Genomic DNA, 57,671 nt, shown 5'->3' with positions numbered 1-57,671 from the left:
AGAAAATGACTATTTACGATTTACTAGCAATCACAGTAACAGGAGCAGTTGGCTTCGTGCTGGGAGTAGTAACCACGATTAAAGTCGATGATACGCATGAAAGGATTAAGCGCAAGTGAAGTTAGTGTTTGAAATTGAACCGGTTGAACAAGCACGACCACGTGCAACTAAGATGGGCCGAGGAATTAGACTTTATGACCCTAAGAAGGTATCAGTATACAAAAAGCAGTTAGCAATGATGTGCCAACTGCAGTATAAAAAAGAGCCAATAACCGGGCCGTTGAAAGTTGAATTAAGATTCTTCCGTCATGTACAGTCGAGCATTTCAAAAAAAGAACGTAAATTACGTCTCTCTGGTAGCCACAGACCCGTTGTAAAACCTGACACGGATAATTACATTAAATCAACTTTGGATGGCTTAAATGGGCTTCTGTGGGAAGACGATAATCAGATAGTCGATCTAGTAGCACACAAGTATTATTCAGATAAGCCACGAGTAGAAATTGAGGTGACAAAGCTGGATGAAAATTAGCAAAACGATGGCTAACTTGGAGGACAAGGTCAGCATAGCAGGTGGGCCAGGAGATAAGTTGTTTCTAGGCGGTCATACAGAAAAGCTGATTAGACAATACATCCCCGATTACGAGAATGATCCAGACTATCAGGCACTAATTGCAATGCGTGGTGGCCACCAGAAGAAGACGATGGAAATTGAAGAAAAGGCCGAACGGCTACGCAAGTTACTCAAACAGGTACCAAATCAGAATGAAGCTTCACAAGGAATAGCACTAAGAGAAATGGGCTTCAAAATTGAGTTTATTTGCGACTTGTTCCATCACGGCACCGCCTGGTTTTACAATCACGTTAAGCCGTACGTCGATCCACATATCAACCAAGGCTATGACCTCGACGGAGCAATTTATGAAATTGAATCACGATTAAAGATTGGGGAGGTGTAATCATGTTGTACTCACAAGCAGTTAAAGCACTTAAGGAACAAACACCTGTTTACTGCATGGGTCGAAAATATCGGATTAAAGATAATCAAATCAGGAGTCACTATCACGTCTTTGTGATTGAACCGATTGGTCCACGTGCTGAGCAATATGAAACGGTAAAGGTTAGTGCAGACTCATTAGAATTCAGTCCGGAATAAAAAAAAGACGCCCCTAATAGGAACGCCCGGTTTGGTATAAAAATAAAAGCAAATCAATTATACCATAAGGGAGAGTGCTAATGGTGGCGTTGTTCGATGAGTTAGACGTAGATGAGACCTATCATGCTGTAAGATGGTTCTTCTATGAACGGTTACCAGAAATTAAGCGAAAAGCTGGAGCATGGGGAGATTATAGTTCGCCATCTATTGACGGTATGCCTAAAGCACCCTCTGCTGGTAATGGTTCTGAGAGAAGAATGATTAATCATTCCCGTTATGCTAGCGCCTTGTATGCTGTGCGTTATGCAATAAAAGGGTGTAGCCTAACTAGTCAAAAGATAATTCAACTTAAATACATTGACGAGTTGCCTAACTGGAAAATCAAAAATCAAATTGGCTATAAAGGCAATGGTACCTATAACAAATTAGTTAAGCAGGCAGCCTTAGAATTTGCGGATTGTATTGAACCGGCTTGTGACTATTATTCTGTTGAAGAAAAGATAATTCCAGACCTCCATGCTAAATTTGGGACAAAAATGGGCCAAAACGGGGCAAAAGAGGGGTCAAATTGGGGTCATCACGAGGCTACTTTATAAGCCATAATGGTATTGTCGAAAGAATTAGATGTGACCTGAGCACGAATGACTTCAGCATTCACGTCCTTAAACTGCTTAGATAGACGTATGTTACTTATGTTTATCTCAGAATCTCTCTGTAAAGCGTAGGTGTGTGGAACGGTAGCCAAGCCGGAGATGGATGCAAGCTCCATCATCCACGTTGAGACTAGCTTCCAATTAATCCAATTTTTACATGTAATGTACGGTTATTCATAAATTCTCCATAAGATTTATATTATGTCGTCTCTGCTAGTCTCACGGCAGCCGTGCTGTTATCAGCAAAAGAGTACTGCAATTCAACTCAACGGCTAAAAGATTGCAATTGTTCAGAACACTAACATCTGTTACAGGAGTAGGCGGAAAACTACGACCGGGTGCGGTAGTTAATTAGTTCTGATTATGTGAATACGTGAAAGTAGACACCAAGCGACAACGCTTGTGGGGGCAGTTCCCAGTGTTTACTTTGGAAGGCAATATATATCTGGAGGTGAAACTAGCACCTCACTTGTCTTATGCCTTCCATATTGAAGCACAATCAATTAAAGGAGATGTTAAGCCTCCTCTTTTGATATTAACAGTGCTTCAGCTATGGTCCTCGGTAGGGCATGAATAGGGCAGTTGGACCTCAGCTGCACGCTAGACTATTCACGCACAGCAGCGGTTCGACTCCGCTCTCTAGCTTTGTGAGCAATCATCAAAAATATCTACTGTATTTTTAGACACGTCAACTCGATTGCTTACATGCTTCAGCAAGCACCCAACAAAAATATATTAAAAATCTATATATTGTTTGTTAATAGCAACACCGCTTGTTGAAGTCGTACTCAGCGTGGAAAACTGGGTACACATTTTATTTTCACCTTAGCCTAGTCAGTTTGACTGGGCTTTTGTAATATATGTATGAGGTGAAAATGAAATGAAAGAAATGCTTTGGGAAGGTCTTAAAGCTTTTGGACCTGCTTTTATAGCATGGGGATTGGCTGTGCTGACAGCCAAGAAAAATGCTAACAGCGAACGAGAAAAAATTTTAGAACAACTTGAGAAAACAAAGGAAAATAACATAGAAGCTCAAAATAAATCGTATAAATTGCAATTCTGTTTATCTGAGTTAGAGAAAAAAGATAGATTATATGAAGAACTAATAAGTGACATTAACATTGTTATAGAAAGCGTTTATAGATTCAGAACTCCTTCATTAAATGAAGAAAATATTATGGTTATTACTTCTGCTAACAGTGCACTTGAACAGCTGCACACTGTTATGTTTAATGCTGGCACATTAATGTCTTTAGTAAAAGCTACTAAAAGCGATTTGAAAGAATATCAATCAATAATGAATTCTCTTCAAGAAAATGGAACAGAAGTTGAAAGAACTCTGCACTTTTTAATAACAGGAATAAATCAACCTATCTCCTCTGAAAAATTTGATGCTAATTACAATCAACAAGTATTGATTCAATTTGAGAAAGATTTAATAGGAATACAGCAATTTATAATGAAGATTATCATGAACCTTTTTCGGGAGATGGATTAATCATGCCAAGTTTTAGAGAAACTGTTATTGTTGCGATAATTATTTTTAGCGTATGTCTTTTATTATCATTTATTGATACATACATAATTAATTAAAGTCAGCTTAAGGCTGGCTTTTTTATTTGGAGGAATACATATGAAACTTACTGAAGTGAAAGATATGGTAAGAAATATTAATGACTGCAAAGGTGATTTTGAAATGGCTCACGAGATGGAGGATGACCTTTACAAGGATATACTTAAAGAAGTGGTTGCTGGCAATCCAGAAGCACAATTAATGGCACGAGAAGCCTTGAAAACAAAACAGATTGATTTTGCGAGGTACTGTGCTTAATGTATCAGACTAAACGATTCGGCTTGGTAGCATCTAAACAAGAATATATGATGCTGTGCCGAGCCGATAGACATATGAAGCAAAAGAAAAAGCTGACAGGTAAACGCTTGCCAGCTTTTAAAGTACATAAAAATATTAAACACTAAGTTTTTCTTTTAGTGCAGTTGTCATTACTTCACTAAAGTTAATACCATTTTCTTTACCTAATTCATTTAAGTAATTAGGGATGGTAATGGTCTTCTTAATTACTTTGTTATCATGCTTGCGCTTGTATTCTGAAACATTAACGGTAACGAGAGTAACAGTTGCACCATCTTTAGCTTGAGGCAATTTGGTGTTTGATTCAGGTAACTTATCTTCAAGGGAATAAGTACCGATGTAATCTTTTGCCATTTCCATTGCATCTGCAATTGACTTTCCTTCAGTCATTCCATCGATATCTGGAATTTCGACAAAGTAAGGGTAATCGTTATTATCTTCGTCTTTAGTAATGATGATTGGAAATACTTTAATGTCGTCCATAGTGAGCCTCCTTAATTTTGGTACACAAAAGCTCGGCTCAATTAAGAGCCTTGCTTTGCTACTTTAGGTTGAACTTTCTTATCAAAGCATTGTATAGCTTGTCACTAAACTTTGGATGACGTGGCAGTTGAGTTTTAATTTTACCGTTTGACCAAATATCATGGTTACCGCCATGTCTTACGAAGTACCAGCCATTATCTTTGAATTTCTTTTCAACCTTGCGACGTTGTACCAAAAGTTTCACTTCCCTTCAACACTTATTATAATACACGTATTTAATACGTGTGTCAATAGAATTATACATATTTAGCACGTATTTTTAAAAAGGTGGTGTGGTGATATGCCATGAAATTAACAGCAAAACAACGACTATTTGCGGATGAATATATTAAGAGTGGCAACGCCACACAGTCTGCGATTAAAGCCGGATATTCACCTAAAACAGTTCGTTCAATTGGTCAAGAGAACCTGACAAAACCTGACATTAAATCCTATATTGACGCTAAAATGGCTGAGATCGAGTCACATAAGATTGCAGACGCTAAAGAAGTGCTTCAATTTTATACTCGAGTGTTACGTGAGGAAGAGACAGAAGAAGTTGCCTTACCAACAGGCGATAATGTAGTCACCGTTGAGAAGAAACCGAGCTTTAAAGACCGACTAACGGCTGCTAAAGAACTGATGAAGCGTTATCCACTTAGTGACCCAGTGGTACAAGCTCAGCTTAAAAAGATTACGGCTGATGCTAGAGTAGCTGAAGCTCGTGCTAAGGCGCTTGAAGATAACGGTCAAGATATGGAATTGTTGCTTGATAAGATGTTAGACACCATTACAAAGGAGGATAAGAGCAATGAGCCTAGGTGATTACTTAGCACCAAAACAACTAGAAGTGCTTCATTCTTATCTGAATGATGATTTTGGGATGATGATTCTAACTGGTGCTGTTCGTTCAGGTAAGACTTTTATTGATAATCTGCTGTTTATCTATGAGTTAAGGAGGACAGCTAGACTTGCCAAAGAACATGGCGATAAACACCCTCAGTATATTCTTGCTGGTGCTAGTTCAGACAGTATTAACAAGAACGTGATTATCTCGTGCATGAACCAGTTTGGTGTTGAGTTTAAGCTTGACCGACATGGGCACTACCATCTGTTTGGTGTTGACATAACGCCTGTTTCGACTGCTACGATGGCGGGATTGAAAGGCGCTCGTGGTTTTACTGCGTATGGAGGCTATGTTAACGAAGCGACGCTTGGTGTAGAACCTGTATTTCAAGAAATACTTCAGCGTTGTTCTATGCCAGGATCACATATCATTGTGGATACCAACCCAGATAACCCGCAACACTGGTTGAAAGTGGATTATATCGACAAGGAAGACAAGAAGATGAAGAAACTTGTCTATCACTTTACGATTGACGACAACACCCACTTGGCGCCAGATTATGTTGAACGGATTAAAGCTTCAACTCCATCAGGGATGTACTATGATCGAGCAATTAAAGGTCTATGGGTCACTGGTGAAGGTGCTGTCTACAAGGATTTTGATGAACGTACTATGACCATTGAACGTGAAGATTTACCAGACAATCTAACCTATACGGCAGGTGTTGACTGGGGATTTGACCACCCAACAGCGATTGAAGTTATTGGTCATGATGATAAGGGCAACTATTACCTTGTTGATGAAGCTTATGGTCAGTTTGAACAAGTTGATCCACACTGGATTAGAGTTGCTCAGCAATTCAAAAAGAAGTACGGCATGGGTCTAATATTCTTTGCTGATACAGCCAGAACAGAACACATTAACAACTTCAGGCAGCACCACATTAAAACCGAGTATGGCTATAAGAATGTGCTTGATGGTATTGAGCGAGTAGCCAGTATTATTAAGCAACACAAGTTCTATGTGGTTAAGGATGCAGCACCTAACTTTATTAACGAGATTTACCAATACATCTGGGATGAAAAAACAGGTGCGCCGGTTAAAGAGAATGACCACGCTCAAGATGCGGTTCGGTACTGTATCGCTACTCCACTCTGGAAAGAGGAACAAGCACAGAAACAAAACAAGAACCGTCAACGTTCTACTGGCTACTTGAACGATTTAGGGCTGGTTTAGAAAGGAGGATAAAATGGCGATTAACACAAGTGATGATTCACAAGCTTACTATGCTAGTGTACCGTTTGGATTACAAAAGGATTCAATTCGTATGCTGAAAGGTGGGACGAGATTCGACCGTGAATCAAACAAGGTTTACCGGATTCCCACCTCACAATATAACGAAGACAACATTAGCGATTATGTTCATATGTTTCTTGAACATCATTACAATCATCAGTTAACGAGAATTGCCACGCTTCAACGCTATTACGAGGGCGACAGTGATATTCACTACTGGAAGAGTGACAAGAGCAAGAATCGAGCTGACAATCGGATTGCAAGTGGTCATCCCCACTACATTACAACAATGCGGGTTGGTTATTCGTTAGGTAAAGGTATTCAGTACCAGTACAACTCACCGACAGATAAGCCAGGTGTTGATAACGCTGAAGCTGATAACCTTATGCAACGGATTGATGAATTCAATAAAGCTATTGATGAGGATTACATTGAGAAGACTATTAAAAAGAGCCTGTCTGTTACCGGACGGGCTTTTGAACTGCTATACACAACGGTATCGCCCGCTGGAAATGGTGACAAAAAAGTTAACGTTGAACTAACGGTACTTGACCCAGCTAACGCCTTTGTGGTTTACGATACAAATATTCATCAGAGTTCGCTCTTTGGCGTCTACTACTATATGGTCAACTACAACGACAAGCCACGGTTTTACGTGACTGCTTACACTGCTAACAAGGTCTATCACTATGAACCAATTAACAGCGTCGGGGATGATTTAGTCCTTGCAGGCGAACCAGAGGAACATTTCTTCGGGCGAGTGCCAATTACCGAGTATGCTAACAATGATGAACGACTTGGAGATTGGGAGCCTGATTTAGATTTAATCGACAGCTACGACAAGGCGATTAGTGAAATGGCTAATAGTGAAGAAGACTTTAGTAACGCTACGCTGGTGGTTAATGGCGATATTGATGTACCTCAGACAATGAAGAAGATTGTTAAGGGCAAGGACGGCAACCCAGTATATGACGACAATGGCGACTTGGTTTGGGAGATTGACCCTAACAGCCCATACCTGAACACTCTTAGTAAAGTCATGTACTTAAAGCCATCAATTATTAACAATGCTAATGGTGGAGTAACAGTTGTTCCTTCTAGTGCTGAATATTTGACTAAGGAGCTACCAATTGACAACTGGAAGAGCCACCTTGATGAGATTATTCGTGATATCTATACGGACACTAACACACCGAATGTTAGTGACGAGAACTTCGGTGGTAACAGTTCAGGCGTTGCGATGGCTTATAAGCTGTTCGGCAGTGACCAGATTCGAGAAACACAAAACGACCTGTTCAGTCGTGGGGTTAAGCGTCGTCTGCGTTTAGTCGCTCACTTCTGGGGAATTAAGAATGTCATTCCTGATGAAACACTCGTTAACAACGTTACTCTTAACTTCCCACCTAACTTACCTAAGAACGATACCGAAACGATTACCAATGCGATGAACTTACTTAAAGCTGGTGCGTCACAAGAAACTGTGTTCGGTTATTTAACCGCTGCTACTGGCGTTAAGCAAGAGGAAGAGATGCAACGGAAGAAAGAACAAGCCGAGAACGACCCTGACCGCTTAGACGCTAACATGTTCAATCAACAAAACCAGAACCAAGATGAACAGGATTCTGGCAAGGAAGATGATGAGTAATGAGCCAAAAAGAACTCACTGAATTAGCCCAGCAGATTTATGGCAAGTCAGACGAGCGGGTCAAAGAGCTTCAATCAATGTATCATGCCACTCAAATTCAAATAGAGGGCATAATTACGCAGTTTGTCTCCGATGATGATAATTGGAACCTGCCAGCACCAAAGTGGCTAAAAGAGCAGTTATTAAGTGAATTAATGACTATGTATCGTGAGGCTGATTCTGGTGATCAAGCGTTGATTGCTGTTTCGATGGCTGGACGTTCAATAGCTACGATTAACGAATCCGTAAAGGTAAGCGCTAGTATTGCATTGTTGTCCCTTGCACATCAAAGACGGGTACAGCTTGCTGATACATTGCAAGAAATACCGCAAAAAGTTAGGTCGGTTGGCTATCATAAGACTACAAAGAAGATTAATCGTTACTTCAATCGCCTTAATGGCCGACCGCCGACTACTGCTGAACATGAATATGAACTAGCTCGAAGAATACCAGGCAAGTATCACAGAGTGCTTGCTCAAAAGTCTGTATCGAAGATGGTTCAGAAGTTTGGCTCTGGTATTGATACTGATGAAACGATTAATCGTAATACTGTGGCAATGATGAATAAGGTTAATGATTTAGTTGATAATATTAACGTTAATCACATCAAACCACAGGAATATAGCCGAGAACTTGCTGATATGTTCACTGGCAATAATTCAACAAGTAGAGGTGCTGTTTACAATGCTGAGAGACTGCTGAGAACTGAATCAGCGTATACGTTTGCTAATGCATTGAAGGATGATTTTAAGCGTCGCAAAGTTAAGTATTTTACCAACGTTTCGGTGCTGGGTAGTCATACATGCAAGTTCTGCGAACGAATGGACGGTAAGACGTTTAAGGTTAGCGATATGCAGCCGGGTGTTAACTGTGCACCGTTCCATCCTAACTGCCAATGCGATATTGTCGAATCAACCAAAGAAGATATTGAATCAATAAGTTTATAGCAATCATTCAAATTAGAATGGTTGCTTTTTTAATGCCCTCAAACGTGCAGGCAGGAGGTTAAGCCGGACGGTGAACCCGACGGGGGTTAAACGGAATAAGCCGACGGGCGTAAAACGGGAGGATTTTCAAATGTCAGAAGAAGTAAAAAAGAATGTTGTCAATACTGAACCGGAACCAAAGGACAAGGAAAAAACAAACGAATCTAAGCCGGAATTTACAGATGAACAACAAGCTTATATCGATCGAATCGTTAGTGGAATCAAGAACGAGAATAAGCAAAAGATGGCTGATTATGAGCAAAAAATGGGCCAAGCCGTTGAAGATAAGGTTAACGAACAGTTAGCTGAACGAGAACGGCGGGCCAAGATGAGTGCTGAAGAAAAAGCGGCCGATGATATTAAGAAGCTCAAAGCAAAGAACGCTCAACTTAGCGCTCAAATTGAGCAACGCGACCGAGTTTCTTTCGGACACTCAATTGCTGATAAGTACAACGTGCCATCTAGCATGGTTGGGCGTTTAATTGGTAAGACTAACGAAGAGACTGAAAATAATATGAAGTCATTCGCTGATGAATACAATAAGGCGGTTCAAGCTGGGGTTGATAGTCGATTAGCTGGTACCAAGCAACCACAGATTGGCTCGCAAGCCAACATTGATAGCACCAAAAAACTATTGGATCTTTCATTGGACGAACAGACGAAACTCTACAAAGAAAATCCAGCTCTCTATAACCAGTTAGCAAGTCGCTAGTTCGTTTTTATTTTTGTCAAAATTAGAAAGGAAGAATATTAAATGACGGATACACGCTTTCATTTGGCGGACGCAATCATTCCTGAAGTGTTCGCTAACTACGTACTAAATCAATCAATGAAGACTAACCGCTTGGTTAAGTCTGGAATTTTAACCAATGACCCATCACTTGGCAGTCAATTACTAGCACCCGGCGACTTTATCCACATGCCATACATCAATGACATCATGGAAGGACCAGACGCTCAAACTTGGACTGATACCCAAGACATCGCTGTTAACGGTCTTACTACCGGTGAACAACGGGCTTTCAAGTTCCGTCAAGCTCAAGCATTTGGCTACACCGATATTTCACAACAAGTATCAGGTGCACCCGCACAATCAACCATTTCAAATCGGTTTAGTGCTTACTGGAACAACCAAGACCAAAAGTTGTTGTTCGCTACATTAAAGGGTGTCTTCGCTAACTCTGATATTGCTACTGCTAAGAAGTATGAAGATTCTGGAGTATTTAGCGCTCGTGGTTTCCTTGCTACTATTGCTAAGCTCGGTGACCTTCAAGACAACACCTTCAACAAGATTGTTGTTCACTCTTCAACTTACGCTGAAATGAAGGCTCAACAATTGATTGAAACAGTGCAACCTGCTAACGCTGTAACTCCAATTTCTGTTTACAACGGAATGCAAATTGTACAAGACGATGACCCTAACCTGATTAACGATGATGGTTCTGTAACTTCATACGTCTTTGCTAACGGTGCTGTTGGCTACTCAGTTGCTAACCCACAAAACGCTGTTGAAATCGAACGTGAAGCACGTAAAGAAGGTGGACGGACTAACGTTATCAACCGTCGGGTAGTTACTACTCACGTACTTGGTACTTCTGTATCTAAGACCTTCGCGCCTGCTGGTCAAACCGTTACTATGGCTGAACTTGCCAAGGGCGACACTTGGGCTTCAATCGTTGACCCACGTCACATTCAAGTTGTGGCTTACAAGGCTAAGTTAGATAAGGAATTCGCCCCAGTTGTTCCTACTGTCAAGCCAGCTACACCTCAAGTGGGACAAGGCGATAAGGGAAAATAACACCGCTCGACAATAGCGGAGCGGGCGTTACGTCTGATAATACAGTAGCCGAGATTAAACAACATCTTGATAACCAAGGAATTGACTATACTTCTACTATGAAGAAAGCCGACCTGCTCAACCTAGCAAATGGTGGTGATACCAATGGCAACGCTTAGTATTCAATCAGAAATCTTAGGTGACGTTACAACAGCGCTAGGGATTGATGATCAAGACCATCTACCAATGATTGAGTTATATATTAAGTTGGCTTGTAAGTCGGTTGCTCTTTATACCGGTGAAGATTACAACAACCTGCCAGATGCACTTACCGGAATTATTACCGAGATGGCACTCGCTAAGTTTGCCAAGCGTGGTAATGAAGGTAAAACCCAAGCGGGTGAAGAAGGACTAACTGACCAGTGGAGTGAGGACGACTTAGCACCTTACATTAGCCAGCTGAACGCCTATCGTGATAACAAGGCACAGTCTGGTCGTAAAGGCTGGGTGATGAGTCTTGACTAGAGTTAGAGATGTTTACTTATTGAAAAAATCAGCTACTCCTGGTAGTGGTGGGAACCCGTTCGATAAGCACTCGCATTATGTTGTCTTGGAGAAAGCTCTCTTTTGTCGAGTAAATGACTTGGGTTTACAAAAACAGACGTTACTGTTTGGCGGTGATAGCTTATATCAAGACGCCAAAACTGTGATTGTTAATGGTAGTCCACCGCTACCAGATAAGATTGCATTCGTTGATGAATATGATCCTAAAACTGAAAAGGGTATTCTTTATGATGTGAGAATGCCACGAAGTCATACCAACAGTGTGGCTTTTTTTATTTTCAACACTAAATCAAAGGTGGGGTGATTAGATGTCGATGAAAGATATCGTTGGTAAATTGATCGACATGAACAATGCTGGCAGTTTAACCGATGACAACATCAGGCCGGTAGTTGAATATCGTGTAACAGATAATTACTCTAAGCCAATGACACAGGTAGCTTCTGAATTAAAGTCCCTAGGGATGAATGAAGAAGCTGAACGGATTATTCGTCAGATTGGATTGATTAACTCTGGTTCGGAATCAATGCTTACTGAACTCGGTCGTCAAAACGTAAGAAAAGCCCAAATAATTGAACGAGGAATGGTAGGGCATGGACGAAGCGGTTATGTTCCTACTGGTAATTTAATGCGGTCAATTAAGGCTCACAAGCTTACTGACGGTCGTATGCAAGTATATCCGGAAGCAACAACTAAGAAAGGTACTGAGTATGGTGGGTTCGTTGAATATGGAACGCGAAAGCACCCAACACCTGAGCCATTTATGTATCAATCTAATAAGGAAATGCAATCAGTTATTAGCAAAGAAGTAGCAGAACTAATGAAAGGAGCTGGCTTCTAATCGACAATCTACTATTACCACGTACGGACATGTTGCAGAGTGTCATTAAGCTAGTAAGTCCTTATGCGACAACTGTTTTAACTGGGGATGAAGCTAATAATCCGAATACTTTTCAGCTAGAGTATCCACAGATTATTGTGCAGATTCCTTGGCGAGTTGAACAATCTCGCTACAAGTTAGTGACTACTGGTGTCTATACCCAACAAATTGATCTTTATTGGAATGCTGATGAGGTGGGTTCGCTAATGGATACGCTAGACAAGCTAGAAATCCTGTTACCTCATCTCAAATTAACTCAATATCCGTGTGAATATCAGACAGACAGTTTGATATCACCGCAACCACAAGTCGACACGACAACTTCAACGAAGTTAATTCACGGAGTTGTTCGAGCCGACTTTTTTATTACTGAAAATTAGGAGGAATAAATAATGACAGTTAAAAATAAGACTGTAAAAATGGATGCTGCTAATAAGTACATCTATTTCATGAAGCTAGATGATGAACCAAAGGCAAACAAGGCTCGCATGATTGGATTACAAGGTCAAACCTCTGGTACTAACACCCGTCAACTTCAAACACTCCAAACTAAGATGTTCGATGTTAAGATGGCGGGTTCTGCTAACCAACAACGGACTGTGTTGGCTTACTTCCAAACAGGTGACGGCTTATGGGATGCCTTAAAGCACGCTTGGAAGGACCAAATCACAATTCACTTGTACCGGGTTGACTTCAACCAAGTAAGTGGTACTAAGCCAAGCCGTCAAGCACCTGTTGAATATGCACAATGCATTATCTCAACCTTGCCAAACACTGAAACTCTTAACTCTGTATTCCAATCTTCTGTTGTTTTTGAAGTGCAAGGAATCGCCCAAGATGGCGTGATTACTGAAGACCAACTTGAAGATGATGCCTTTGATCTTGGTAATGCATTGTACGGAATGCTTAATCCTACTGAAGTTGGTGATGGTACTGCTACTCAAGTTCCAGGAAGCGTTTCAACAGGTAAAGACAAGTAGTTTTAACTAGGAGGTAAGACTAATGGAATTAAAATTTGGCGATAAGGAATTACAGGTAAAGTTCAACTTTGCAAGTCTCTCTCTTTGGGAAGAAAAGATCGTTGATAGCGACGGTAAGAAGCAAGAAGATAGTGAGATTTTTGATGTTTTATTTACCGGATTGGTTCAAAAGAACCCACGTACCTTGGTGAATATTTTGAACGGTGGACTGGCTTATTTAGGCAAGGACAAGCCCATGTATTCTGAAGTGTTCGATGCTGTCTCCGACCTCATGGGTAGCGAAGGCATTGACAAGCTGGCTCAAGATTTGATGGCCGAATTAACCGCTAACGGTTTTTTCAAGGGTTCGATGAAGCAGTGGATCAACTCCATCGAGCATCAAATCAAAGGCTACGACAAGTTCTTCAAGGAACTCAAGAAACCAGCGAAGAACGCTCCAAAGGAAGAAAAGGAGCGTTACGACAATCTGGTCCAACGGTACAACTTACTCAAAGACCAATCCAAGCCGTTGCTCGACGAATTCGACAAAATGCTAAAGGATACCGGGAATACCTTGTAATTGCCCGGCAACAAGCAGGAATCACTTCAATTAGTGATTTTGAACAGCTAAATCCTTACCTCCTTGACGCAATGATAGAAGGCTATGAGCGTCAGCAACTAAATCAGCGAGTGAAACTAGCTAATATGCTTCAGCAAACCCCGCTAATGGCTCAATGGGTAACCCTTGACCAAAACGGTATTTCTCAAATCAGCTCTGCCATTCAGGAATCAATTGAACAGGAATTATCCCGTATTGATAAAGAACATAAGAACGAGTTAGATGCTAATGATGAGGAAGTTAAGCAAGCTGACATCATGGCTAAGATTCTTAAAATGAGGAAATCAAAGCAGAAAGGAGGTAAATAATGGCCGTATACGGAAACAACATTGATATTAACGTCATTGGTAACGCGATTACTCAGCTTCAGGCAATTCAAAACGAATATATGAAGCTGAAGCATGATCAAGGCAAGGATATTCATGTTGGTGTTCAAGACCAAGCGTCTAATAAACTCAATGAGATTGATGAAAAAACAAAGAGAATCCCAACTCGTCACGAAACACGAATGAGTGTTAGTGGTACAGGTGGGATTCTTAATTCTTTTAATCAGCTTCGAGAGCGTGCTTCAACTACTTTTAACTCAATCCAAGCTGATATGCGTAAAACGGGAGAGAGTGCTCACCGTTTACGTGATATTATTGCCGGAACTGCTATCGGGCAAGGCGTATTCAACGGTATTAGCACAGCACTAGGAACGATGAAGACCGGAATTCTGGGTGCTGTTAAGGCTGGGTTTGAATATAATGCTGAGCTTGATAAGATGAACGCTACTTGGACGACTTTAACCGGTTCTGCCGGTAAAGCCGACAAGATGACTAAGTCAATCATCAATCTTTCTAATACTTTAGGCCAGTCAGTCGATGTTACTGATGAATTAGCCCAACAGTTCTACCACGTTTTTGATAATCAACCAGAAACAGAAAAGCTAACTAAGTCATTCCTGACGATGGGTGACGCTATTGGCTTGTCTGGTGACCGTCTAACCCAAGTGGGGATGGACTTTACCCACATGCTGTCAGCTTCAACGCTACACTTGGGTGAATTGAACCAAATTACCGATGCTTTCCCAATGTTTGGTGAAGCTTTGCTTAAATACGAGCAAAAGGTTCAGCATAGTTCATCATTAACGATGAACGAACTGCGAAAGCAAATTTCGGCTGGTAAAATTTCAGCTAAAGATGCCGAAGCGGTTATGAATGAACTTGGCGACAGATACAAAAAAGCTTCCGACAACTTAATGGGTACCTTACCCGGCATGCTTCGACAAATTAAAGCCGAGGGTAAAGGACTTCTTGGTGCAATGGTTGACCCACTCAACAAGGCAATCAACCCAATTATGAAACAAGTATCAGAATGGGTTGCTGATGACCGTACTAAGAAAGAATTTAGCAAGCTTGGTAATGCAGCTAACGTAGGTGTTGCTGCTATTATGAAATCTTTCGCTGACGCTTTCGGTGGTGGTTCGATCAGTAAGGCACTCGACAACATGGTCAACGGTCTTACTAATGCTGTAACCCAGTTCTCAGAGTGGTTAGCTCGTAACGGCGCAAGTATCATTAAGATATTTGCTTCAATAGGCAGTATTGCCAAGAGTGTTGGTACCGGATTCATCTATGCGCTGTCTGATTTCTTGCATCTAATTCCGGGCGTTCACAGCTCAGGGATGAAAGGAATTGCTGACGCTTTCGCTGAGATTGCTAAGCACCAAACCGCTTTACAGATTATCGGTCGTGTATGGGCTACCTACTTTGTGACAACTAAAATTATGGGTGCTGCGAAGGCAATGAATGAGCTTTACAAAAATATGCTGGCAATTGCTACATTAAGTAAAGTTCAATCTCCTACCGGTGGCTTATTTGGTGATTTAATGCACCTTGCCAATGGTCGAGAAGCAAAAGTAGTCGATGCAGCTGCTACTACTCGATTAGCTCGTTATGGCAACATTGAAAAGCAAGGTGTACAAATAGCTCCTTATCTTGATGAACGAGGTTTTAAGGCTTCATGGGGTCGCTTTGTTAGAACGTTACCAATCATTGGTGGTAGAGCCGGTCAGCAAACAGGTGAAGCCGTAAGCAAGGGATTGCTTGCACGCTTTGCCGGAGGTATTACCGGCTTACAATCGCTAGGTAAAGGAATTGCTGGGAAACTAGGAGCCGGTATAACTATTGGATTAAGTGCTATTGATTTAGCACGTGGACTAACGCCTTCATTCAAGGGAGATCGTCTTAAAGAGATAGGCCGAGGCGCTGGTGGATTAATTGGCGCTGGTATTGGTGGTTATCTTGGTGGACCCGCTGGTGCAGCAGTTGGTTCAATGGCAGGTCAGGTTTTTGGTGGATATCTATTAAAGGGTATCGCTGGAATTTTGAAAGGCGCTTATAAACTTGGCTACACACTTGGAGAATTAATCCAAGGGAAGATCAGTTTTTCAACTCTTGTTGGCAAATTCCAAAAAGCATGGTCTGGAATGATTAGCTGGGCTGGTAAAGAATGGGATAAGTTCAAGAATTGGTGGAACGGTGAATCTACTCCATCGAGTAAACACTCTTCTAGCAGTTCAAAGCAACCATCTCAACAAGTTGTCGAGTCTTTAGGTGGTAATCACTACTCAAAGACTGATATTGCCAACGTTAAAGCAATGAACAAAGCAATCACTGATTACATTGGTTCATTGAAGAAACTAAAAGCAGCTATCAAAGAGAATGACCCGACTAAACAGCTTAACGGCATGAATAGTCGACTCAATAAGTCGATTAAGGCATGGGATAAGTTAGCAACTCCAATTAAGAAGATTGGTGCGGCATTCAAATCACTCAATTCCTTTAACAAGGAAATGGGAAAGAACGATGCATTCGCTAAGCTCAACAAAGATTTACCTAAGCTTGAGAAAAATCTAAAAAATAATAAGATTGCTCAATATATTAAGAAGCTATCTAGCGAACTCAAGAAAGCAAATCTTACCAAAACTCTTGATAAGATGAACACTTCCGTCAATCGGAGTGCAAAATACTGGAAAGAGTTAGCTAAACCAGTCAAAACATCTGCCGATTCATTCAAGACAATGGATAAGGCGCTCAAGGACTTCAAGGGTAAGAATAACCCGCTTGACCGCTTAGATAATAGTGTTGTTAGCCTATACAAGACAGTTAAAAAGTATCAGTTTGGTAAAGAACTGGCTCAGCAAATGACTGTTGCTGATAAGTCGATGAGTGGTAAGCATAGTTTCGTTGGTAAGTTCTCATCAATGACAAAGACGATCGAAAAAGAACTGCGCTCTTTCGGTCGTCTTTTTGATCGGGATTGGAAGAATGCTTGGGAACATATTGATACCTACCCATCTCGGGGGTTATCTAAGGTTAATAGCACTGTTTCAAGTCGATTATCCTCAATTGAAAGTCGAGAATCTAGTTTTACTAGTAAGTTCTTAAGCGGTTGGCGAAGCTGGGTAAGCGATGTTGTTAGCTCAATGCGGAGTGGTTTTGAGAAACTCCCTGGGATTGCTCAAAGGGCAATGTCAGGAATTGTTAGCCGGTTGAACAGTGGTATTTCAGCTATCAATAACGTTATTGGTGACTTTGGCGGTGATAAGAAGCTAAGTTCAATTCACTATGCACGAGGGACATCAATGAGTGGTTACTCGGGTCACCCAGGTGGCTTGGCAATGGTCAATGATGGACTTGGTCCGCATAAGCAAGAACTTGTCTGGCAACCATCAAGTGGCTGGCAAGTATTTGCTGGGTTAAATCGTCTAGTTAATCTAGAACCAGGTTCACAAGTTATTGACGCTGAACATTCTGACCCAATTCTGCGTGCTAATTCAATTCCACATTATGACAGTGGAACACTTTCAGAGGATGAACAGGATAAGATTGCTGAAGCATTTATCAATAACCCGGTAAAGGCTTCACGTGATTTAGTCTTAAAGGTTACTAATTGGAGTTCAAGTACTCCGATTGTGCCAACCTTTGGTAAAGCTACTGCTATCGGTTTCTCTCGGGGGATTGCTAACGTCTTAAAGGACTTGCTAGGAATTATTAAGGAACCAATCAATGGTGACTGGACTCCCGTAATTAAATCTGCTGCTCGCTTGCTTCATTTCCACATCGCCGGTTGGCAAATTTCTAAACTGTTACGGCAGATTCAAACTGAATCAGGTGGTCGTGAAGTAATTACTAACAATTGGGATAGCAACGCTAAGGCAGGGCACCCGTCACAAGGGTTACTGCAATTCATTCTGTCAACGTTTAACACGTGGGCGGTTGGTAAGTACCACGACATTAACAAAGGTTTTGACCAGATTTTAGCTGCTATCAACGCACTTAATCACGGTGGCGAAGGTGGCTGGGGCAATATCGGTAATGGTCATGGCTGGGCTAATGGTGGTCACATCATGCAGGCTCAGTTTGGCTTGGTTGGTGAAGATGGTGATGAATACGTTATCAACCCTAATAAGCCAAACGCCATGAAATTGATTCAAGAAGCAGCTAGGGACGTTATACACCGCAACCCTAATATCCGGTTCACAATGCCGAAAATTGCCACTGCTCAATATCAACCAGCAAATTACCTGGTATCACAGAACAGTGATTCAACTAACCCGCTTGTAGGATTAGTAAAACAGGTAATCGAACGGATTGATGGAATTAACCTACAACCTGTTGCCTTTGTTGATGACGCTGCTAGAGCTACTAATAAGTACAACGCTAAACGAATTGGAATGATGAAGGGAGGAAGATAGATGGTTCAAGTTTTCTCAACTAAAAAGGATGTGCCAAGTATGTATCCTTTCTTGCTTCCTACTGAGAATGGGGTAGGTGCAAGAAAGTATTATTATTACCAACCGATTGAGTATTCAATTTCAGCTGATGGTAAGACTTGGGATAGTTGTTTTGATATTCCGGATCTTGAGGGAGTTTACTGTTATCGTTCTCCTGACGTTCAGCCGGCTGTTCAAACCGACAACCTGAAAAAGGTTGGGCTAATGGACGGACAACGATTACTTTCAAGCTCGTACGATACTCGACAGATTACAATGCAGGTAGTTGCAATGGATAATATTGATGAAAGCGATTCTCTATTAGCTTATGACGCATTACAGAGATTTCTGGTTAGCCGTGAAGCTTACTGGATTTGTTTCTCTCAATGGCCTCAAAGAATGTACTATGTTAAAGCCAAACTATCAGCGCCTACGTTTACCGCTAATAGCTGGTCTGCTACGGTAACCTTTACTGACCTTATTGGATTGAGTCGAAGTGTTACTACATCGGTCAACTATGAAGACTACCTTGGATTTGGTAATAATTTCCCTGATAAGAAACTACATTACACATTCACCAGCAACTATTTTACGGTTTATAACCCATCAAACGTCATGATTGACCCACAACGGCGTGGGCATGAGCTGAAGATAACTCTTGATGGGAGTTCAAGTGGCAATATGAAGATTGTTAACAATACAACTAATACCGAGTTTGGTAGAACTGGAATGGTTACTGATTCAAAAGATGGAAGCAAAACCAAGAAGTCTAATTTTAATGGTAGGTATGTTATCAATGGTGTTAGGCCAACACTAAATGGTAAATCTGATTATCTAAATTGCGATGGCGGCGTTATAGTTCTCGACAAAGGGCCAAATATCATTGAAATCCAGAACTTCTCAGGAAAAGTTTCTTTTGACTTTCCTTTCTGGTGGCTATCATGAAGTTGCTCGAAATTACTAATAATCTGAATAATCAGACTGATACAATGGCCGAACCTTTCGATTGGAATGATTTATTTAATTCATTTCAAGTTAATTTTCAAATTAACTCTGCATATGAAATCTCATTTACTGCAACTTACACCGAGCAGTATAAGTATGCTTTCAACATGCTAAAAATGAAGCGCTATCTGTGGTACAAAGATCAATATTATGTAATTCAACAGTTAGAAGAAGGCCTTGATGATAACGGCTTGCCAACGATGCACGTAACAGCAAATGCTATGTTGATTGACCTAATGAAAAACGTCCGCTTGGATAAAAAGCAGCCTACTGAAGGCAATCCTGATGTAAGCGGAAATGATTCGTCTGATTCTAGTGACGATAAGAGTGATCAGCAACAACCAGCTGAAGTAATTAAGAAAACCGATGAACAGCAAACTTATACACTTCAGAACCGGTTAGATCAATTCTTTAACGGTAACGATCAAGGCATTAAATATGAGTTACATGGTGATTTCCCGCAAGCGGCTGTTGACTGCACGGGATCACTGTATGAGTGGCTAGGGCAAAATTTAGTAACTTTTGGTGCTTACTATATCCCTAACAATTTTGTTCTTGAAATTTACGACTTACCATCTTTGAAACGGCCAACCGATCAAGTCTTTTACTACATGAACAACACAACCAATGTCAACATTCAAATGGATGGTAACGATATGGTTAACGAATGCGATGTTTATGGTGGGAAGATGGAAAAAGACATTAATGGTGGTGCTGGTGGCGGTGGTAACCTTGATAGCGCTGTTGGATTTGCTAAATCGCCGATTAACGCTAGCTTTGGTGTTAATAAGGGCCAAATGTGTCAAGACTTCGCTAACCGTGATGTTCGTGTTCGTGCTTGGGGAGTAGATGTTAATAAGCTATACGATACTGTGAAGAGTGCTGGCGTTAGTCCCGAGTGGTTTTTTGCATATGACTTACAAGAAGGTAATCCGACATCATTTAGTTGGTTAAATCACTTTGGAAACCACTTGTCCGACCCGTATGCCGATGCACAGCGTGTATGCAATTGGATAAAACAATGGGCTTTCAGTGACGGTTTTACACCTGCTTCAGGATATGGAGCGTACGCTAGTCCACAATTAACTGCGCAGTGGAACCAAGAGTTTGGCAAAGGCACTATTGGTAGGCTTTATTTGCAAGGAACCGCAGCAGCTGTTATGGAACTAGCCAACGAAAACATGGGACGATATGGAAAACCATTGCAAGGATGTGTCAACCAAATTAAAGCATGGGGAGGCCATACTGTCTCTTCTGGAGGCGGAGGTGGATGGGGATGGCCTTTCCCTTGTGGTGAAGGCACATTCTCACAAGCCCAAAAGTTCGGCTATGATGGCGGTTATCGTACTAATAGTTTTCACGACGGCCTTGATTTTGGTTCAATTGATCATCCGGGTTCAGAAGTACATGCCATTCACGGCGGTAAGTGTACAATTAGCCGTGCTTGGGGTAGTGGTGGCATTAACTGGTATTGCGTAATCACTGATTCAACTGGATTGAACGTTGAATATCAGGAAGCCTTTGGTTCTGCAAGTGATATCTATGTAAACGTTGGCGACAATGTTCAAACGGGCCAAGTAATTGGTCGTCGGACTACTAATCATTTACATGTTGGTATTACTCGACACAGCTTCCCTGAAGCTTTTCACCATGCTTTTAGTAACGATGGAACGTGGTTAGACCCACAAGCAATGATTAAATCAGGTGGTGCTAATATTCCATCTAACAGTAGTGATAACTCCCAATCTGTATCAGAAACTTATTATGCCCTTTACTTCCACTATCGTGATGAAGATAGCATCAAGAAGTATGGCCTGCATCGGGGCTCACAAATCGTTATGGACTCTATCTATGATATGAATGCATTAAAGAACTATACAGAAAATACTGTCAAGCATGATCCGCCAACAACCTTAAGCAATAACGTTGTTGATGTTGGTAACATGGACATTCATTTAGGCAATACAGGAAGACTTGTCGTCCCAGAGAATAGCATGAACACAGAGGTCACGCTAATGGGGTATCATTTTAACCCGTTCAATCCCAATGCCGATTCTGAACTAACTTGGAACAACAATGGTTTGACTATGAAAGATGCCATTTTTGCTATGTATCAAGACATTAATCAAATTAACAAAAACGTTGATCAACTTGATTATTATGGTGCTATTGGTGGCCGTAATGAAAATCATTTTGACAACTTATTATTCTCTAAAAACCAGGTGGATGATATGGTCAAAATCAGCAGATCGGAGGGTAAAGGCAATGGCGACAAATAATCAACATGAGAATGTACAAAGCCCAGGCGATAACGATAAATATATTCAACCGATCATTGGCAAATTAGGTTGGGATACTGACAATCCTAAACTATATGGCATGGGATACTCACGTGATAACGGTCTAAGCTTTCATGTCTTTGCTTCTTTTGATGGATTCATTTTTGATGGGGCAGACATTGATGCTATATGGGATGCCGGTACTAAGGATAAAGTCAAAAAAGAGGTTGATTCTGCTACTGCTGAAATTCCTAGTGCTGTTTCAAATGCTAGTGAAGCTGTTAAACGAGCGGATTCAGCGGTGGCCAATAGCAAGGTTAACTCCGATGCAATTAAAGCAATGAATAGTGCTATTGCAGCGGCTCAGGACGATGTTAATAGTGCGGCAGCTGCTATCCAGCAAGCAAGGGCCAATGCCTCTAGTGATGCCGCTAATATCAGGTCTGACGTAGCTAAAGTTGAAAGCGAAGTTGCTAGTGCTAAGTCCGCCAATCAAGATAGTGTTAACGCACTTCAAAGTGACATTGATGCTGCTAAAAAAGATTTAGCAGACGCTCACGGTGGGCTACTAAAGGCCCAAGCGGCTGTTGAGCAAAATAAGAAGCTGATAAACGACAGTGTAGCTAAGATTAACAACGACATTGCTCAAAATCGCAAGGGCTTAGCAACCACCAGTGATCAACTAACGAGTGCACAAAAGCTAATTGCAGACAATCGCCAAGCCCTCAATTCAAGCGTTACTGACATTAATAACAAGATTGCACAAGACCGCAAGGATGTGGCGGCGGCCCAACAAGCTAATGCCGATATGGCAAAGAAACTTAATAGCTATACTAATCAGGCAATAGAGCAAGGCAAGACCATTGAGAAACTGCAAACTGACGACAATAGCACGAAACTGACAATTGCCGATATTAAAGGAAACGTCAGTCAAGTACAAGATAGCGTTAATGGTCTAACTGCTAACTTAAAAGATGCTAATAACAATTTGGCAGCGGTTAAGGCGTTAGCTGACTCGTTAAGCGCTACGCTGACTGATCACGGTAAGAATATCGCTAGTTTGCAAGCGACTGCTAAAGAATTGTCATCGACGCTTAGTGATGCTGACGGGCGTCTTAGCAAGGTTGAGCAGACCGCTAAGACACAGTCAACTACGTTAAGTACTGTGCAGGGTAACCTGTCGCAGGTGAAGCAGGAAGCTGATAGCTTAACTGCTAACCTGAAGGATACTCAGGGCAACATTGCCAAAGTCCAGACTACAGCTAAGGGCCTGTCTGAACAGATCACTACCGCCCAGGGTGATATCACAGCACTCCAGACCGATGTCTCTGGTATCAAGGCCACAATTGCTGACCACGATAAAAATATCAACACCCTTCAGGTAACTGCTAAGTCATTGACTGACATCATGGCAGATGCACAGGGTAACATCAGTAAACTTCAGACGACCGCCGCTGGGCTGACTAACAAGTTCACGGATCAAAGCGGACGGCTCAGCAAAGTTGAACAGACCGCCAAAGAGCAATCAACAACGTTGAGCACTGTGCAAGGTAATATATCGCAAGTTAAGCAGACAGCAGATGGCCTAGTGACAACGCTGAAAGATGCTCAAGGTAATATTGACAAGCTTCAGCAGACTGCTAAAGGCACAACAGAACAGATTAGTAGTGTCCAAGGTAATATTACAACCTTGCAAACTGATGTTAATGGTGTTAAGACCACGATTGCTGATCACGAGAAGAATATTCACACTTTACAGGCGGATGCTAAGTCGTTAACCGATAACATGACCGACGCCCAAGGAAATATTAGTAAGCTCCAGAAGACGGCTGACGGTGTGGAAACTTCGCTAGAAGATGCCTCTGGTCGTTTAAGTAAGGTTGAACAGACTGCCAAGAGTCAAACAACGACAATAAGCGGTCTGAAGGATAACTTTACACAAGTAAAGCAAGAGGCCGATAAGCTGACAGATACCTTGAAAGATGCACAAGGCAACATTGCACAGGTTCAAACAACCGCTAAAGGTCTATCAGAGCAGATTGAATCAGCGCAAGGCGATATATCTAATCTGACTAAGACGGCAACTAGCATTCAAGCTTCACTAACTGATCACAGCAAACGAATTGCTACCGTAGAAGCTCGTGCAGATAAGCTTGAGTCTGATATGAAAGATGCTCAAGGTAATATCACTACGGCAATGCAAACAGCTAGTGAAGTAAGTGTTACCGCAAGTGATGCTAAGTCAAATGCAGCAACAGCGGTAGTAACAGCGAACGGTGTTAAAGCAGTAGCACAAGACGCTAATAGCACCGCTACTGAAGCAAAAGTCACGGCTAGCGAAGCTAGTGTTATCGCAAGCAATGCTAAGTCGGACGTACTGACAGCTACTACTACCGCTAGTGATGCAAAATTGCTTGCTACAAATGCCAACTCACAGGCAATGGAAGCAAACGCAACAGCTAACAACGTCTCAATTAATCTTTCAGGGATTGAGAAGACGGCTAACAATGCAGCTAGTCAAGCAAGTGTTGCAACTTCAAAGGCTGACCAAGCTGGTTCAAATGCTAATAAGGCACAGGAAACCGCTAATCAAGCAAATTCTAGTGCTAGTAAGGCACAAGCGACTGCTGATAATAATGCTAAGCAAATTAACAGCGTTGCTAATACGGTTACGACAGTTCAGGCTAGTGTAGAAGCAACTCAAAAAGAGCTATCTGGTAAGGTTGACCAAGCAACAATTGATTCAACTAACAAGAGATTAGAGGATATCAATGCTCAGGTGTCTGTTGTTGCTGGAGAAGTTCGTTCTAAGGCAGAACAGACAACGGTTAACGGGATAGCTACTGATTTAAACGGTATTAAAAATCAAGTTGAGTGGAAAACTGTTAGTGGTCCTTTTGATGCAAATAACTACAAAACTGCGACACGAATTGTTTATCGTGATATGCAAGCAAGGAATACACCGAATGCAGGATGGTTTTACTTCACAGTTGAGGGAACTGGTGACCGGGTTAAACAAACTTTAATGCGAGATAATGCTGTTGATACCTGGGTACGTTATTGGAATGGTTCTTGGTCTGGGTGGACTAAGCAAGCAACCAGCAATGATGTTGCTAACCTACAAGCTCAAGTTGATAAACATAGTACTGAGATTAGTAATAATACAAAAGAGATTCAGCTAAAAGCCGATTCACAGACAGTTAATACGATTAATCAAACGGTGCAACAACAGCAGGCTCAACAGAAAATACTTGCTGACCAGATTTCTTCAAAGGTAAGCTCAGAGGATGTTGAAAAAGCAATCAATAACAGAGACTTTGCTACTAAATCTTTGGTTGAATCCTCGATTACACAAAAAGCTGGAGAAATAAATGAATCAATCACTAGCCTGTCTGGAGATATTCAAAACATCACGGCTTCAATTTCGGGGCTACAATCAACCATCAAAACAAAGGCTGATGAGTCACAAATTACCCAACTAAATAATTTAGTTCAAAGTAAGGTTAATACAAAAGATTATGAAAGCAAGATTAGTCAATTAAGTGACAATATCAATGCTCGAGTAGCTAAAGGTGACCTAATCAGTCAGCTTAATATGGAAGCCGGACAGACCTTGATTCAATCTAAGAAACTTTTCTTAGATGCAGATTCGGTTGTCTTCTCTGGAAAAGCTTTTATTCCTGATGCGGCAATTGCTAACTTGAGCCTGGATAAATTGACAACGGGTCATATTACAATTCCTTTGACTGATAAATTCGGTAACGAGATTGAACTTGGTCGTGAGGGAATCGAAATTTCTTCGTTATATTCGAGTATTGATAGAAAAGAGCCGGACTCATCAGCTAATTCAAATGATTCTTTAGCTAGCTCAAGCCAAACAGATAATAATGCTGTTCAAGCCGCTTCTTTGATGAATTCATTTGCAGCGATTGCTAACCAACCTGATGATAGTGGCGGTTCATCTGGCAATGGGAATATTCCTGATCAACCGGATAATCCCGATCATCCAGACACTTATACAAGATCTGCTAGTTACCGGATGCGACTTACTGCTGATGGATTACGAATGATTCAACGTGTTCATTATAAGAATGACCGTAACGGTAAAGAAAGCGATCGTGATTTTACTGAACTACAAGTATCTCCGGTTAATGCAGTCGGTACCGAAATAACTGATGGAGCGAATGGCTTAGCGTTCTTGACGGGAGTTGATGATAATGACTATACAACGGGCAATCAACCGGCTTCATTTCTTGCCTTGGGAAATGGCAAAAAAGTAAACGAGAAGGGAACAACTTTTCACAATTTAGATGTCATTTATTCGGCAACTTCAAGAAGTGGTTATCCAGCAGGAATGCACGTTAATACGCATTTGCATATCTTACCTCCCGGTGCTGATCACAGCATCCAAGCAGTCTGGGTTAGTTGGTCTAACTGGGATGGTGGTGAAAAGTATCCAGCTCTAGTTCAAGATGGCGCAAACTGGGGAGGAATTTGTTTCCCTAAATCTGGTAGGGTGACGTTATTTGATGCCGATGGTCGTTACTATACTCCAGATAGGAACACAGGAATTGGTGCTTATAACAGTTATGGAGGCTAAAGATGAAGAAGACGGTAGTTTTAACCGATGAAGTTAAAAATGACGACAACCGATTGATTGCTCGGATGCGGGTAGTTCTTAATGGTGATGGTTCAACGCCTAATGTGATGACAATGGGAACAGATAACCCGGTTGGCTATAACGATGATGGCACACCGATTTTTCCAGATGTTGATGATAGCTTGCTCAAGTCAGCTCAACAGCAGATGATGGCTGAAGCAATTAAGGAACAGAAGCAACTCACTAAGGAAAATGGCGGTGACCCATCTAAGGTGAATGTGATTGGTGCTGAGACTGAAACGAAGACAACGCCCACACCGCAACAGACGATTCAAGCTTCGATGATGAAGAGTATCGCTTCATTGCAGATGCAGGTAGCGCAATTAAAGAAGGAGAACAAAGATAATGGAAACTAAGGGTGTATTAACTAAGCTAGCAATTCGCAATGCTAACCTTGAAATTGAAATTGCTACATTACAAGCACAGAACGATGAATTAAAGCAAAAACTAGCTGATTTACAAAACAACAGCAAGAAGAAGTAGGCGATTAACATGAAGATTATTATGTTGGGTGATTCAATCACTCAAGGATGGAATGGCTCTCAAGTTACACCATACACGTTAGCCAACACAATCGAAGCAAAAACCGGCAACACAGTAACAAACGCTGGAATTGGTGGAACTTTGGTCAATTCTGGTAATAATTGTTTTAGTTCTGTAGTCAACAACTATAATTTCAAAGATTATGACATGGTAATCATCATGTATGGGACTAATGATTTTGGGGCTCAAGGCGAATCGTTAAATACTTTAAAAGATGGTTATCAGCAAGGATTGGATAAAATCAAGTCTGATAACCCCAATATTCAAATTCGTTTGGTAACGCCAATTCGTGATTATGCTGTTGGCAGTGGGGACATGACATGGAAGAACGCTGTAGGCGTTAGTCAGAACATGATTAATGATGCAGTAGTTCAGATTGCTCGAAATAACAACGCTGAAGTCTATGACTGGCGAGACAATCCAGTTGTTACTAGCTCTTCACAATTGGCACCGGATAAGATTCATCCAACTGATGTAACATACAAATCTATGGGTGAGGCATTAGCTAGCTGGATTGGCATTAGAAGCCAAGTAGTAAACACTGAGACTGATATTTTGAGCGAGATTGAACAGTACAAGTTCATCTATTTTGGCTTTGATCCAGCTGGAGAAAATAGTTCTAATCTTTGGAAAGCTACACCTGCTTTGTGTGGTTCAAATGATGCAATTGACTGGACGTTAATTGCTGAGTTCCCACAATTAGGCAATTTACGTGATGGTAATATCGCTAAGTACAATGATTACTACTGGATTACGGGGACGACCGGGTTGTACCGCACTAAGGATTTTCAAACGTTTAAGTCGTTTGACGTATCGTTCTTACAGCGTGACGGTTATACAGATATCTGGGCCCCAGAGTTCTTCACTGATTACAGTGATAATTGGCATCTGGTCTGGGGTGCGGTATCCGATTCTCGACACGTTTACGTGGCTGACTTTGACCCCGAAACGGGTGAAGTTACTAATTCGTGGCAGATGGTCAATGAAGATCATGGAATGGACCCGCACATCTGGAAGATGAATGGTAAGTATTACCTGTCAATTGATGCTTACTGGTTGTATGAAGCCGATTCATATATGGGACCGTACACGCTGATTAAGAATAACATCGAACATTCAGATGAGAATGGTAAAACAATCTGGTATGAAGCTGGGGAAACCTTAGTTGATGGTGATACCATCTACTTCTATTGTGATCACATTACTGGTTCAGTTCCCGGTGTTACCGATTCCGGTCAGATGGTTGTACAAACTGCTAATATTCACGACCTCAGTAAGTGGACTGGTCCTCAAAATGTCACCTCAAGTATTAATATGCGACATGGTTCATTCTTAAAAGTCGAATCGGGTTCTGATGCAACGGTCACTAAAGTTAGCTTGACCCACATTGATAAGCCGTTCGACCTGGGCATTAATACCAAGCACAACTATGAACAGTGTCTCTCTGCAATCAACACAATTTATAACCGGTTTGGTAAGTTGCTAGGTGACGATGTAGGTGCTAAACCAGATCATCTACAATTACGAAGTTCTGGATTAGACCGGAACGCATGGCTATATATTGTTCATGTATTCGACCAACTAGAATTAGAAATTAATAAAGCCGTTGGAGTATTTCGCTCTAACGGCTTTGCTAATATTCGGACGAGGCAAGACTTTGATTATATTGAGCTGGTTCGACCATTGAATTTGATGATTGATACCAGCTATCAAACTACTTTGAACAACAACTGGGACCAAGTTCAGACTACTTTAAATGATTTACTGGCGGTTCTCACTAAGTTCCACGCATAGAAAGGAGATAAACAATGGCTTATAAAGATTACTTAGAAGTTGATATTGAAAAGCCAGTCTCGACTTTTGTTGACTTAACTAATTACTTCCAAGCACGAGTTGGTGATGCTAAGGCTTACTGCAAGCTTCATATTAAGTCGGGCAGTAATTCCATTGACATGACTAACAAGAAGATGACCTTTTATGGTAAGGACAGCAATGCCACTCCGTTTGCGGCAGCTGGTGGTTTTGATGATGACCAACCGGGTGATGACCGGCAATTAGGGCTAATTACCTTTTACTTTCCGGATGGGATTTTTCAAAAAGAGGGCAAGTGGCAAGAAGCCTATTTCAAGATTCAAGGCGAAGATGGCTCTGACATCTCAACAGTTAACTTAACCTTAAATGTTCTGCCAAGCCAAGTTGAAATGGGGATCAGCGTCCGGCCATTTATTCCTGAATTGGAAAAGACCCGAACTAAAATCAATCAGGCCTTGCGAGAAATGAACGCTCAACAGTTGTTGAACCAAATTGAATCTATGAAGACCACTGTTGGGGCTTACACCGATTTGATTGAGCAACACGCTGTCCTTAACAAACCAGAAACGGTTGATTTAATTAGCGGAATTGTTAACCCATTCCGTCAACAATTAACTAGTCAGATGAACACATTGAGTTCTAGCATTACTAGTCAAATGAATGCAGTGAAGGCAAATGTCACCGAGCAAATAGAAAAAAACAAAGTTACATACGAATACTTTAATGGAACTATGATCAATGGGTGTACCGGATGGTGTGGCGGTTGCCTGGTTTACATTCAAAACATCGCTATCGGCTTTATCATGGGGTGGACTCATTTCCCTGAAAAGTCATGGAAAAATATTAATTTTGCGACGAATCCGCTGTCGTCAAAGGTGGACTTTGCAAACTTGCCAGCAGGAGCAACCGTTATGCTCATTCCTGCTGGTAGCACTGCCCGTCGAGCTATGAAATGTGCTCCTGATGAAGGTAGTCATTTTCAACAAATTGGATTATGGAACTCAAATAGTGACTACAATTCAGAATCTTACAATGATGCTGCTAATATTACGTATGAGTTTTCGTTTGTTGCAAGTCCTGACCAATTGAAGTAAGGGGGTTAAATCATGAACAACGATACAGTTCAAGCATGGGTATACGATACAACTAATAAAAATAAGTTAGTTGGGGTAATCAACGTTCCTCGTGGCTCTCAATTACTTGTTGGTCAAACTTATATCAAACCTGCCGACGGCCTTTATGGGACTCCACGGTTTGATGAAGAACAACTCCGCTGGTTTGGAATGACCAAGGAAGAGTGGCAAAAGACTGACTATCTTAATGGCGGTAAAGAATCAATTCAACCTAGTCCACAACAGCAAATGATGGCTAGTTTAATGAAAACAAATGCTGATTTGCAAAGACAAGTTAAATTGCAAGCTACAGTTAACGCTACGATGATGAAAAGTATTGCAGAATTAAAATCAGAAACTAAGTAGGAGGTAATCACATGGCTAACGATGTAATGTTTAATGTCTACAAGTCATATTATGAATTAAAATTGTTCACTGCAGATGATATCAAATTGTTTGTAGAAGTTGGTGACTTGTCACAAGAACAAGCTAATCAAATCCTTCAACCGGTAGCGTAAAAATACATAGTCGCCATAGAAAATCACAATACATAAATAAAGCGTACGAAAGCGTTAAAAATTTAACGCAATCGCACGCTTTTTATTATGGGCGGCTTTGAGAAAGGAGAAAAAATGCGAACACTTGTTTTAAATAATGATTGGGGAAATTGGAAGTTCGGTGATACCGATGCGGTGATGACCTTTATACCAAAAACCGACGATAAAACCCCCAGTTATGATGGTAATGTATTGACTTTTAAGATTGCTCAAGCAAACGGTCTAAAAAGTGGTGACTATGTTGCTAGTGCTCCGGGACACGTTGCTACTAATAGTCAAGATGTAGAACTGGATACGTCCGATTTAGCTCAGTTGGAACCAGATACTTATGCAGTTGAGCTCTGGATTACTAACGGGGTAACAAAGAAAACACAAGTTTATCCTTCAGAATCCTACTGCTTCTTTACTATCGACCAAAATACAATGGGTGTAACTGATATCAGTAACATCTCCAACAAGACACTTCAAGCGGTTTATGCCGACTTACTACAAAAGGTTAATGCTTTCAAACAAGGGGCAGCCGGTAAGGATGGGGTAACACCTAAATTAATTGCCGGAAATATTACTAAGTTAGCACCGGACGCCCAGCCGACGTTCTTACTGACACCGTTACCTAATGATCCTAACACTTATCGAATTGACTTAGGACTACCAAGCGGGCCGAAAGGTGATAAGGGAGATAGCGTAAAGGGAGAAAAAGGTGATCCAGGTGAAGACGGGGTTACTCCTCATATTGATAAAGCTACCGGTGATTGGTTCGTGGGCAGCTTAGACACAATGGTAAAAGCTCAAGGACCAGCTGGAGAAGTACCTGATATGAGTCAGTTCGTAAAAGTCGATGCACTTAATCAACAATTAACTACGATTAATACTGCGATTAAGTCACGAGTTACTAGCGATCAGTTGCAAGCTGTTGCAGATGCTAACGCTCAAACATTAAGCAAACTCAACAGCTTAATTGCTAGTCTTTCTAGCGCATCGGATTCAACCCCAACCAGCTCTAGTCAACCAGCTTCTACGAGTGCTTCAACTAGTGCTAGCCAAGCATCTTCTACGAGCGATTCGGCCTCAACTAGTGCTAGCCAAGTTTCCACGAGTGCTTCAACCCCAACCAGTGCTAGTCAACCAGCTTCTGCGAGTGCTTCAACTAGCACCTCACAAGCTAACGGATAGAAGGTGAGGAAATGAATTGGATTACACCACATTCACTTTTTAGCTTGAATTGGGATGAATGGGCATCGATTATCGCTATTTTGACAGCCGTTGTTGTGATTCTTCGTTGGGTAATCAGTAAGGCTGACGTTGAACTCTTTGGGCCAATTCGTAATCAGCTCAAGGAATTCACGGCAAGCATGAAGGAATACAACAAATGGCAAGCTAAGGCTAATGATCGCCTTGAAGATGGCGACAAGAAGTTTATCCATCATGATGAACAATTGCAAGACCACGAACGAAGGATTACCAATCTTGAGGAGGTCAATCGAAATGAACGAAATTATTAATGCAATCCCTGAATATGTAATTACGGCGGTTATTTCAACCGCTATTTTTTATGCCTTCAAATACGGGGAAACCTTTATCCATAACAAGGCGCTCCATGCGAAGACAGCTCAATCACGGGAACTATGGAGTTTTCTCGAACAGGTAGCAATGACAGCTGTTAACTCTCTCGTATCTGCTGATATGACAGGTCAAGACAAGTTCAATAAGGCTGCGGGGCTAGTGCAGACGGCATTAGATAATCAAGGCTTCAAGAACGTTGACGTTAAGGCAATTGATGCGGCAGTACAAGCGGCTTATGAGAAATCCGACCTAACCGATTCAAATGATCCGGTTAAGGAAGCAATTCAAACCGCACCTAACCGTGCCAATGTCATTGACCAATAAGGGGGTTATCAAATGGCTATATATACAGTAGATGTTTACTCGGGAAGCTCTGATAGCATTATCCGTGACTCTCATGCACAAGGGGTTATCGTTAAGGCTACGCAAGGGACGAGCTACGTTAACCCTCGTTGCAATCATCAGTACGAATTAGCTGGTCAACTTGGTAAGCTTCGGGGATTGTACCACTATGCAGGGGGTGGCAACCCCGAAAGTGAAGCACAATACTTCATCAACAACATCAAGAATTATGTTGGTCAAGGAATCCTTATTCTTGACTGGGAATCATACCAAAATTCATCTTGGGGCGATGCTTCATGGTCATTGCGCTTCGTAACTGAAGTACATCGACTTACTGGAGTATGGCCTTTAATTTATGTGCAGGAATCAGCATTGTGGCAGGTTGCCAACTGTGCTCAATACTGCGGTGTCTGGGTAGCTAAATATGCATCAATGACTTGGAATAGTTGGACGCTGCCAAACATGAGCGTCAGCGCTGGTGCTTTTGGTGCCTTGACTGGTTGGCAGTTTACCGGTGGCGACATGGACCGGAGTATCTTCTACCTCACTAAGGAAGCCTGGATGAAAATTGCTAACCCAAGTGGTAACACTAATGGCTGGCAAGGCAGCGGTGATAATTGGCAATATTTTGAAAATGGTTCCGCAGTTAAGAATGACTGGCGCAAGGTTGATAATCGTTGGTATTACCTAGATGAATCTGGGAATACCGTTACTGGTTGGCGACAGATTAACAACCACTGGTATTACTTCGATGTTAACCATGATGGAACGTTTGGCGCTGCTAAGACAGGCTGGAACCAAATCAATAACCGTTGGTACTACATGGACAAAAACAATGCTTGGTGCCTGACAGGCTGGCAAGAAATCGATGGTAAGAAGTACTACTTTGACCCAACTAATGCTTGGATGTTGAGTGGTCGTCAAGAAATTGACGGGAAGTTATATGCACTTGGTGATGATGGGGCATTACAAGCACCAATTGAGAATCAGCCAGACGACTTAAAGTCAAGCAAAGACGAAACTGAAGCTAAGCTGACATTGGCAGACCGCGAAGCAATTGAAAACGACTTGAAACCTTATATTCAAAACACTGTAAAGGATGAAATTTCAAAACTAAAGGAGGGATAGCATGGCAAACTACACAGATGTAGTCAAAGGTAGTACCTTCAAGCATCTTGATACTACTAAACTGATTGCGATTAAATTTGTTGACCAAGACGGAAGCTTTGCTACGCCTAATCCCGACCACAAATGGGTGGCTAAAATTGCTATCCAAAATAATGATAAACCGGGATATATTGGCGACTTTCCTGCCTATCCGGCCGATGATCAGTTAATTGTCCGCAGTAAGGATTTAGTCAAACTTAATCCGGGACAGTATCGTCTAGAAGCGTGGGAAACGTTTACTGACCAAGATAATGAAACGACTATCTGGCCGACACCTCAATCTTCAATTAGCTTTACCGTTGAAGCTAACATTACTGACCAACTTGGTGAGATGGTCAAACAGGTTAACTTCCAAGATGTGGTTGATTCAGCGGTGACAGCAGCAGGTTTAAATGTCACAGTTGGAACAACTACAACCTTGCCTGCTGGTAGCCAAGCACGGGTTGAACAGAAACTGGTTGATAATAAGAATCAGTTCAATTTCTACATTCCGGCTGGTAAGCAAGGCGATAAAGGTAATCCTGGTGATAAAGGAGAAACTGGTAAATCTGCTTATGAAGTTTGGCTAGGCTTAGGCAATCAAGGAACCGAACAAGATTTTGTCCAGGCACTCAAAGGTGATAAGGGTGACCAAGGTAACCCAGGAAAAGATGGTACAGACGGCAAATCGGCTTATCAAGTTTGGTTAGATGCTGGGCACAAAGGAACCCAAGATGACTTCTTTAATTTCCTCAAAGGAGATAAAGGTGATACTGGAGAGACTGGTAAAACTGGAGCTGACGGTAAGAACGGTGTCGATGGTAAATCAGCCTATCAAGTCTGGTTAGGATTAGGCAATAAAGGAACTGAGACTGATTTTATCAATGCTCTTAAAGGAGCTAAGGGTGATACTGGTAATGATGGACCCCGTGGTTTTCAAGGACCAGCCGGAAAGAACTTCCGATTGAAGAAAACCTTCCCATCAATCCAAGCAATGCAAGATAGCAATGGTAAGGACTTTGAAGATGGCGACTTCACGATGATCTCTTCGAGCGTTGGGGATGAGGATAACGCTAAAGTTTATGTTTGGGACGGTACTAAGTTTAATTACGTAGGCGACTTATCCGGTTCGACTGGTATTCAAGGTCCAATTGGCCCCGCGCCAACGATCCACATCGGTCAAGTAACTAAGCTTAGTCCCGATCAAAGTCCTACGTTGACATTAGATGGTAAAGACGGTAACTACACACTGAACGCTGGGCTTCCACAAGGTCAAACTGGTGTAACAGGCCCGATGCCAGTCATTTGCATTGGCAATGTGGCAACCCTTCCGGCTGGTTCACCTCCACAAGCTACAATCAGTAAAACTGATAACGGCTATGCAATTAACCTAGCTTTGCCTTCCGGCTTCAAACCTCAACGAGGAACAGACTATTGGACCGATGATGATAAGAAGAGTATTCAGACCGAAGATCAGCAGTATATTGATTCGAAGGTAACGGATGCTTACGCAAAAGCAAAGAGTGACGTTGAAGATGCGATTCTCAATGGAAAGTGGTGATTAGATGAGTTTAAGTGAAACGATGACTGCTTTAATGGACAAGGCGCGTGAAATAACCGGGCTTACTGAAAAAATCAGTATTGCCCAGTTGACTAGTTTGATGAATCATTTTGATTTACACGTTAATCCTAATTTGCTTGATACCACAACTGCTATTTCTGAAAATGGTAAGAATAGTCAATGGCCAATGTGGATGGCATATACTTTTGATTATGTTTTGAAACCAGGTAAATATACCTTTAGTTGGAGAGCAAAAGCCGATAGCGATACTAATGATGGTACTGTTAGAGTGAGAATTTTTGACGGAAGAAGTAATGTGGTTATTCCTGAACAAAAAATCAATGATGCAGGGAAAGTATTTCCGCTTACTGATGAATTACAAAGCTACACATTTAGCGTTCCTGATGACAACCACACTTATAGGGTTTATGTATACGGTTCGTTATTCCCACATCCTCAACTATGGTCAGTCACTTTCTATGATTGCAAGCTCGAAGTCGGTGACCTGGCAACGCCTCTAAACCAAGTGGGGGGGGTAACTAAAGCCTTCCTATACGCATTAGAACGGCACTTTAGTCCTGTGATTGGAGGTGTCGCTTGATGAGTATTTCAGATGTTTTAACTAAGCACGCTGATGCCTTCAGACAAAAGACAGGAGTAACTAATAAACTCTCTATTTCTGAAATGACTAACCTGATGGATAGTCTGAAATGGGGACAAAGCAATCTGCTCAAAGGAACGAGTGACCAATATAGAGAAGCGAATACTAGCACAACTGATCATGATGACTGGGTTCAAATGACAACATCTAATGGTAATCCATTTCATTATTTTCCTCAGGATATTATGGATAACGCTAAATATTTTACTTATTCTGGTACTGTGGAAAATATGACTAAATACACGGTTATAGCAGAACTAGTTCCTATTGGTAATGATAATCGCCGCATTAATAATGGTGTTCGTTCTGGAAGAATTTATCCTGGACAAAAAGATTATAGCTTCTCTATAACATGTCCAGTTCCAAAAAATTGTCCTGGCTTTCAAGCAGATTGTTATTATTATGGAGTAGGCAATGGTCAGTCATTTAGGATGAAGGAAGAACGCCTCTATGTCGGTACTTTACCCGGTATATGGACACCAAACCCCGCTGATAAAGTGGGGGGTAATGCTGTCTAACATAATAGAATAATCAAAACCCGATCGGATTTCCGGTCGGGCTTTTTTGCGTATCAGTACAAAATCACGCTGAATTGTACCGATAAAAATATGATATACTGAACGTATCCAAATATTCCATTAACCCGGCGCTTCATTTGAGGTGTCGGGTATTTCTTGTAAAGGGGACATAAAAGGGGAATTTTGTTTGATACTCTATGAGTTTAAATGATTATCTAAGAGCGTTAAAAATATTTCTTCCTATTATATGTATTCAACAATGATGATTAGTAATTGTATTTAAACAATTGGAAGACTTCCCGGAGCGGAACAGGATTATCGCCGGATTGGCCGAAACCATCCTGGTTGTTGAAGCAAAAAAACGTAGTGGGAGTCTTATCACGGCCTCGATCGGTTTAGAAGAAAACCGGAACGTTTGTGCTATCCCTGGACGAATCGATGCGCCACTTTCTTTGGGCTGTAATCAGTTAATTGCAGAAGGTGCGAAACCAATTACTGAAGTAAAGGATCTTCTCGAGGAGTTTCTTTTAACTAATTAATCCTTGCAATTTGGCTCCTTTTTAATTAAAATCAACATTCAATTAGGATATAGTTTGACAGATACTATATAAATGCATTAATAATAGTAGTATCGGTAAAGATAATTAAAAGTATAAAAGTAAGGAGCCAATGCAATGGCAACTAGTACTACAAAGAAAAAAACGACGAGTAAACGAAAAACAACCCGTCGCGCAAAGCCAAAAAAGAAATTAGTGATCGTTGAATCACCATCGAAAGCAAAAACAATTGGGAAATTCCTGGGTCGATCTTACAAGGTTGTTGCAAGTTTAGGTCACGTGCGAGATTTGCCAAAGAGTCGAATGGGAGTTGATATTGAAAATGACTATCAACCGGATTATATTTCGATTCGAGGAAAAGGGGATGTAATTAAGGAACTGCGTAAAGATGCTAAAAATGCTAAAGCAGTCTACCTTGCATCTGACCCTGATCGTGAAGGTGAAGCGATTGCCTGGCACGTTTCTAATATTTTAAAATTAGATGATTCTGAAAAAAACCGGGTAACCTTTAACGAAATTACCAAGGATGCGGTTAAAGAGGCTTTTAATGAGCCACGAACCATCAATATGGACTTAGTTGACGCTCAACAAGCACGGCGAGTATTAGATCGGTTAGTAGGGTACTCAATCAGCCCGATCTTATGGAAAAAAGTAAAGAAAGGTTTGAGTGCAGGACGGGTGCAGTCCGTTGCTCTTAACCTTATTATTCAACGAGAAAATGAAATTAAGAATTTCAAGCCTGAAGAATATTGGACAATTGATGCTGAATTTAAGCATAATAAGGACAAATTTAAGGCATCATTCTATGGCGAGAACGGGAAAAAGGTTAGCCTGAAAAACAATGATGATGCTCAACGAGTTTTAGGTAAATTGGATAAGAATAAGGATTTCCAAATTACCAAGGTAACGAAGCGGGAACGGAAACGTCAACCGCAACCACCATTTACAACGTCGACCATGCAACAAGATGCAAACCGTCGCTTGAATTTCCGCACGCGAAAGACAATGATGACTGCTCAAATATTGTATGAAGGAATTGACATTAAACAAGGAGCAGCAGTTGGTTTAATTACCTATATGCGGACTGATTCAACCCGGATTGCCTCTGTTGCTAAGCATGAAGCTTCTAAGTTTATCCATGAAGAGTATGGTGGTGAATATGCTGCCGTAAAACCGATTAAAGGGAAAATGCCAGAAGGGGCTCAGGATGCCCATGAAGCGATTCGGCCAACTTCGGTTTATCGGACACCAGCAAAAATGAAGCCGTACTTAACTAATGACCAATACAAGCTCTATAACTTAATTTGGTCACGGTTTGTTGCCAGTCAGATGACGCCCGAAATTATTGATACGATGAATGTTAACCTTCAACAAAATGACGTCGACTTTCGGGCATCGGGTTCTAAGGTTAAGTTTCTTGGCTTTACAAAGGTTTATAAGCGAGGAAAGGAACAAGATAACTTGCTTCCTGAATTAAATGAGGGTGATAGTGCTCTAATGGTAAGTGATAATCCTGCGCAACACTTTACCCAACCGCCTGCACGGTATACTGAAGCAGCCTTGATTAAGACCCTTGAAGAAAATGGTGTTGGTCGTCCTTCAACCTATGCACCAACACTAGATACTATTCAACGGCGTTATTATGTTCGCTTGGTTTCGCATCATTTTGAACCAACAGAACTTGGTGAGATTGTTAATACTATCATTGAAAAGCAGTTCCCAGATATCGTGAATGCTGAATTTACTGCTGATGTTGAAGGTAAGCTTGATCAAATTGAAGAAGGAAAGCAGAATTGGGTAAGGGTTGTTGATAGTTTCTACCAACCATTCTCAAAGGAAGTTAGCACCGCTGAAAGCAAGGTTGCTAAAATTGAAATGAAAGATGAACTTGCCGGAATAGATTGTGATATTTGTGGGGCCCCAATGGTAATTAAAATGGGACGCTATGGTAAGTTCTATGCTTGCTCCCGTTTCCCAAATTGTCGAAATACCAAGGCAATTGTTAAGGATACTGGGATAACTTGTCCAAAGTGTGGTCAAGGAACTGTTGTTGAACGAAAGTCAAAGAAGAATCGAACCTTCTATGGATGTTCTCGTTATCCAGACTGTGACTTTGTTTCTTGGGATAAGCCAATTGGTCGTAATTGTCCTAAAGATGGTCACTTCTTAGTTGAGAAAAAGATCAAGGGTGGTACCCAAGTTGTATGTCCTAACGGTGATTATGAAGAAGCACCACAGAAATAGTAAAACGGTTTCATTTAATTTTACTAAATTTTACTAGTTTACTAATTTAAAAGAGCTCTCTAATTTGCTATGATGCGGTTAGAGAGCTTTTTACTAAGGAGAAATGGTACTATGATTAAGCTAGAAAACGATAAATTAACTGTTGAGATTGCTGAGTTAGGGGCCCAATTACATAGTATTCGGCGGAATGACAATCAGGTTGAATATCTATGGCAAGGTGACCCTGCTTCATGGAAGCGTCAAGCACCAGTCCTCTTTCCGTTTGTTGGTCGTTTAAAGGATGATCAATACGAATATGCGGGTAAAACATATCATCAGACCCAGCATGGTTTTGCTCGTGATCGTGAATTTAAGGTAATTGATCAAACTAGTTCACGAGTTGTTCTCGAACAAACAGAGGATGAAGAGACATTAAAAGTCTTTCCGTTTGCCTTCCAATTGCGGATAACATATGAATTAGCTGGAGACCAATTAAATGTTTGTTATGCGGTTACTAACCCTGATAGTAAACATTCACTAATTTATGCAATCGGTGCTCACCCCGGTTTTAACATGCCGTTGAGCAACGATGGTACCTTTGAACAGGTCCAATTAAGTGTTTCTCCTGCTGAAGAATATTCGCGAGTCGTGCTAGATGGTCCTTACAATGATTCACAAAACCCAATTATGATTAACATGCAAAAGCCATTAACAATTAACCATGAATTATTTAAGAATGATGCCATAATTTTTGAAACTGGAGGTGCAAAGTTTACTGCTACTTTGACCGATCCAGTTAATCATCATGGGGTTCATGTTCATACCTTAGGAACCCAACATGTTGGAGTATGGTCGCCATATCCTGCTAAAGCTAACCTGGTTTGTGTTGAACCATGGTGGGGGATTGCGGATAATGTTAATGCAGATGGTAAATTACTCTATAAACAGGGGATGCACCGATTGGCACCGCAGGATAATGATACATATAATTTTAGTATCCAACTATTTTAAATCAAAAAGTAATTGGTAATAATTTCTTTGCAGATCTTAAAAGGCTCTAGTATTCGGAAAATCTGAACGCTAGAGCCTTTTTCAAAACCCCTATTTTTGGTGTTTCTTCTTTAAATAATAAACGAGACCAAAACTCACTAATGATTCTTTACCAGTAAGGATTCGCATAATATTACTTTTGTGTCGCCAGAGAACTAATGCGGTTAAAATTCCTGCAACGTAGCTAAGAATCAGATCATGTTCACAAAGAGCGATGATAAAGATTGAAGTAATTCCAACGATACTGGCACAACTAGCCATACTAGTTAACAATAATGTCCCAATGAAAATTGCGCAGGCAAGTGCAAATAATGGCGGATTATATGCTAATAGGATCCCAGCACTAGTTGCAACTGCTTTTCCTCCATGAAAGTGATCAAAAATCGAAAAAGTATGCCCTAATGAGGCAAAGATACCAATAAGCAGTGGGTTTACAGAGTGAGAAACTCCCAACAAGTATGGTTGACTTGCTGCTAAAGTTCCTTTTAGAACATCCATTAGGAGAACAACAACTCCTGCTTTAGGCCCCAATTCACGGAAAGTGTTAGTGGTTCCAATATTCCCACTACCAAGTTTGCGAATATCTTTATGGTAAAAAGTTTGACCAATCCAAAGCCCTGATGGAATAGAACCAAGAAGGTAGGCAACAATTACCATTCCAATTATTTTAATTGTCATTCAACTTACTCCTTAAAAATAGCTACCCATTTAAGATAGCATGAAATGCTGTTGGAAGCTACTAAGTCAACTACTTTTTAAAATGCGGTTTGCAAAATAATGATCAAATGAAGTATTATCGTTATTGTTAACGATTGTAATTGAACTATTACAATCTTGTTTGAACTAGGGTATAATATACTAGTCGAACAAATGTTCAAAATGAAAAGGGAGGTCATTTTGTGGCCACAAAGAAAGTAAAGTATGATGCATCCTCGATTCAGGTCTTAAAAGGGCTTGAAGCCGTTCGAAAACGACCGGGGATGTATATTGGATCTACGGATTCTCGAGGATTACATCACCTCGTATACGAAATTGTTGATAATGCGGTTGATGAGGCATTATCTGGATATGGTGATGAAATAAATGTCACTATTGAAGCTGATAATTCTATTACTGTCCAAGATCATGGTCGGGGAATGCCAGTAGGGATGCACGCTTCAGGTAAACCAACCCCTGAAGTGATTATGACTGTTCTCCATGCCGGTGGAAAATTTGGACAATCAGATGGTTATAAAACTTCCGGAGGGTTACATGGTGTTGGGGCATCAGTAGTTAACGCTTTGTCTACCAATTTAACTTTAACGATTGTGCGAGATCATGAGCGTTATCAAGAAAAGTTTAAAGATGGTGGACAACCAATTGGAACCTTGAAAAAGTTAGGTCATACGAGCGCCGGAAATGGAACAACGGTTTCTTTTAAGCCTGATCCAGCGATTTTTACAACTACTGTCTACGATTACAATACTTTAGCTAATCGTTTAAGGGAATCTGCCTTTCTTTTAAAGGGAATTAAGATTGTTTTAACAGATAAACGCAAAAATCAGGAAAAACAAGATATCTTTCAATATAAGGATGGTATTCAGGAATTTGTTACCTACCTTAATGAGGGAAAAGATACCCTGGGAAAAGTTTTGTACTTTGATGGTAGCCAAGATGGTGTTGAGGTTGAAGTAGCTGCCCAGTATAATGATGGCTATTCTGAATCACTACTATCGTTTGTCAATAATGTTCGGACTCCTGATGGTGGGACCCATGAAGCAGGATTTAGAAGTGCTTGGACGAAGACATTTAACGAATATGCCCACAAAGTTGGTTTATTAAAGGAAAAAGATAAAAACCTTGAGGGTAGCGATGTTCGTGAAGGACTAACCGCTGTTGTTTCCGTTCGAATTCCTGAACGGATTTTACAATTTGAAGGTCAGACAAAGGATAAGTTAGGAACCCCTGAAGCACGAAAAATTGTTGACTCTATCGTTAGTGAACAACTTGGCTATGCATTAATGGAAAATGGCGACTTTGCTCAAATGTTGATTCGTAAATCAATCAAAGCACGTGAAGCTCGTGAAGCAGCGCGAAAGGCCAGAAACCAAGCTCGTGGTGGTAAACGAAAGAGTCGAAAAGAACGAAACCTTTCCGGAAAGTTAACTCCTGCTCAATCAAAGAATGCAAAGAAAAACGAGCTCTTCTTAGTCGAAGGTGACTCTGCTGGTGGTTCTGCAAAGCAAGGACGTGACCGGAAGTACCAAGCAATTTTGCCGTTACGGGGGAAAGTCTTAAATACTGAAAAGGCAAAGCTTGATGATGTATTAAAGAATGAAGAGTTGAACACTATTATCTATACGGTTGGTGCCGGTGCGGGTTCTGAATTTAACGTTGAAGATTCTAACTACGATAAGATTATTATTATGACGGATGCCGATGATGATGGGGCCCATATTCAAATCTTGTTGTTAACCTTCTTCTATAAATATATGCGACCAATGATTGAGGCAGGAAAAATTTATATTGCCTTACCTCCGTTATATCGTCTGCAAACTGGGCGGGGAGCAAAAATAAAGATTACTTACGCCTGGACTAATGATGAATTAACTAAGCTGACTAAAAAGGCAGGAAAAGGTGCTCAATTACAGCGATTTAAGGGTCTTGGTGAAATGAATGCTGACCAACTATGGGAAACCACAATGAATCCCGAATCACGGACATTGATTCAGGTTCGAATTGAAGATGCTGAATTAGCTGAACGACGCGTTACAACTTTGATGGGAAATAAGGTTGAACCGCGACGGGAATGGATTGAAAATAACGTTCAATTCACAATGAGTGATGATAAGGAATCCGATGAGTTAGTTGAAAACAAAGGGCATTTACTAAACCATAAAAAACAACCCACTAAAGCTGCCAAGAATTTTAGCCAAGAAGAACTTTTTTAGGTAACGAGAAAGGAACATTGTAGTGAGAAACGGTAAGATTGAAAAGATGACCCTAGAACAATTGATGGGGGATCGTTTTGGACGTTACTCTAAGTCAATTATTCAAGAACGGGCGCTACCTGACATTCGAGATGGGCTAAAGCCTGTTCAACGGCGAATCTTATTTGCAATGAATAAGGATGGGAACACCTATGATAAAGGATTCCGAAAGTCAGCTAAGTCGGTCGGAAATGTAATGGGGAATTTCCACCCCCACGGTGATAGTTCAATTTATGAAGCATTAGTTCGTTTAAGTCAGGATTGGAAGTTACGTGAACCTTTAATTGAAATGCACGGGAATAATGGTTCAATGGATGGCGATCCGGCAGCTGCAATGCGGTACACGGAAGCACGGTTGAGCAAGATTTCTGGCTTGATGCTTCAAGATATCGATAAGGATACGGTTGAAATGACCCTGAACTTTGATGATACCGAAAAAGAGCCAACCGTTTTACCAGCGCGGATCCCTAACTTATTAGTGAATGGGGCAACAGGTATCTCTGCGGGCTACGCAACTGAAATTCCAACCCATAACCTTAGTGAGGTTCTAGATGCGCTAATCTACTTAATTAATAATCCGGAGGCCAGTTTAGAAAAGTTAATGGAATTTATTCCCGGTCCTGATTTCCCAACCGGTGGGATTATTCAGGGGATAGACGGAATCCGTAAAGCTTATCAAACTGGTCGGGGACGAGTAGTTGTTCGGGCAAAAACAGAAATTGAAACGCTGCGCGGTGGCCGCCAACAAATTAACGTAACTGAGATTCCGTATGAGGTTAATAAGGCTCAGTTAGTTAAGAGAATTAACGACTTACGCTTAGCAAAGAAAGTTGAAGGGATCGCTGAAGCACGTGATGAAACTGACCGGAGTGGATTACGGATTGCAATTGAGTTGAAGCGTGGAGCCAATGCCCAAGGAATTCTTAATTACTTACTTAAGAATACTGATTTACAAATCAACTATAACTTCAACATGGTGGCTATCGATGACCAACGACCAATGAGGGTTGGCTTGAAGCGGATCTTGACTTCATACCTAGCTTTCCAAAAACAAGTTATTCGTCGGCGAACTCAATTTAATTTGAACAAAGCTCAGCACCGACTTCATATTGTTGAAGGACTAATTAAGGCCTTATCCATTTTGGATCAGGTAATTAAAACTATTCGGGGAAGTAAAAACCGTAAGGATGCAAAACAGAACCTGATTTCTGAATATGACTTTTCCGAAGAACAGGCAGAAGCAATCGTTACCTTACAACTTTACCGGTTAACTAATACTGATATTTCTGAATTAAAGGCTGAGCAAAAGAAACTTAACCAGCAAATTGATGAATTTCAGTTAATTTTAACTAATGATCAAGAACTGGCAAATGTTCTTCGCAAAGAGATGCTGGCAATTAAAAAAGAATTTGGTAACCCACGGCGTACCAAGATTGAAAGCCATGTGGAAAAGCTAAAAGTTGATACGAAGGTCACTGTAGCAAAGGAAGACGTCATTCTTTTGGTTTCCCATGCGGGTTATATCAAACGTTCTAGTGTCCGTTCTTTCAAGGCATCTCCAGTAGATGAGAACGGTCTTCGTGAGGATGATTATCCAATCCTAATTCAAGAAACAAATACTTTATCGCATTTATTTATGTTTACTAACTTAGGAAATGTGATTTATCGGCCCGTTCATGAAATTACTGACGCACGTTGGAAGGATACTGGTGAACATATTTCCCAAACAATTGGCTTAGCTGAAAATGAGCATATTATTAAAGCAATGGTTTTTGATAAGCTTGACCAGCCTGGAACGATTATTATGGGAACTAGCGATGGTCAAATTAAGCAAACGGCATTTACTGATTATAAGCCTGGAAGTCGTTACAAGAGCCGAACAACTACGGGAATTAAGTTAAAGAGTGCTGACGCTCGGCTAGTAAGTGTGGATTACTATGAACCAACAGATAAGAATCGTTCTCTTCTTGTAATCAGTCATGAGGGATATGCGGTTCGTTTTGATGTAGCCGATGTCCCTGTTACTGGTTTAAGAACTGGTGGTGTCCGCGCAATTAACTTGAAGGATGACGACTACGCTACAGACTATAGTCTCGCTTCTGAAGGTCAGAACTTAGCGATGGTTACCCAACGCGGTGCCTTTAAGGAAATGGCAAGTTCAGAAATTGAAATAGGGGCTCGTGCTCGTCGTGGAGAGTTAGTACTTCACCGCATTAAGACTCATCCGCATAAGATTATTGATTTTCTTGCCTATAATCCAAATAATCATGATGTCCTTGAAATTATTACTGACCGACCAGCGTTCCAGGATGTTGCTGTTGATGCTCACCATCTCGGTACAGCTAAATCAAACGGAACATTTGTGATTGATACTGATACCCAAGGGACACCCGTAAGATTGCGGATTAAACAAGTTAATGTCCTAAATGAGGAACCGGTAAAGCAGTAAATCTAGCTTCTCAACTTTTTACTGAGATATTTAATAATTATCCCACCAAGTTGGAACTTTCATGATAGAATAGAAAACGTAGATTGTTTCATGCCCTATTACGTTATTAGGGCAATCTTGAAGCAAACAGGAGGAATTTTTAATGAGTAACAAAGAATTAGTTTTTGGTCACCAGAATCCAGATACTGATGCAATTACAGCTGCAATGGCTTTTTCATACTTCCAAAACCAATTAGGTTACGAAACTGAAGCTGTTGCTCTTGGTGAACCCAATGATGAAACAAAGTATGCTTTAGATCACTTCGGTATGAAGGCACCTCGTGTTGTTGAAACTGTATCAAATGAAGTTGATACAGTAATGCTTGTTGACCACAACGAGCCACAACAAAGTGTTAGTGATCTTGATAAGGTTACTGTTACTCACTTGGTTGATCACCACCGGATCGCCAACTTTAATACTGCTCAACCACTTTGGATCACTGCTCGTCCATATGGTTGTGTAAGTACAATCATTACTGAATTGTTCCAAGAAAAGCACATTAATATTCCAGCAGACCTTGCCGGAATGATGCTTTCAGCAATTATTTCAGATACTTTACTTTTGAAGTCACCAACCACAACTGATCATGATCGCGAAGCTGTTAAGTACTTGGCAAAGGTTGCTGGTGTTGAAGATTACGAAAAGTATGGTATTGACATGTTAAAGGCCGGCACTAACATTGCTAAGAAGACCGATAATGAAATTGTTGATGGTGATGCTAAGACCTTTGAACTTGGTGGTACTAAGCTACGGATCGGTCAAGTAAACACTGTTGACTTAGATGATGTCTTCTCCCGTCAAGCTGATCTTGAAAAGGAAATGCATAACTTGATGGACCAAAATGGTTATGAAACCTTCGTATTAATGGTTACCAACATTTTGAACAGTGATACTGATCTTTTTGTAGTTGGTGATCACACTGATACTGTTGAAAAGGCCTTTGGTAAGAAGCTTGAAAACAAGCGGATGAACCTTCCAGGTGTTGTTTCCCGGAAGAAACAAGTTGTTCCTCCATTGACAGATGCTTTTGAAGGCTAATTTTAATTAAATTTGATATTAAGGTTCCCGGTGATCTGAATAGATTATCAGGAACTTTTTTAGTATTAGGTTACTTTTGAGCAGATTAATTGACCCTTCCTTAGTAAAGAAATTAAACTAACATTATAGTTTGAGAGAAAGATGGTGTTAGTAATGAAATTAACGGTTACGGAAGAGGCAAAAAAACGAATAGCACGGTACCTTTCACCGGATAAAAAAATTATTTTAGACTTTGATGATGGTGTTGGTCCATTTTCCGCAGTAGGTGATTGTGGTTTAGAAGCCGGTTATAAGCTAGTATTTGTTAATCGTGACCAAAAGTTTCCTGATTTTAATAGCAAGATACCTTCAAATATTGGAACGATTTATTATAAGGGTTATACAAAGCCACAATTGGATGAAAAGATGGAATTACGGTTTAACCAACACTACTTTACGATGCCGTTAGTTAGTCCTCATGGAACCTTAACAGAGAATGTTGAAGTATTAGATTTTACTGGTGTTCAAGAAACTAATGATTTTCAATTAACCCATGATTGCTGATTAACGATCATAATTTTAAATCCTTAAATTCTGTATTTAATAAAGTTAAAGGCCTCTATAATAAATATAAATTTAATTAAAGGGGCTAGCTAAATGAGTATTCAATTTAAAAAAGCGGCACATGAAGACTTACCGCAAATTGTGGAAATATATAATCAAATTATTCCTTCTCGCCTTGCGACCGCAGACTTAGATCCGGTGACCGTCGAACAACGTGAAGAATGGTTTGCATCTTTTACTCCGACTCATCCCTTATGGAAAATTGTAAACAGTGAAGGACAAATGATTGGTTGGGTTGGCCTGGAGCCCTTTTATGGACGGCCAGCCTATGAGCATACAAGTGAAATTGCAATTTATATCGACCAGGATGCCCGGCATCAAGGAATCGGACGGCAAGCAATAGAATTTGTAATTAGTCAGTTACCTCAATTAGGAATTTCGGCGATTGTTGCTTATATTTTTGGTCATAATATTCCTAGCTTAAAGCTCTTTAAGGAATTTGAATTTGAAGAGTGGGGGAAATTACCACAGGTGGCCGAATTAGACGGCATTCAACGCGATTTGGTTATTCTGGGCAGAAGATTTGATCTTTCAACCGAAAAATGAGAATATAGTTAGAAAATGTGAAAGCTAGAATATATAATTTTGTCTGTTTACCCAATTTTTTAGGTGGCACTGAGGGGGCAAAGTTTCGTCATTTTCTAGTATTTTGTCGGTAGTTTCTCGGATTTTACTAACAATTAGGGAAACTCTAGATCCCTTGCTAGAGTGAGAAAGAGGTTGATATAGATGAGTTTAGACACAGCAATCTTTGCCGGTGGGTGTTTCTGGTGCATGGTGGAGCCATTTGATACGTATCCGGGGATTAAATCGGTTGTTTCAGGGTATACCGGTGGACACGTTCCTAACCCAACTTATGAACAAGTTTGTTCAGGAAAGACTGGTCATACGGAAGCAGTAAAGATCACCTTTGATCCAGATGTTATTTCATATGATGACTTAGTAACAATTTATTGGCACCAAACTGATCCCACAGATGCAATGGGACAGTTTCAGGACCGGGGAGATAACTACCGTCCAGTAATTTTTGTTAATAGTCCCCAGCAACGTGAAATTGCTGAAAAATCGAAGGCTACTCTTCAAGCTAGTGGACAATTTGGCAATGATAAAATTGTTACTCAAATTGAAGATGCTAAGCCTTTTTATCCTGCAGAGGATTACCATCAAGACTTCTACAAGAAGGATCCAGAACGGTACGCTCTTCAAGAGGCTGGTGGTAGAGAGCAATTTAAGCAACAACATTGGAATAACAAGGATTAATATAGAAAAAGGCAGGGAAAAACATTTTGTTTTTCCCTGCCTCTAATTGTTTACCAGTAGTTTACGAACTTACCGAGTCTAATCGCGGTAATTAACCCGAGCCTTCGAGTCTAACTACGAACGACTCTGATGATTGCATCATCATTCGTCATTCTAGGTTAGCCCACCAGGCTCTTAAATGGGTTAATTACGAGCTCCTTTTTTATCTAGCTGGATAGATAAATTTAACAAGATTATGATGCTTATTAGTTTTGTTGATTATCACTTAATTTCATTTAATCATTCCCTAGTCGACATTTAAATTAACACTACCAAGTTGGTGATCGAAATTGACGGCCCAATGTCCTTCCTTGAGATGTGGCGGTAAAACGAACGTTCCGGAAGAAACCAGTTGGCCTTCTTTGAATTGCTTGCCTTGTTCTTCAAGCTTCTTGACAAGCCATTGAAGGGATTTGAGCGGGTTACCAAGAACTTCTTTCGAATCACCCTCATCAAGTTTCTGATCATCAAGGAAGAGTTCAGCATGGACTGTTGCAACATCAGCGACATCCTTGAAAACTTTTGTTGAAGGAACCTCTTTTCCATAAACAACTAATCCACCAACAGCACAATCTGACATGACGTTATATTTACCAAGACTCGGGAACCAATCCTTAAACCGAGAATCTGGTACTTCTAGTGCACCAGCGACTGTTGTCTTGTTTAAGAGATCTTCTAATGAATCATTACTCGTTAAGTCTGTAGTTGCACGAAAGGCTAATTCAACTTCGACTAATGGTTCCATCAAGTCATTTAAATTGACGTTCGCTGGTGCAGGAAGAAAACGACGATTAACCTGTTGACCATATAAGGGTGAATCTGCGTCAAACATATCTTGGGTTTGTTTGCTTGTAAGCGACACTTTATATCCACCAACAGGGACACCCTTAAGTCGCATTACTTCGTCTTGAACAGCGTATGCAGTATCGTCATCTTCTACAACACCTTTCCAGTCTTTTTCTTCTAATGGCTTGCCAGTTAGTGTCGCATCGTAAAGGGCCATTGAAAATTCTTTTTGGTTAGCGTTTAATGTTGTCATAATTGATTCCTCCAATTTTAGTTATTTATGATTATCATCACCATCAAAAATGCCAACACTGATGAGAATCATTATTCTTAATTATTCCTCGAATGTCACTAATGTCACTATCTTTCATGATCCTCACCTCACTTAAAATAAATTTCAAAGTAAACAAAAACCCTTCAAGCATATTTGAATATGCTTGAAGGGCGACGTTGCCGCGGTACCACCTTCATTTATGGAAAGAGTCCACATCTTGAACCAGACAAATTCATCTGGAGCCAGGATAATGGTCGGCAGCCAGGCAACCTTACTTAGTTCAGGAGCCAATTCACAGGGGATTTAACATTGATTAACGTTGCTTAGTTCACACCAGCCACTAAGTCTCTGAACCAGTTAATCAGGTTACTTCCTGTTCGGTATCTTTAACGTGTTTACATCTGATGCTTCGTATTCTACTCATTAAATTTTAATCTGTCAACCATAAGTTTTAATTTTTTATTATTTTGATAATCCCTTATATGAAGAAATTAAATTTATAAATCATTCAGAAATGCATGAAGTATAATTAGGGGGTTCACAAGTCGAATTTTGTATTGTAAACTACACAACAATTACAAAATGATGAGAAAGAGGAGTGGTAACGATGTTTAAATTTTCAAAAAGAGTTCCTGCTGACGGGACAGATGCTGTTGGTGCAATCTTAAAGGCGGCGGCTGATCCGAAAATCATTTCATTTGCGGGTGGATTACCGGCTCCTGAATTATTCCCAGTTGAAGGGATGAAGAAGGCCACCGATAAGGTTTATGCAGAACATGGTCAACAAGCACTTCAATATGGTGCTGCTAAAGGGGTAACTGAACTGCGTGAATTGATTCTTAAGCGAGTAAAGGAAAAGGAGAATGTTGATGCTAAACTAGAAAATGTGATGGTAACAACGGGTTCTGAACAAGCAATTGACTTAGTCGGGAAGGCATTTGTCAATCCTGGAGATACGGTTTTGGTGGAAGAGCCAACCTACCTTTGTGCTCTCGATGTTTTTCGTTCATATGGCGCTAATTTTGTTAGTGTGCCGATGGATGAGGACGGAATGAAGATGGATGCTCTGGAAGAAGCGCTTAAGGCTCATCCAGAAACAGCGCTGGTTTATACAGTACCAAACTTCCAAAACCCAACTGGACGAACAATGCCAGCGGAACGACGAAAGAAGTTTGCGGAATTAGCAGCGGAATACGATGTTCCAGTTCTTGAAGATAATCCATATGGTGATATTCGCTTTGCGGGAGAACACGTACCTTCTGTTAAGTCATTTGATCATTCGGGGAAAGTCTTTTACATGAGTACGTTCTCAAAGATTCTCGCGCCGGGATTCCGTCTTGGCTGGTTAGTAGCGGATCCAAAAGTAATTGAAAAATTAACCGTGTTAAAGCAATCTGCTGATCTTCACACGGATAACCTCGTCCAGTATGTAGTAACTGAGTTCTTCAAGGAAAATGATGTTGACGCGCATGTTAAGGAAATTAGTGATCTTTATGGGAAACGCAAGCAACTGATGATTGATGGAATTAAGAAATATTTCCCAAAGGATGTTAAGTACACCGATCCAGAAGGAGGGATGTTCCTCTGGGTAGAGGTTCCAGGAGTCACTGACACTGTTAAATTATTTAAACAATGTCTTGAACATAATGTTGCTTTTGTCCCGGGTGATCCATTCTTTGCTGGAAAACCGCAACCAGGAACATTCCGGTTGAATTACTCTAACATGCAAGAAGACCAGATTGAAGTCGGATTAAAGCGGCTTGGCGAAGCACTTTCACAGGCTCTTGAAGCATAATTATTAAATAGTTCTTAAAGGACACACGATGATGGTGTTCTTTAAGAACTATTTGCGTTTGAACCCCTATCTTTCTTTGTTTGGCAGATAATTGTAAAATATAAGATAATTAGACAAACGGAAGAAATGTTAGAAAGGGTTAAAATTATGCGTAAACCATTTATCGTTGCAAACTGGAAGATGCACAAAAACGTCAAGGAGTCAGTTGATTTTGTTAACCAGATCAAATCAAAGCTTCCTGATCCTAATAAGATGGAGGTTGGCATTGCAGCACAAGCTTTTGCTCTGCCAAGTATGGTCAAAGCAGCAGGAAATTCAGGTTTGAGAATTATCGCCCAAAATGCTGCTGCGGAATACTCTGGCCCATATACAGGTGAAGTAAGTCTTCGTGGGTTAGCGGATGCTGGAGTTTCGTATGTTATGTTAGGTCATATTGAGCGTCGACGATTATTTGGTGAAACTAATACTAGTGTACACCAAAAAGTTCAAGCAGCCCTTCAACGTGGCGTTACTCCAATTATCTGTACAGATGAAACAATGGTTCAGCAGGTGGTTAACGATGAAATCCACTATGTTTTCCACCAACTGATGACCGTTTTACATGGTGTTTCGTTGGATCAGATCAAGCAGGTTGTGATCTCTTACGAACCAAGTTGGGCAGTTGGGGCAGGACAACACGCCAATCCCACCTTGGCCGAGGAGGGGTGTCGGCTAATTCGCCAGACAATTGCTGAATATTATAGCTATGAAATTGCGGATAAGATTCGAATCCTTTATGGGGGAAGTGTTAATCCTAATAATATTAAGGACATTATTGATAAACCCGATATTGATGGTGCGTTAATTGGTCGGGCGAGTTTGGACCTAGATAATTTCTTAAAAATGATTTCCAACGCTCAGTTAACACTAAAGGAAGAATAATAAAAAAGTTCCCAGTACTCAATTTACGAATACTAGGAACTTTTAAGCTAGGTTAAACCCTTAGTTTACTTGTTTATCGTCATCCTTCTTCAATTCTTCACGAGTCTTCACATCATTAACGTGTAATTCAAACTTAACTAATTTCAATCCGGTCATCTTATCTAGAGCACTATCAATTTCTTTACAGACTGCTTCAAAAATTTCTGGTGCGCTTTTACCGTATTCAATCGTGGCATCCATTTTAATTGCAACTTGTTTTTCACCTACGTCAGCATTGATCCCCTTAGTCATATTATTACCGGACGAAACTTTATCCGCAAATTCAGAGAACATGTTGCCATCAAGTGAAATGATTCCTGGAACTCGAGTAGCTGTGATCCCGGCAATTTTCTCAATGACACTGTCGTCAAAAGTTAGGTGTTGGTCAACGTTAATTTTAGTGGTTGGGTGTGTGTTTGTAGTTGTCATGATTAATTCCTCCTTAGAAATTATTCGGCAATTTTAGCACTTAATTTATTAACAATTCCCTTAAAAGAGAATCCGATGAGGTCTAAGACAAGGCCGATTATGGCGAAGATAGCGGTAGTTAAAAGAATACCAATCGCTATCCAGAATCCCCAAACGGTCCAACTAATGCTGAGGACTAATCCAGTAATCGCACCAATGAGAGCAAGTTTCATTGTTATCCCTCCTTGTTAGACGACTGTGACTGATTTCTTGTGGCTATAAGGTTCGAGCCGAACTCGTAATTTACGAAGTCCGATAGCAAAGTTTGTTTGTAAATTGTTTTCGATTGCATCAGTTAAAGAATTCTTCAGTAGTTCTGGATCAGATTGTCCAGAAAGCATTCCAGTAACGGTAACGTCTGCTTCTTGACGATTCTTGAGCATTTTAACTGTCGTTGTGGGGTTGTAGAGACCAAAACTTGACAGGTTAAGTCGAATACTATTTTCCACTGCCGTTTTATCAACTGAGATATGACGAGCACCATCACGAGCAATTATTAATTGTTTACTCGTTGTTGGTCGGAAAATAGAACTTCCGATTACAATTATCGCCATTAGAATGATATAGCTTGCTAAACCAATAATTGTGTATTGCCCGGGGCGGGTTAATAGCCATTGGCTGATTCCTAGTGTCCAGGGTTCGTGACGGAAGATCCAGAGAAGGATGACAATTCCACCGATTAATCCCTGAATTAGCATTGCTAATGTGATCCACCATTTTTTCCAATTAGCCATTAAAGAATCACTCCTTTCTATATCTGCAGGCTGCTGTTTTAATGTCTTAACTTTAACATGGATGAAAAGGCTTTACAGTAGATTACTAATGGACATAAGGCTTTCTTATACGGGTGATCATTAATTCTTCACAGGTGTTTACAAATGGGGTATAAATTGGCAAAAAAGACCATTTTTGATTAATAATCTGCTATGATTAGAGTGATTTAATTCTAATTGGGGATGATAAAATGCAAATTCGGAAAGCAACACAAAAGGACCTAGACACTATTTTGGAAATCCTTCGTGATGGGCGTAATCAATTGGCTGAACGTGGGGTTGATCAATGGCAGGGTGACTATCCAAACGCTCAGCACATTCAGGAAGATATTGATAATGGCTACTCATATCTCGTCAAATCTGATGATGGGATGACTGTTGGGACAGTCGCAATCGTCAACTCACCAGATCATGTTTATGATCATATTAATGGTGAATGGCTAATTAATACGACAAACTATGTTACTATTCATCGGGTAGCCATTCACTCAAGTCATGCGGGGAAAGGTTACGCATCAAAGCTATTTATTAGTATGATTGATTACCTAGAAAAGCATCGTCCTGATGTGGAGTCAATTCGTCTTAGTACGAACGAGAATAATTTGGTAATGCAACACATTGCCGAAAAGAATGGCTTCCAAAAGGTAGGAACGATGCCAGGAGCATACCGTCCTGAAGAACTTTCTTACGTGTATGAGTTATTAACAAACACTCATGCGTTAGCTAGCTAAAATTAAGGAGACTAGTGCGAAATTATTTTCGCACTAGTCTCCTTAATTTTATTTATTAATTTGTTGAGCGTAATTCCGAGCGTTGTACAGTTCGTAAACAATAATGGTTTCAATTAGAGTAATAATGCAGATTAAAAGAAATGTATATACCTTAGGAAGAATGAAGAGGAGGATCAGTAAAATCCATGAAAACCAACTCCACTGGGTTTCAATCTTAACTACTCGTTGAACCCGTTTGGTTGGGGTAATCCTTCCTGAACGTTGAAAAATATCACGAATTTGGGCAAACCATTTAACTTCAAAGAAACTCTCAATCATAAAAATAATGATCAACGTCATTAGGTAAATATGTGCCATGTTTTTAAACTCCTTTAAGCATGATGCAAGGTTAAGTTTAGCTGTTTCATAGTTAATAAGCAAACATCATACTACTTTGCGAGTCTTGCATTAACCCACCGCGAGACAGCAATCGATAATGCAACTCCTAGGGCAAGGGGGATAAAGGCTGTAAAGTTCAAATGACAGACTTCAAATAACATGAACATCGCCATGAGAGGTGCTTGTTGAGAAGCAGTTAGAAAATAGGCCGCTCCAAGTACAGCACACTGGGTAATTGTTACTCCTGGCATAATTTGGACATAGAGCATCCCCAAGAAAACACCGATAACAGCACCAAGTGAAATTGAAGGTGTCAGGATCCCACCATAAGCCCCGCTCTTGATGCTAAGGAGGGTTACCACTGCTTTAGCAATGAAACCGAAAAGAAGGGCTAAAATAACGTTTTTATTGATAGTAGTGGTGCTCATCGCCAATTGAGCTAACCCACGACCATTTCCCATTATTTGCGGGTAGAAAGCAGCCACAATCCCGGTGATGATCCCCATTAACGGTAGCTGGTAGAGGACGTTTTTGGTAACCGCCCGGTGAGCACTTGCCTTTTTAACTCCCAGCTTGAAGTAAGCACCTATAATTCCAAGAAGTGGTGCCAGGATGATTACGATTGGAAGGATCCGTAGTGAAGGAAAATTTTTGGAGCCAACCAAGTAATAGGGCTTATATCCCTTAACAATTGATCCAATTAAAGTTGCGATTACGGACATTGTTAAACTAACAGCGACTACTCGAGCGTTAACTTTCTTGTAAAGTAACTCAATAGCAAAAACCGCACCTGTGATTGGCGCAATATATACCCCCGAGAAACCAGCACCGGCAGCACACGCAATTAGCATTTTTTGGTCTTCTGGGTCAAGCTTTAAGTAACGGTTATTAGCAAAGTGTCGTTCCCATTTCTGAGCAATTGCGGCACCGGCTTCCCGTGGTGCTAATTCACGACCAATGGAATTTCCCGTTCCCACGTAAAAGATCTGTGTAACAACATGAATTAGTGTTTTGACTAACGGCATTGTTTTACCAGTAATTGCTTTACTGATACCGACTGGGCGGTAATTCTTTTGAAGATAGTACCAGACGATTGCAGCAATCGCAGAACCAACAAAAACGGAGATAAATCGGTGTCCTGGACCAACAAAAATATCAACCGGGATCCGATTGCTCTCTTCAAAGTTAAGAAAGTATTTTTCTGATAAATCAAGAAGAATACTTAATAGTAAAGAACTAGTCCCCACGATCACCCCAAGTACAACCGTAGCAATGACTAAAGGAACATTTTTTGAAATCGACTTCATTCTTCTCTCTCCCATGAATATTTATACCTCGTTAGTTTATAACACCAGAAAGCAGAAATAAAGTCTCTCAAGAGAATCAAGTAATTTAGGTGTATGATAAAAGAAAAAGGTAGATCTAGGTGAGCTGAAATGGACAAACAACCGACTAAAAAGGATGCAATTATGTTAATTATTGTTGCCCTCGCTGTGGTAACCATCCAGGGAATTTGTGCGCAGTTAGGTAAGTAGGTGGCGAGATGACGCATTTAGTTAGTAGGAAGCAGTCACTAACTGATTGGCAGCGGGTCCAGTTAGCTCAGCTTGAATATCATGACTGGCACTTGGGAGAAGATGTTTTGTTGCCAGATGGCCAGTTAATTGGTGAAGTGATAAAAGTGATTTGGACGGCCGATGGATTTCGAGCGACAGTAATTCGTTCAGTCGCTTATCCTCAAATAATAGTTCTCTTTCGTGGATCATCTGGCGTTCGGAAGGGTGATCCAACAACGTGGACTAATGAATGGCTTCGGGTTAACCTCCCGATTGGTAATGCAATTATTAACCAGGTTCCTGATGTTCCTCAGGAGTTGTGGACGGCAAGTAAAGAATTTAATCATCTGCTAGCTGTTTACCCACAAATGACCTTTTCTCTTTATGGACACTCGTTAGGATCAATTAACGCCCAATTTGCTTTAGCTAACTGTCATTACCCTGAGCGGATTGGTGCAGCGTATCTTTATGAAGGGCCTAATCTTTACTGGTTACTAGATGCCAAGCAACGGCAAACAACGACTCTTCTTCGCTGTCAGATATTTAACTATATTGATCCGCTTGATGTGGTTGCGTTAGGGTATATCGATATGGAACATACGATTGGATTACTCCGGGTGATTGATTCGATGATGACTAGCCCAATTAACCAGCATATGTGGGGTGGCTATCAATTTGATAAACAGCAAAATTTACTACTAGAGAATGATTTTTGGCAAAACGGGCGAGCACAAATTGATCAACGACTGATTACTGCAGTTCAAAAATTAAACCAAAATAATGATGAATGGGAGCGTTAAAAGATGAATTTACCATTTATGGATGATGCCACGATTAATTTTTTCAGTGGTAAATTAACTTTAGCTGAGGTTGATGCCTTATTTCGGACAATGCCATATGAATTAGATTATATTAATGCGGACGATGAGTATGTTTGGTATTCGCCAAATAGCTGGCGTGATGATCAGCGTCTTCATCAGCGCCTTAGTCATAATGTTCTTGGTTGTCATCCCCAACGAGTTATCCCAATGGTTAAGCAGGTCTTAAAAATGTTGAAGACAGAGGAAAAGGATATGGTTGAGTCACCTCAGATAATGGATGGCCAACGAACTTTAATTCGCTATTATGCGATCCGTAAGCCTAATGGTCATTATTTAGGAGCATTACAAGTGACAGAAAATGTTGAACATATCTGTCAGCTTTGTGAGCAACATGTCTTCGAGCACGGGATCGTAGAAGGACAAGTCGTTGATGGTGTTTCATCAGCGTCAATTAATGAAAATAAATAAAGCATTAATATAGAAGGGTGTAATAAAGGCTCTACGTCAAGTAGTGTTGATCAGGAAATTTCTGCTCTACATTGTAAAATTGGTCTAAAGGAATCATCTGCGAG

58 protein-coding genes, 1 pseudogene and 1 other annotated feature (1 of these 60 running past the window's edge) are annotated in these 57,671 nt (G+C 40.7%); of the genes and pseudogenes, 50 read left to right on the top strand and 9 right to left on the bottom strand.

All coding sequences use genetic code 11. From position 1 onward, the window contains the following. The 7 genes from H9564_RS02325 to H9564_RS02295 form a co-directional block, all read left to right on the top strand. On the top strand, nucleotides 1-9 hold the 3' portion of the coding sequence (locus H9564_RS02325; protein ID WP_191683943.1) for a hypothetical protein. Its footprint begins 231 nt before the window's first position; the window shows 9 of its 240 coding nt (coding positions 232-240); its start codon lies beyond the left edge, outside the window; it ends in the stop codon at nucleotides 7-9. A gap of 106 nt (nucleotides 10-115) precedes the next feature. After that, nucleotides 116-532, top strand: a complete 417-nt coding sequence (locus H9564_RS02320) for a RusA family crossover junction endodeoxyribonuclease (RefSeq protein WP_191683942.1) — start codon at nucleotides 116-118, stop codon at nucleotides 530-532. After that, nucleotides 522-959: a hypothetical protein gene (locus H9564_RS02315; protein ID WP_191683941.1), complete on the top strand. Its 438-nt coding sequence runs from the start codon at nucleotides 522-524 to the stop codon at nucleotides 957-959. Before H9564_RS02320 ends, H9564_RS02315 begins: the two co-directional genes overlap by 11 nt. A gap of 2 nt (nucleotides 960-961) precedes the next feature. Next, nucleotides 962-1,156 carry a hypothetical protein gene (locus H9564_RS02310; RefSeq protein WP_191683940.1) on the top strand — a complete coding sequence of 65 codons (195 nt, stop codon included), beginning with the start codon at nucleotides 962-964 and terminating at the stop codon, nucleotides 1,154-1,156. 80 nt (nucleotides 1,157-1,236) lie between these two features. Next, nucleotides 1,237-1,752: an ArpU family phage packaging/lysis transcriptional regulator gene (locus H9564_RS02305; RefSeq protein ID WP_191683939.1), complete on the top strand. Its 516-nt coding sequence runs from the start codon at nucleotides 1,237-1,239 to the stop codon at nucleotides 1,750-1,752. Between the two features lie 937 nt (nucleotides 1,753-2,689). Beyond that, on the top strand, nucleotides 2,690-3,307 hold the full coding sequence (locus H9564_RS02300; RefSeq protein WP_191683938.1) for a hypothetical protein: 618 nt from the start codon (nucleotides 2,690-2,692) through the stop codon (nucleotides 3,305-3,307). A 135-nt stretch (nucleotides 3,308-3,442) separates the two neighbouring features. After that, a complete protein-coding gene (locus tag H9564_RS02295) occupies nucleotides 3,443-3,640 on the top strand; it encodes a hypothetical protein (RefSeq protein WP_191683937.1) in 198 nt (65 codons plus the stop codon). Nucleotides 3,641-3,775: 135 nt separating this feature from the next. Here the strand turns inward: H9564_RS02295 and H9564_RS02290 are convergent, their stop codons facing one another. Both H9564_RS02290 and H9564_RS02285 read right to left on the bottom strand, forming a co-directional pair. Next, nucleotides 3,776-4,162 (bottom strand): type II toxin-antitoxin system HicB family antitoxin, encoded by a 387-nt coding sequence (locus tag H9564_RS02290; RefSeq protein ID WP_182581255.1) that lies wholly within the window; start codon nucleotides 4,160-4,162, stop codon nucleotides 3,776-3,778. A 58-nt stretch (nucleotides 4,163-4,220) separates the two neighbouring features. Further along, nucleotides 4,221-4,406, bottom strand: a complete 186-nt coding sequence (locus H9564_RS02285; protein ID WP_372456628.1) for a type II toxin-antitoxin system HicA family toxin — start codon at nucleotides 4,404-4,406, stop codon at nucleotides 4,221-4,223. Between the two features lie 101 nt (nucleotides 4,407-4,507). On the opposite strand from H9564_RS02285, the gene H9564_RS02280 reads away from it, so the two are divergent. From H9564_RS02280 to H9564_RS02125, 32 genes and pseudogenes are all read left to right on the top strand, one after another. Then, on the top strand, nucleotides 4,508-5,026 hold the full coding sequence (locus H9564_RS02280) for a terminase small subunit (RefSeq protein ID WP_191683936.1): 519 nt from the start codon (nucleotides 4,508-4,510) through the stop codon (nucleotides 5,024-5,026). Beyond that, nucleotides 5,013-6,284 (top strand): PBSX family phage terminase large subunit, encoded by a 1,272-nt coding sequence (locus H9564_RS02275; protein ID WP_191683935.1) that lies wholly within the window; start codon nucleotides 5,013-5,015, stop codon nucleotides 6,282-6,284. The genes H9564_RS02280 and H9564_RS02275 overlap by 14 nt, the downstream gene beginning before the upstream one ends. A 13-nt stretch (nucleotides 6,285-6,297) precedes the next feature. Then, complete coding sequence (locus H9564_RS02270) at nucleotides 6,298-7,989, top strand: phage portal protein (RefSeq protein WP_191683934.1); 1,692 nt, start codon at nucleotides 6,298-6,300, stop codon at nucleotides 7,987-7,989. Beyond that, complete coding sequence (locus H9564_RS02265; protein WP_191683933.1) at nucleotides 7,989-8,975, top strand: minor capsid protein; 987 nt, start codon at nucleotides 7,989-7,991, stop codon at nucleotides 8,973-8,975. The genes H9564_RS02270 and H9564_RS02265 overlap by 1 nt, the downstream gene beginning before the upstream one ends. Nucleotides 8,976-9,105: 130 nt before the next feature. Next, nucleotides 9,106-9,726 carry a DUF4355 domain-containing protein gene (locus H9564_RS02260; RefSeq protein WP_191683932.1) on the top strand — a complete coding sequence of 207 codons (621 nt, stop codon included), beginning with the start codon at nucleotides 9,106-9,108 and terminating at the stop codon, nucleotides 9,724-9,726. A gap of 42 nt (nucleotides 9,727-9,768) precedes the next feature. Further along, nucleotides 9,769-10,812: a replication protein gene (locus H9564_RS02255; RefSeq protein ID WP_191683931.1), complete on the top strand. Its 1,044-nt coding sequence runs from the start codon at nucleotides 9,769-9,771 to the stop codon at nucleotides 10,810-10,812. A 144-nt stretch (nucleotides 10,813-10,956) separates the two neighbouring features. Beyond that, on the top strand, nucleotides 10,957-11,316 hold the full coding sequence (locus H9564_RS02250; protein ID WP_191683930.1) for a phage head-tail connector protein: 360 nt from the start codon (nucleotides 10,957-10,959) through the stop codon (nucleotides 11,314-11,316). Further along, entirely contained in the window at nucleotides 11,309-11,659 is a 351-nt protein-coding gene (locus H9564_RS02245) for a hypothetical protein (protein ID WP_191683929.1), read from the top strand. Before H9564_RS02250 ends, H9564_RS02245 begins: the two co-directional genes overlap by 8 nt. A 4-nt stretch (nucleotides 11,660-11,663) precedes the next feature. Continuing rightward, the gene (locus H9564_RS02240) at nucleotides 11,664-12,194 is read left to right on the top strand and encodes an HK97-gp10 family putative phage morphogenesis protein (RefSeq protein ID WP_191683928.1); all 531 of its coding nucleotides are present in this window, start codon (nucleotides 11,664-11,666) and stop codon (nucleotides 12,192-12,194) included. 29 nt (nucleotides 12,195-12,223) lie between these two features. Further along, nucleotides 12,224-12,613 (top strand): hypothetical protein, encoded by a 390-nt coding sequence (locus H9564_RS02235; RefSeq protein ID WP_191683927.1) that lies wholly within the window; start codon nucleotides 12,224-12,226, stop codon nucleotides 12,611-12,613. Between the two features lie 12 nt (nucleotides 12,614-12,625). Then, nucleotides 12,626-13,213, top strand: coding sequence for a hypothetical protein (locus tag H9564_RS02230; RefSeq protein WP_191683926.1), 588 nt, complete (start codon nucleotides 12,626-12,628; stop codon nucleotides 13,211-13,213). Nucleotides 13,214-13,235: 22 nt separating this feature from the next. Continuing rightward, nucleotides 13,236-13,772, top strand: a complete 537-nt coding sequence (locus tag H9564_RS02225; protein ID WP_191683925.1) for a tail assembly chaperone — start codon at nucleotides 13,236-13,238, stop codon at nucleotides 13,770-13,772. Nucleotides 13,773-14,118: 346 nt separating this feature from the next. After that, on the top strand, nucleotides 14,119-18,552 hold the full coding sequence (locus H9564_RS02220) for a tape measure protein (RefSeq protein ID WP_191683924.1): 4,434 nt from the start codon (nucleotides 14,119-14,121) through the stop codon (nucleotides 18,550-18,552). Beyond that, a complete protein-coding gene (locus H9564_RS02215) occupies nucleotides 18,553-19,515 on the top strand; it encodes a phage tail domain-containing protein (protein ID WP_191683923.1) in 963 nt (320 codons plus the stop codon). Further along, complete coding sequence (locus H9564_RS02210) at nucleotides 19,512-21,854, top strand: phage tail protein (protein ID WP_191683922.1); 2,343 nt, start codon at nucleotides 19,512-19,514, stop codon at nucleotides 21,852-21,854. The genes H9564_RS02215 and H9564_RS02210 overlap by 4 nt, the downstream gene beginning before the upstream one ends. Beyond that, nucleotides 21,841-26,454: an alanine-zipper protein gene (locus H9564_RS02205; RefSeq protein WP_191683921.1), complete on the top strand. Its 4,614-nt coding sequence runs from the start codon at nucleotides 21,841-21,843 to the stop codon at nucleotides 26,452-26,454. Before H9564_RS02210 ends, H9564_RS02205 begins: the two co-directional genes overlap by 14 nt. A gap of 2 nt (nucleotides 26,455-26,456) precedes the next feature. After that, complete coding sequence (locus H9564_RS02200; protein WP_191683920.1) at nucleotides 26,457-26,870, top strand: hypothetical protein; 414 nt, start codon at nucleotides 26,457-26,459, stop codon at nucleotides 26,868-26,870. Continuing rightward, on the top strand, nucleotides 26,860-26,997 hold the full coding sequence (locus H9564_RS02195) for a hypothetical protein (protein ID WP_191683919.1): 138 nt from the start codon (nucleotides 26,860-26,862) through the stop codon (nucleotides 26,995-26,997). The genes H9564_RS02200 and H9564_RS02195 overlap by 11 nt, the downstream gene beginning before the upstream one ends. A gap of 9 nt (nucleotides 26,998-27,006) precedes the next feature. Further along, complete coding sequence (locus tag H9564_RS02190; RefSeq protein WP_191683918.1) at nucleotides 27,007-28,851, top strand: GDSL-type esterase/lipase family protein; 1,845 nt, start codon at nucleotides 27,007-27,009, stop codon at nucleotides 28,849-28,851. 14 nt (nucleotides 28,852-28,865) lie between these two features. Beyond that, complete coding sequence (locus H9564_RS02185) at nucleotides 28,866-29,963, top strand: BppU family phage baseplate upper protein (protein ID WP_191683917.1); 1,098 nt, start codon at nucleotides 28,866-28,868, stop codon at nucleotides 29,961-29,963. A gap of 12 nt (nucleotides 29,964-29,975) precedes the next feature. Further along, entirely contained in the window at nucleotides 29,976-30,347 is a 372-nt protein-coding gene (locus H9564_RS02180) for a hypothetical protein (RefSeq protein ID WP_191683916.1), read from the top strand. A gap of 11 nt (nucleotides 30,348-30,358) precedes the next feature. Next, nucleotides 30,359-30,499 (top strand): XkdX family protein, encoded by a 141-nt coding sequence (locus tag H9564_RS02175; RefSeq protein ID WP_191683915.1) that lies wholly within the window; start codon nucleotides 30,359-30,361, stop codon nucleotides 30,497-30,499. 114 nt (nucleotides 30,500-30,613) lie between these two features. Then, nucleotides 30,614-31,711: a hypothetical protein gene (locus H9564_RS02170; protein ID WP_191683914.1), complete on the top strand. Its 1,098-nt coding sequence runs from the start codon at nucleotides 30,614-30,616 to the stop codon at nucleotides 31,709-31,711. Nucleotides 31,712-31,722: 11 nt separating this feature from the next. Beyond that, entirely contained in the window at nucleotides 31,723-32,040 is a 318-nt protein-coding gene (locus tag H9564_RS02165; RefSeq protein WP_191683913.1) for a hypothetical protein, read from the top strand. Continuing rightward, nucleotides 32,024-32,425 carry a phage holin, LLH family gene (locus H9564_RS02160; RefSeq protein WP_191683912.1) on the top strand — a complete coding sequence of 134 codons (402 nt, stop codon included), beginning with the start codon at nucleotides 32,024-32,026 and terminating at the stop codon, nucleotides 32,423-32,425. Before H9564_RS02165 ends, H9564_RS02160 begins: the two co-directional genes overlap by 17 nt. A 12-nt stretch (nucleotides 32,426-32,437) precedes the next feature. Next, a complete protein-coding gene (locus tag H9564_RS02155; RefSeq protein WP_191683911.1) occupies nucleotides 32,438-33,571 on the top strand; it encodes a GH25 family lysozyme in 1,134 nt (377 codons plus the stop codon). Nucleotide 33,572: 1 nt separating this feature from the next. After that, entirely contained in the window at nucleotides 33,573-35,150 is a 1,578-nt protein-coding gene (locus H9564_RS02150) for a collagen-like domain-containing protein (protein WP_191683910.1), read from the top strand. A gap of 4 nt (nucleotides 35,151-35,154) precedes the next feature. After that, nucleotides 35,155-35,751: a hypothetical protein gene (locus H9564_RS02145; RefSeq protein WP_191683909.1), complete on the top strand. Its 597-nt coding sequence runs from the start codon at nucleotides 35,155-35,157 to the stop codon at nucleotides 35,749-35,751. Further along, on the top strand, nucleotides 35,751-36,329 hold the full coding sequence (locus H9564_RS02140; protein ID WP_191683908.1) for a hypothetical protein: 579 nt from the start codon (nucleotides 35,751-35,753) through the stop codon (nucleotides 36,327-36,329). The genes H9564_RS02145 and H9564_RS02140 overlap by 1 nt, the downstream gene beginning before the upstream one ends. A gap of 296 nt (nucleotides 36,330-36,625) precedes the next feature. Continuing rightward, a pseudogene (locus H9564_RS02135) lies at nucleotides 36,626-36,868 on the top strand (DNA-processing protein DprA); the annotation flags it as partial. A gap of 135 nt (nucleotides 36,869-37,003) precedes the next feature. Continuing rightward, nucleotides 37,004-39,130, top strand: coding sequence for a type I DNA topoisomerase (gene topA, locus H9564_RS02130; RefSeq protein ID WP_191683907.1), 2,127 nt, complete (start codon nucleotides 37,004-37,006; stop codon nucleotides 39,128-39,130). Nucleotides 39,131-39,241: 111 nt separating this feature from the next. Beyond that, the gene (locus tag H9564_RS02125) at nucleotides 39,242-40,120 is read left to right on the top strand and encodes an aldose 1-epimerase family protein (RefSeq protein ID WP_191683906.1); all 879 of its coding nucleotides are present in this window, start codon (nucleotides 39,242-39,244) and stop codon (nucleotides 40,118-40,120) included. A 90-nt stretch (nucleotides 40,121-40,210) separates the two neighbouring features. Here H9564_RS02125 and plsY read toward each other — a convergent pair whose 3' ends face one another. Then, nucleotides 40,211-40,837 carry a glycerol-3-phosphate 1-O-acyltransferase PlsY gene (gene plsY / locus H9564_RS02120; RefSeq protein WP_191683905.1) on the bottom strand — a complete coding sequence of 209 codons (627 nt, stop codon included), beginning with the start codon at nucleotides 40,835-40,837 and terminating at the stop codon, nucleotides 40,211-40,213. 221 nt (nucleotides 40,838-41,058) lie between these two features. On the opposite strand from plsY, the gene parE reads away from it, so the two are divergent. The 6 genes from parE to msrA all read left to right on the top strand — a co-directional run bounded on the left by parE (nucleotide 41,059) and on the right by msrA (nucleotide 48,518). Next, the gene (gene parE / locus H9564_RS02115) at nucleotides 41,059-43,089 is read left to right on the top strand and encodes a DNA topoisomerase IV subunit B (protein WP_191683904.1); all 2,031 of its coding nucleotides are present in this window, start codon (nucleotides 41,059-41,061) and stop codon (nucleotides 43,087-43,089) included. A 22-nt stretch (nucleotides 43,090-43,111) separates the two neighbouring features. Further along, entirely contained in the window at nucleotides 43,112-45,577 is a 2,466-nt protein-coding gene (gene parC, locus H9564_RS02110) for a DNA topoisomerase IV subunit A (protein ID WP_191683903.1), read from the top strand. Between the two features lie 142 nt (nucleotides 45,578-45,719). After that, nucleotides 45,720-46,655 carry a manganese-dependent inorganic pyrophosphatase gene (locus tag H9564_RS02105; RefSeq protein ID WP_191683902.1) on the top strand — a complete coding sequence of 312 codons (936 nt, stop codon included), beginning with the start codon at nucleotides 45,720-45,722 and terminating at the stop codon, nucleotides 46,653-46,655. A 153-nt stretch (nucleotides 46,656-46,808) separates the two neighbouring features. Then, a complete protein-coding gene (locus tag H9564_RS02100) occupies nucleotides 46,809-47,198 on the top strand; it encodes an iron-sulfur cluster biosynthesis family protein (protein ID WP_191683901.1) in 390 nt (129 codons plus the stop codon). 93 nt (nucleotides 47,199-47,291) lie between these two features. Next, nucleotides 47,292-47,804, top strand: a complete 513-nt coding sequence (locus H9564_RS02095) for a GNAT family N-acetyltransferase (protein ID WP_191683900.1) — start codon at nucleotides 47,292-47,294, stop codon at nucleotides 47,802-47,804. A 183-nt stretch (nucleotides 47,805-47,987) separates the two neighbouring features. Next, a complete protein-coding gene (gene msrA, locus H9564_RS02090) occupies nucleotides 47,988-48,518 on the top strand; it encodes a peptide-methionine (S)-S-oxide reductase MsrA (RefSeq protein ID WP_191683899.1) in 531 nt (176 codons plus the stop codon). Nucleotides 48,519-48,804: 286 nt separating this feature from the next. On the opposite strand, the gene H9564_RS02085 is transcribed toward msrA, so the two are convergent. Further along, nucleotides 48,805-49,596 (bottom strand): 2-keto-4-pentenoate hydratase, encoded by a 792-nt coding sequence (locus H9564_RS02085; RefSeq protein ID WP_191683898.1) that lies wholly within the window; start codon nucleotides 49,594-49,596, stop codon nucleotides 48,805-48,807. A gap of 184 nt (nucleotides 49,597-49,780) precedes the next feature. Continuing rightward, nucleotides 49,781-50,007 (bottom strand) — a binding site (T-box leader). Nucleotides 50,008-50,224: 217 nt separating this feature from the next. On the opposite strand from H9564_RS02085, the gene H9564_RS02080 reads away from it, so the two are divergent. Next, nucleotides 50,225-51,412, top strand: coding sequence for an aminotransferase-like domain-containing protein (locus H9564_RS02080; RefSeq protein WP_191683897.1), 1,188 nt, complete (start codon nucleotides 50,225-50,227; stop codon nucleotides 51,410-51,412). A 147-nt stretch (nucleotides 51,413-51,559) separates the two neighbouring features. Then, nucleotides 51,560-52,333 carry a triose-phosphate isomerase gene (gene tpiA / locus H9564_RS02075; protein WP_191683896.1) on the top strand — a complete coding sequence of 258 codons (774 nt, stop codon included), beginning with the start codon at nucleotides 51,560-51,562 and terminating at the stop codon, nucleotides 52,331-52,333. 60 nt (nucleotides 52,334-52,393) lie between these two features. On the opposite strand, the gene H9564_RS02070 is transcribed toward tpiA, so the two are convergent. Genes H9564_RS02070 through amaP form a run of 3 tightly spaced genes read right to left on the bottom strand, consistent with a single transcriptional unit; the run spans nucleotide 52,394 to nucleotide 53,574 of the window. Further along, nucleotides 52,394-52,801: an Asp23/Gls24 family envelope stress response protein gene (locus tag H9564_RS02070; protein ID WP_191683895.1), complete on the bottom strand. Its 408-nt coding sequence runs from the start codon at nucleotides 52,799-52,801 to the stop codon at nucleotides 52,394-52,396. 20 nt (nucleotides 52,802-52,821) lie between these two features. After that, nucleotides 52,822-53,013 (bottom strand): hypothetical protein, encoded by a 192-nt coding sequence (locus H9564_RS02065; RefSeq protein ID WP_191683894.1) that lies wholly within the window; start codon nucleotides 53,011-53,013, stop codon nucleotides 52,822-52,824. 15 nt (nucleotides 53,014-53,028) lie between these two features. Next, nucleotides 53,029-53,574, bottom strand: a complete 546-nt coding sequence (amaP, locus tag H9564_RS02060; protein ID WP_191683893.1) for an alkaline shock response membrane anchor protein AmaP — start codon at nucleotides 53,572-53,574, stop codon at nucleotides 53,029-53,031. A 230-nt stretch (nucleotides 53,575-53,804) separates the two neighbouring features. On the opposite strand from amaP, the gene H9564_RS02055 reads away from it, so the two are divergent. Beyond that, complete coding sequence (locus H9564_RS02055) at nucleotides 53,805-54,344, top strand: GNAT family N-acetyltransferase (protein WP_191683892.1); 540 nt, start codon at nucleotides 53,805-53,807, stop codon at nucleotides 54,342-54,344. A 48-nt stretch (nucleotides 54,345-54,392) separates the two neighbouring features. On the opposite strand, the gene H9564_RS02050 is transcribed toward H9564_RS02055, so the two are convergent. After that, on the bottom strand, nucleotides 54,393-54,701 hold the full coding sequence (locus H9564_RS02050; RefSeq protein WP_191683891.1) for a hypothetical protein: 309 nt from the start codon (nucleotides 54,699-54,701) through the stop codon (nucleotides 54,393-54,395). Between the two features lie 71 nt (nucleotides 54,702-54,772). Then, nucleotides 54,773-56,029 (bottom strand): chloride channel protein, encoded by a 1,257-nt coding sequence (locus tag H9564_RS02045; protein ID WP_098044852.1) that lies wholly within the window; start codon nucleotides 56,027-56,029, stop codon nucleotides 54,773-54,775. Between the two features lie 236 nt (nucleotides 56,030-56,265). Between H9564_RS02045 and H9564_RS02040 the strand changes: the two genes are divergently transcribed. Next, nucleotides 56,266-57,078 carry an alpha/beta hydrolase family protein gene (locus H9564_RS02040; protein WP_191683890.1) on the top strand — a complete coding sequence of 271 codons (813 nt, stop codon included), beginning with the start codon at nucleotides 56,266-56,268 and terminating at the stop codon, nucleotides 57,076-57,078. Between the two features lie 3 nt (nucleotides 57,079-57,081). Then, nucleotides 57,082-57,567 (top strand): PAS domain-containing protein, encoded by a 486-nt coding sequence (locus H9564_RS02035; protein WP_191683889.1) that lies wholly within the window; start codon nucleotides 57,082-57,084, stop codon nucleotides 57,565-57,567. The last annotated feature ends 104 nt before the right edge of the window (nucleotides 57,568-57,671 follow it).

This window comes from Limosilactobacillus avistercoris, from assembly GCF_014836425.1.
Taxonomy (GTDB): domain Bacteria; phylum Bacillota; class Bacilli; order Lactobacillales; family Lactobacillaceae; genus Limosilactobacillus; species Limosilactobacillus agrestimuris.
Note: the sequence above shows the minus strand (reverse complement) of the source record. Positions and strands in the feature narration are given on the sequence as shown.

Bases quoted from the DNA above. Each gene is read 5' to 3' on its own strand.
- H9564_RS02265 (WP_191683933.1), top strand. From the start codon at position 7,989: ATGAGCCAAAAAGAACTCACTGAATTAGCCCAGCAGATTTATGGCAAG.
- H9564_RS02185 (WP_191683917.1), top strand. From the start codon at position 28,866: ATGGCTTATAAAGATTACTTAGAAGTTGATATTGAAAAGCCAGTCTCG.
- H9564_RS02235 (WP_191683927.1), top strand. From the start codon at position 12,224: ATGTTGCAGAGTGTCATTAAGCTAGTAAGTCCTTATGCGACAACTGTT.
- plsY (WP_191683905.1), bottom strand. From the start codon at position 40,837: ATGACAATTAAAATAATTGGAATGGTAATTGTTGCCTACCTTCTTGGT.
- H9564_RS02155 (WP_191683911.1), top strand. From the start codon at position 32,438: ATGGCTATATATACAGTAGATGTTTACTCGGGAAGCTCTGATAGCATT.
- H9564_RS02275 (WP_191683935.1), top strand. From the start codon at position 5,013: ATGAGCCTAGGTGATTACTTAGCACCAAAACAACTAGAAGTGCTTCAT.
- H9564_RS02070 (WP_191683895.1), bottom strand. From the start codon at position 52,801: ATGACAACTACAAACACACACCCAACCACTAAAATTAACGTTGACCAA.
- H9564_RS02195 (WP_191683919.1), top strand. From the start codon at position 26,860: ATGGAAACTAAGGGTGTATTAACTAAGCTAGCAATTCGCAATGCTAAC.
- H9564_RS02180 (WP_191683916.1), top strand. From the start codon at position 29,976: ATGAACAACGATACAGTTCAAGCATGGGTATACGATACAACTAATAAA.
- amaP (WP_191683893.1), bottom strand. From the start codon at position 53,574: ATGGCTAATTGGAAAAAATGGTGGATCACATTAGCAATGCTAATTCAG.
- H9564_RS02200 (WP_191683920.1), top strand. From the start codon at position 26,457: ATGAAGAAGACGGTAGTTTTAACCGATGAAGTTAAAAATGACGACAAC.
- H9564_RS02255 (WP_191683931.1), top strand. From the start codon at position 9,769: ATGACGGATACACGCTTTCATTTGGCGGACGCAATCATTCCTGAAGTG.
- H9564_RS02250 (WP_191683930.1), top strand. From the start codon at position 10,957: ATGGCAACGCTTAGTATTCAATCAGAAATCTTAGGTGACGTTACAACA.
- H9564_RS02260 (WP_191683932.1), top strand. From the start codon at position 9,106: ATGTCAGAAGAAGTAAAAAAGAATGTTGTCAATACTGAACCGGAACCA.
- H9564_RS02220 (WP_191683924.1), top strand. From the start codon at position 14,119: ATGGCCGTATACGGAAACAACATTGATATTAACGTCATTGGTAACGCG.
- H9564_RS02210 (WP_191683922.1), top strand. From the start codon at position 19,512: ATGAAGTTGCTCGAAATTACTAATAATCTGAATAATCAGACTGATACA.
- H9564_RS02040 (WP_191683890.1), top strand. From the start codon at position 56,266: ATGACGCATTTAGTTAGTAGGAAGCAGTCACTAACTGATTGGCAGCGG.
- H9564_RS02145 (WP_191683909.1), top strand. From the start codon at position 35,155: ATGAGTTTAAGTGAAACGATGACTGCTTTAATGGACAAGGCGCGTGAA.
- H9564_RS02295 (WP_191683937.1), top strand. From the start codon at position 3,443: ATGAAACTTACTGAAGTGAAAGATATGGTAAGAAATATTAATGACTGC.
- H9564_RS02045 (WP_098044852.1), bottom strand. From the start codon at position 56,029: ATGAAGTCGATTTCAAAAAATGTTCCTTTAGTCATTGCTACGGTTGTA.
- H9564_RS02280 (WP_191683936.1), top strand. From the start codon at position 4,508: ATGAAATTAACAGCAAAACAACGACTATTTGCGGATGAATATATTAAG.
- tpiA (WP_191683896.1), top strand. From the start codon at position 51,560: ATGCGTAAACCATTTATCGTTGCAAACTGGAAGATGCACAAAAACGTC.
- H9564_RS02140 (WP_191683908.1), top strand. From the start codon at position 35,751: ATGAGTATTTCAGATGTTTTAACTAAGCACGCTGATGCCTTCAGACAA.
- H9564_RS02305 (WP_191683939.1), top strand. From the start codon at position 1,237: ATGGTGGCGTTGTTCGATGAGTTAGACGTAGATGAGACCTATCATGCT.
- H9564_RS02080 (WP_191683897.1), top strand. From the start codon at position 50,225: ATGTTTAAATTTTCAAAAAGAGTTCCTGCTGACGGGACAGATGCTGTT.
- H9564_RS02205 (WP_191683921.1), top strand. From the start codon at position 21,841: ATGGCGACAAATAATCAACATGAGAATGTACAAAGCCCAGGCGATAAC.
- H9564_RS02100 (WP_191683901.1), top strand. From the start codon at position 46,809: ATGAAATTAACGGTTACGGAAGAGGCAAAAAAACGAATAGCACGGTAC.
- msrA (WP_191683899.1), top strand. From the start codon at position 47,988: ATGAGTTTAGACACAGCAATCTTTGCCGGTGGGTGTTTCTGGTGCATG.
- H9564_RS02035 (WP_191683889.1), top strand. From the start codon at position 57,082: ATGAATTTACCATTTATGGATGATGCCACGATTAATTTTTTCAGTGGT.
- topA (WP_191683907.1), top strand. From the start codon at position 37,004: ATGGCAACTAGTACTACAAAGAAAAAAACGACGAGTAAACGAAAAACA.
- H9564_RS02315 (WP_191683941.1), top strand. From the start codon at position 522: ATGAAAATTAGCAAAACGATGGCTAACTTGGAGGACAAGGTCAGCATA.
- H9564_RS02105 (WP_191683902.1), top strand. From the start codon at position 45,720: ATGAGTAACAAAGAATTAGTTTTTGGTCACCAGAATCCAGATACTGAT.
- H9564_RS02095 (WP_191683900.1), top strand. From the start codon at position 47,292: ATGAGTATTCAATTTAAAAAAGCGGCACATGAAGACTTACCGCAAATT.
- H9564_RS02165 (WP_191683913.1), top strand. From the start codon at position 31,723: ATGAATTGGATTACACCACATTCACTTTTTAGCTTGAATTGGGATGAA.
- H9564_RS02160 (WP_191683912.1), top strand. From the start codon at position 32,024: ATGAACGAAATTATTAATGCAATCCCTGAATATGTAATTACGGCGGTT.
- H9564_RS02150 (WP_191683910.1), top strand. From the start codon at position 33,573: ATGGCAAACTACACAGATGTAGTCAAAGGTAGTACCTTCAAGCATCTT.
- H9564_RS02065 (WP_191683894.1), bottom strand. From the start codon at position 53,013: ATGAAACTTGCTCTCATTGGTGCGATTACTGGATTAGTCCTCAGCATT.
- H9564_RS02310 (WP_191683940.1), top strand. From the start codon at position 962: ATGTTGTACTCACAAGCAGTTAAAGCACTTAAGGAACAAACACCTGTT.
- H9564_RS02240 (WP_191683928.1), top strand. From the start codon at position 11,664: ATGTCGATGAAAGATATCGTTGGTAAATTGATCGACATGAACAATGCT.
- H9564_RS02300 (WP_191683938.1), top strand. From the start codon at position 2,690: ATGAAAGAAATGCTTTGGGAAGGTCTTAAAGCTTTTGGACCTGCTTTT.
- H9564_RS02215 (WP_191683923.1), top strand. From the start codon at position 18,553: ATGGTTCAAGTTTTCTCAACTAAAAAGGATGTGCCAAGTATGTATCCT.
- H9564_RS02290 (WP_182581255.1), bottom strand. From the start codon at position 4,162: ATGGACGACATTAAAGTATTTCCAATCATCATTACTAAAGACGAAGAT.
- H9564_RS02050 (WP_191683891.1), bottom strand. From the start codon at position 54,701: ATGGCACATATTTACCTAATGACGTTGATCATTATTTTTATGATTGAG.
- H9564_RS02085 (WP_191683898.1), bottom strand. From the start codon at position 49,596: ATGACAACATTAAACGCTAACCAAAAAGAATTTTCAATGGCCCTTTAC.
- H9564_RS02225 (WP_191683925.1), top strand. From the start codon at position 13,236: ATGGAATTAAAATTTGGCGATAAGGAATTACAGGTAAAGTTCAACTTT.
- H9564_RS02230 (WP_191683926.1), top strand. From the start codon at position 12,626: ATGACAGTTAAAAATAAGACTGTAAAAATGGATGCTGCTAATAAGTAC.
- H9564_RS02170 (WP_191683914.1), top strand. From the start codon at position 30,614: ATGCGAACACTTGTTTTAAATAATGATTGGGGAAATTGGAAGTTCGGT.
- H9564_RS02125 (WP_191683906.1), top strand. From the start codon at position 39,242: ATGATTAAGCTAGAAAACGATAAATTAACTGTTGAGATTGCTGAGTTA.
- H9564_RS02190 (WP_191683918.1), top strand. From the start codon at position 27,007: ATGAAGATTATTATGTTGGGTGATTCAATCACTCAAGGATGGAATGGC.
- H9564_RS02055 (WP_191683892.1), top strand. From the start codon at position 53,805: ATGCAAATTCGGAAAGCAACACAAAAGGACCTAGACACTATTTTGGAA.
- H9564_RS02270 (WP_191683934.1), top strand. From the start codon at position 6,298: ATGGCGATTAACACAAGTGATGATTCACAAGCTTACTATGCTAGTGTA.
- H9564_RS02175 (WP_191683915.1), top strand. From the start codon at position 30,359: ATGGCTAACGATGTAATGTTTAATGTCTACAAGTCATATTATGAATTA.